General features: G+C 49.7%; 46 protein-coding genes and 1 tRNA gene. 23 read left to right on the forward strand and 24 right to left on the reverse strand.

Annotation, left to right across the window (positions count from 1 at the left end; genetic code table 11):
* Nucleotides 1–57 precede the first annotated feature (57 nt).
* Nucleotides 58–131 (reverse strand) — tRNA-Met (locus tag KJA68_RS09855).
* Nucleotides 132–697: 566 nt separating this feature from the next.
* Between KJA68_RS09855 and KJA68_RS09860 the strand changes: the two genes are divergently transcribed.
* From KJA68_RS09860 to KJA68_RS09870, 3 genes are all read left to right on the forward strand, one after another.
* Nucleotides 698–1726, forward strand: a complete 1029-nt coding sequence (locus KJA68_RS09860; RefSeq protein WP_213036770.1) for an extracellular solute-binding protein — start codon at nucleotides 698–700, stop codon at nucleotides 1724–1726.
* 210 nt (nucleotides 1727–1936) lie between these two features.
* Nucleotides 1937–3382, forward strand: a complete 1446-nt coding sequence (locus tag KJA68_RS09865) for an ABC transporter permease (protein WP_320412127.1) — start codon at nucleotides 1937–1939, stop codon at nucleotides 3380–3382.
* 100 nt (nucleotides 3383–3482) lie between these two features.
* Complete coding sequence (locus KJA68_RS09870) at nucleotides 3483–4553, forward strand: ABC transporter ATP-binding protein (protein ID WP_213036771.1); 1071 nt, start codon at nucleotides 3483–3485, stop codon at nucleotides 4551–4553.
* Nucleotides 4554–4682: 129 nt separating this feature from the next.
* Here KJA68_RS09870 and fur read toward each other — a convergent pair whose 3' ends face one another.
* The 12 genes from fur to lnt form a co-directional block, all read right to left on the reverse strand.
* A complete protein-coding gene (gene fur, locus KJA68_RS09875) occupies nucleotides 4683–5108 on the reverse strand; it encodes a ferric iron uptake transcriptional regulator (protein WP_213036772.1) in 426 nt (141 codons plus the stop codon).
* A 1058-nt stretch (nucleotides 5109–6166) separates the two neighbouring features.
* A complete protein-coding gene (locus KJA68_RS09880; RefSeq protein ID WP_213036773.1) occupies nucleotides 6167–7609 on the reverse strand; it encodes an efflux transporter outer membrane subunit in 1443 nt (480 codons plus the stop codon).
* Between the two features lie 61 nt (nucleotides 7610–7670).
* Nucleotides 7671–10808, reverse strand: coding sequence for an efflux RND transporter permease subunit (locus KJA68_RS09885; RefSeq protein WP_213036774.1), 3138 nt, complete (start codon nucleotides 10806–10808; stop codon nucleotides 7671–7673).
* A gap of 8 nt (nucleotides 10809–10816) precedes the next feature.
* Nucleotides 10817–11977, reverse strand: a complete 1161-nt coding sequence (locus KJA68_RS09890; protein WP_213036775.1) for an efflux RND transporter periplasmic adaptor subunit — start codon at nucleotides 11975–11977, stop codon at nucleotides 10817–10819.
* 666 nt (nucleotides 11978–12643) lie between these two features.
* On the reverse strand, nucleotides 12644–13387 hold the full coding sequence (gene fabG, locus KJA68_RS09895; protein WP_213036776.1) for a 3-oxoacyl-ACP reductase FabG: 744 nt from the start codon (nucleotides 13385–13387) through the stop codon (nucleotides 12644–12646).
* Between the two features lie 14 nt (nucleotides 13388–13401).
* Nucleotides 13402–14337 carry an ACP S-malonyltransferase gene (gene fabD / locus KJA68_RS09900; protein WP_281412160.1) on the reverse strand — a complete coding sequence of 312 codons (936 nt, stop codon included), beginning with the start codon at nucleotides 14335–14337 and terminating at the stop codon, nucleotides 13402–13404.
* A gap of 25 nt (nucleotides 14338–14362) precedes the next feature.
* Nucleotides 14363–15349, reverse strand: a complete 987-nt coding sequence (locus KJA68_RS09905; RefSeq protein ID WP_281412161.1) for a beta-ketoacyl-ACP synthase III — start codon at nucleotides 15347–15349, stop codon at nucleotides 14363–14365.
* Nucleotides 15319–16356, reverse strand: coding sequence for a phosphate acyltransferase PlsX (plsX, locus tag KJA68_RS09910; RefSeq protein ID WP_213036777.1), 1038 nt, complete (start codon nucleotides 16354–16356; stop codon nucleotides 15319–15321). The genes KJA68_RS09905 and plsX overlap by 31 nt, the downstream gene beginning before the upstream one ends.
* A gap of 109 nt (nucleotides 16357–16465) precedes the next feature.
* The gene (gene rpmF, locus KJA68_RS09915; RefSeq protein WP_213036778.1) at nucleotides 16466–16645 is read right to left on the reverse strand and encodes a 50S ribosomal protein L32; all 180 of its coding nucleotides are present in this window, start codon (nucleotides 16643–16645) and stop codon (nucleotides 16466–16468) included.
* Nucleotides 16646–16688: 43 nt separating this feature from the next.
* Entirely contained in the window at nucleotides 16689–17216 is a 528-nt protein-coding gene (locus KJA68_RS09920) for a YceD family protein (protein ID WP_213036779.1), read from the reverse strand.
* 156 nt (nucleotides 17217–17372) lie between these two features.
* On the reverse strand, nucleotides 17373–17678 hold the full coding sequence (locus tag KJA68_RS09925; protein ID WP_213036780.1) for a GIY-YIG nuclease family protein: 306 nt from the start codon (nucleotides 17676–17678) through the stop codon (nucleotides 17373–17375).
* Nucleotides 17675–19201, reverse strand: coding sequence for an apolipoprotein N-acyltransferase (gene lnt / locus KJA68_RS09930; protein ID WP_213036810.1), 1527 nt, complete (start codon nucleotides 19199–19201; stop codon nucleotides 17675–17677). The genes KJA68_RS09925 and lnt overlap by 4 nt, the downstream gene beginning before the upstream one ends.
* A 162-nt stretch (nucleotides 19202–19363) precedes the next feature.
* Between lnt and KJA68_RS09935 the strand changes: the two genes are divergently transcribed.
* The 13 genes from KJA68_RS09935 (at nucleotide 19364) to lysA (ending at nucleotide 32365) form a co-directional block, all read left to right on the forward strand.
* Nucleotides 19364–20089, forward strand: a complete 726-nt coding sequence (locus KJA68_RS09935; RefSeq protein ID WP_213036781.1) for an HAD family hydrolase — start codon at nucleotides 19364–19366, stop codon at nucleotides 20087–20089.
* Nucleotides 20090–20328: 239 nt separating this feature from the next.
* Nucleotides 20329–21060: a pseudouridine synthase gene (locus KJA68_RS09940; protein ID WP_213036782.1), complete on the forward strand. Its 732-nt coding sequence runs from the start codon at nucleotides 20329–20331 to the stop codon at nucleotides 21058–21060.
* Nucleotides 21061–21080: 20 nt separating this feature from the next.
* Complete coding sequence (queA, locus tag KJA68_RS09945; protein WP_213036783.1) at nucleotides 21081–22106, forward strand: tRNA preQ1(34) S-adenosylmethionine ribosyltransferase-isomerase QueA; 1026 nt, start codon at nucleotides 21081–21083, stop codon at nucleotides 22104–22106.
* A gap of 298 nt (nucleotides 22107–22404) precedes the next feature.
* A complete protein-coding gene (locus KJA68_RS09950; protein ID WP_246487144.1) occupies nucleotides 22405–23379 on the forward strand; it encodes an HpcH/HpaI aldolase/citrate lyase family protein in 975 nt (324 codons plus the stop codon).
* A 9-nt stretch (nucleotides 23380–23388) separates the two neighbouring features.
* On the forward strand, nucleotides 23389–24567 hold the full coding sequence (sucC, locus tag KJA68_RS09955; RefSeq protein WP_213036784.1) for an ADP-forming succinate--CoA ligase subunit beta: 1179 nt from the start codon (nucleotides 23389–23391) through the stop codon (nucleotides 24565–24567).
* Nucleotides 24568–24600: 33 nt separating this feature from the next.
* Nucleotides 24601–25473: a succinate--CoA ligase subunit alpha gene (sucD, locus tag KJA68_RS09960; RefSeq protein WP_213036785.1), complete on the forward strand. Its 873-nt coding sequence runs from the start codon at nucleotides 24601–24603 to the stop codon at nucleotides 25471–25473.
* 257 nt (nucleotides 25474–25730) lie between these two features.
* Nucleotides 25731–26633, forward strand: a complete 903-nt coding sequence (glyQ, locus tag KJA68_RS09965) for a glycine--tRNA ligase subunit alpha (RefSeq protein WP_213036786.1) — start codon at nucleotides 25731–25733, stop codon at nucleotides 26631–26633.
* The gene (gene glyS, locus KJA68_RS09970; protein ID WP_213036787.1) at nucleotides 26630–28705 is read left to right on the forward strand and encodes a glycine--tRNA ligase subunit beta; all 2076 of its coding nucleotides are present in this window, start codon (nucleotides 26630–26632) and stop codon (nucleotides 28703–28705) included. Before glyQ ends, glyS begins: the two co-directional genes overlap by 4 nt.
* A gap of 2 nt (nucleotides 28706–28707) precedes the next feature.
* Nucleotides 28708–29250, forward strand: a complete 543-nt coding sequence (gene gmhB / locus KJA68_RS09975) for a D-glycero-beta-D-manno-heptose 1,7-bisphosphate 7-phosphatase (RefSeq protein ID WP_213036788.1) — start codon at nucleotides 28708–28710, stop codon at nucleotides 29248–29250.
* A gap of 73 nt (nucleotides 29251–29323) precedes the next feature.
* Nucleotides 29324–30031: a lysophospholipid acyltransferase family protein gene (locus KJA68_RS09980; RefSeq protein ID WP_213036789.1), complete on the forward strand. Its 708-nt coding sequence runs from the start codon at nucleotides 29324–29326 to the stop codon at nucleotides 30029–30031.
* Nucleotides 30028–30774 carry a M48 family metallopeptidase gene (locus KJA68_RS09985; protein WP_213036790.1) on the forward strand — a complete coding sequence of 249 codons (747 nt, stop codon included), beginning with the start codon at nucleotides 30028–30030 and terminating at the stop codon, nucleotides 30772–30774. Before KJA68_RS09980 ends, KJA68_RS09985 begins: the two co-directional genes overlap by 4 nt.
* 218 nt (nucleotides 30775–30992) lie before the next feature.
* On the forward strand, nucleotides 30993–31112 hold the full coding sequence (lptM, locus tag KJA68_RS09990; protein WP_213036812.1) for an LPS translocon maturation chaperone LptM: 120 nt from the start codon (nucleotides 30993–30995) through the stop codon (nucleotides 31110–31112).
* Nucleotides 31113–31114: 2 nt separating this feature from the next.
* A complete protein-coding gene (gene lysA / locus KJA68_RS09995; RefSeq protein ID WP_213036791.1) occupies nucleotides 31115–32365 on the forward strand; it encodes a diaminopimelate decarboxylase in 1251 nt (416 codons plus the stop codon).
* A 159-nt stretch (nucleotides 32366–32524) separates the two neighbouring features.
* On the opposite strand, the gene KJA68_RS10000 is transcribed toward lysA, so the two are convergent.
* The 3 genes from KJA68_RS10000 to ggt all read right to left on the reverse strand — a co-directional run bounded on the left by KJA68_RS10000 (nucleotide 32525) and on the right by ggt (nucleotide 35552).
* Nucleotides 32525–33415 carry a recombination-associated protein RdgC gene (locus tag KJA68_RS10000; RefSeq protein WP_213036792.1) on the reverse strand — a complete coding sequence of 297 codons (891 nt, stop codon included), beginning with the start codon at nucleotides 33413–33415 and terminating at the stop codon, nucleotides 32525–32527.
* Between the two features lie 244 nt (nucleotides 33416–33659).
* On the reverse strand, nucleotides 33660–33788 hold the full coding sequence (locus KJA68_RS11010) for a hypothetical protein (protein WP_281412163.1): 129 nt from the start codon (nucleotides 33786–33788) through the stop codon (nucleotides 33660–33662).
* Between the two features lie 15 nt (nucleotides 33789–33803).
* Nucleotides 33804–35552 carry a gamma-glutamyltransferase gene (gene ggt / locus KJA68_RS10005; RefSeq protein ID WP_213036793.1) on the reverse strand — a complete coding sequence of 583 codons (1749 nt, stop codon included), beginning with the start codon at nucleotides 35550–35552 and terminating at the stop codon, nucleotides 33804–33806.
* An 85-nt stretch (nucleotides 35553–35637) separates the two neighbouring features.
* Between ggt and KJA68_RS10010 the strand changes: the two genes are divergently transcribed.
* From KJA68_RS10010 to KJA68_RS10020, 3 genes are read left to right on the forward strand one after another with little or no spacing between them, the layout of a single operon-like run.
* Nucleotides 35638–36345 carry a 5-oxoprolinase subunit B family protein gene (locus KJA68_RS10010; protein ID WP_213036794.1) on the forward strand — a complete coding sequence of 236 codons (708 nt, stop codon included), beginning with the start codon at nucleotides 35638–35640 and terminating at the stop codon, nucleotides 36343–36345.
* Nucleotides 36333–37358 (forward strand): 5-oxoprolinase subunit C family protein, encoded by a 1026-nt coding sequence (locus KJA68_RS10015; protein WP_281412165.1) that lies wholly within the window; start codon nucleotides 36333–36335, stop codon nucleotides 37356–37358. The genes KJA68_RS10010 and KJA68_RS10015 overlap by 13 nt, the downstream gene beginning before the upstream one ends.
* Nucleotides 37355–38116, forward strand: coding sequence for a LamB/YcsF family protein (locus tag KJA68_RS10020; protein WP_213036796.1), 762 nt, complete (start codon nucleotides 37355–37357; stop codon nucleotides 38114–38116). Before KJA68_RS10015 ends, KJA68_RS10020 begins: the two co-directional genes overlap by 4 nt.
* 135 nt (nucleotides 38117–38251) lie before the next feature.
* Here KJA68_RS10020 and KJA68_RS10025 read toward each other — a convergent pair whose 3' ends face one another.
* Both KJA68_RS10025 and KJA68_RS10030 read right to left on the reverse strand, forming a co-directional pair.
* The gene (locus tag KJA68_RS10025; protein ID WP_213036797.1) at nucleotides 38252–39136 is read right to left on the reverse strand and encodes a PLP-dependent cysteine synthase family protein; all 885 of its coding nucleotides are present in this window, start codon (nucleotides 39134–39136) and stop codon (nucleotides 38252–38254) included.
* A gap of 216 nt (nucleotides 39137–39352) precedes the next feature.
* Nucleotides 39353–40069 carry an iron-containing redox enzyme family protein gene (locus tag KJA68_RS10030; RefSeq protein WP_213036798.1) on the reverse strand — a complete coding sequence of 239 codons (717 nt, stop codon included), beginning with the start codon at nucleotides 40067–40069 and terminating at the stop codon, nucleotides 39353–39355.
* A gap of 492 nt (nucleotides 40070–40561) precedes the next feature.
* Between KJA68_RS10030 and abc-f the strand changes: the two genes are divergently transcribed.
* The gene (gene abc-f, locus KJA68_RS10035) at nucleotides 40562–42433 is read left to right on the forward strand and encodes a ribosomal protection-like ABC-F family protein (protein ID WP_213036799.1); all 1872 of its coding nucleotides are present in this window, start codon (nucleotides 40562–40564) and stop codon (nucleotides 42431–42433) included.
* A gap of 45 nt (nucleotides 42434–42478) precedes the next feature.
* Here the strand turns inward: abc-f and cysM are convergent, their stop codons facing one another.
* Nucleotides 42479–43366, reverse strand: a complete 888-nt coding sequence (cysM, locus tag KJA68_RS10040) for a cysteine synthase CysM (RefSeq protein ID WP_213036800.1) — start codon at nucleotides 43364–43366, stop codon at nucleotides 42479–42481.
* A gap of 186 nt (nucleotides 43367–43552) precedes the next feature.
* Between cysM and pgl the strand changes: the two genes are divergently transcribed.
* Entirely contained in the window at nucleotides 43553–44272 is a 720-nt protein-coding gene (pgl, locus tag KJA68_RS10045) for a 6-phosphogluconolactonase (RefSeq protein WP_213036801.1), read from the forward strand.
* Nucleotides 44273–44353: 81 nt separating this feature from the next.
* Here the strand turns inward: pgl and KJA68_RS10050 are convergent, their stop codons facing one another.
* The 3 genes from KJA68_RS10050 to glgC form a co-directional block, all read right to left on the reverse strand.
* Nucleotides 44354–46372, reverse strand: a complete 2019-nt coding sequence (locus tag KJA68_RS10050) for an alpha-amylase/4-alpha-glucanotransferase domain-containing protein (RefSeq protein WP_320412128.1) — start codon at nucleotides 46370–46372, stop codon at nucleotides 44354–44356.
* A 712-nt stretch (nucleotides 46373–47084) separates the two neighbouring features.
* Nucleotides 47085–48803, reverse strand: coding sequence for a glycoside hydrolase family 57 protein (locus KJA68_RS10055; protein WP_213036802.1), 1719 nt, complete (start codon nucleotides 48801–48803; stop codon nucleotides 47085–47087).
* 33 nt (nucleotides 48804–48836) lie between these two features.
* On the reverse strand, nucleotides 48837–50117 hold the full coding sequence (glgC, locus tag KJA68_RS10060) for a glucose-1-phosphate adenylyltransferase (RefSeq protein WP_213036803.1): 1281 nt from the start codon (nucleotides 50115–50117) through the stop codon (nucleotides 48837–48839).
* Between the two features lie 107 nt (nucleotides 50118–50224).
* Here glgC and glgB point away from each other — a divergent pair, with 107 nt between their 5' ends.
* Nucleotides 50225–52423 carry a 1,4-alpha-glucan branching protein GlgB gene (gene glgB / locus KJA68_RS10065; protein WP_213036804.1) on the forward strand — a complete coding sequence of 733 codons (2199 nt, stop codon included), beginning with the start codon at nucleotides 50225–50227 and terminating at the stop codon, nucleotides 52421–52423.
* Between the two features lie 233 nt (nucleotides 52424–52656).
* Nucleotides 52657–54300: a glucose-6-phosphate isomerase gene (pgi, locus tag KJA68_RS10070; protein WP_213036805.1), complete on the forward strand. Its 1644-nt coding sequence runs from the start codon at nucleotides 52657–52659 to the stop codon at nucleotides 54298–54300.
* Between the two features lie 152 nt (nucleotides 54301–54452).
* Here the strand turns inward: pgi and murJ are convergent, their stop codons facing one another.
* Together murJ and KJA68_RS10080 are read right to left on the reverse strand one after the other, a co-directional pair.
* On the reverse strand, nucleotides 54453–55988 hold the full coding sequence (gene murJ, locus KJA68_RS10075) for a murein biosynthesis integral membrane protein MurJ (RefSeq protein WP_213036814.1): 1536 nt from the start codon (nucleotides 55986–55988) through the stop codon (nucleotides 54453–54455).
* A gap of 68 nt (nucleotides 55989–56056) precedes the next feature.
* Nucleotides 56057–57667, reverse strand: a complete 1611-nt coding sequence (locus tag KJA68_RS10080; RefSeq protein WP_213036806.1) for an NAD(P)/FAD-dependent oxidoreductase — start codon at nucleotides 57665–57667, stop codon at nucleotides 56057–56059.
* Between the last annotated feature and the right edge of the window lie 4 nt (nucleotides 57668–57671).

A 57671-nucleotide genomic window follows, 5' to 3' on the forward strand; every position in this document is an offset into this window, starting at 1 on the left:
CGGTTGTCTGTAAACTTTTAAAGAACAGGCTGCTGTAATTGCATTTGCAATCTACGGTTGCGGGGGCAGGATTTGAACCTACGACCTTCGGGTTATGAGCCCGACGAGCTGCCAGACTGCTCCACCCCGCGTCAGCGAAGAATTGAACTATAGCAAGCCCGTTATCCTTTGTCAAACATTATCTCGGAAAACATTATCTCGGAAAACATTATCTCGGAAAACATTATCTCGGAAAACATTATCTCGGAAAACATTATCTCGGAATATTATTATTTCCCCCTCCCGATTTATCAATTCTAAATAATGAATAATGACTTGAATAGCTTACGTCCGAATATGAAGTGCAACACCTAGATTGTTAAAGAATATCTACCCATGAATTTTATGTCTCACTCTTTATATTGGATCTTTTGTTTTAGAATGACTGACCAATCTTTTTTGAAGTCGTTTGAAGTCTTTAACTATTGTATTGAAATTTCGATTATGTTGGTTGAACCCCCCTCGATCAGCCCTTACATGATAGACACGTTCATCTTTCTCAGAATGACTTTAGCTTAGTCTTTATAGGCACTCACTCAATATCCCACAGTATTTGTTTGACCATCCTTAATTTAATAATTATCATTTACATATATATTCATGAGTATCTATCTGGATATTACGTTACCTAACATTCGACACCCTGGAGTTGATACATATGGACAAATCCCTGCCTTACTTTCAGTGCTTTCGAAACATTATTTTTGCGAGTTTCATCCTTACAGTAACCTTTGCTGCAAATGCAGCCAATGAAATTGTTGTGTACTCTGCACGCAACGAACAACTTATCAAGCCGTTATTTGACGCATATACTAAAGAAACCGGCACAACCATTAAATTCCTCACTGACAAAGAAGGAGCTTTACTGCAGAAACTTAAAGCAGAGGGGGCCAATACGCCGGCTGACATGCTTATTACTGCTGATGCGGGAAACCTTTGGCAAGCGACTAATCTGGGATTATTACAACCCGTGCAATCCCAAAAGCTTCTGGATAACATTCCTTCCCATCTCCGCGATCCAGCAAACCAATGGTTCGGCCTATCAGTACGAGCACGCACCATCATATACAATAGGGCGAAGGTAAAGCCTTCCGCCCTCTCTACTTACGAAGACTTGGGTAATCCGAAATGGAAAGGGCGACTATGTTTGAGAACATCAAAATCTGTTTATAATCAATCATTAGTTGCCACGATGATCCATGAATATGGTGAAGCAAAAACTGAGCAGATCATTAAATCCTGGGTGAATAATCTTGCCACCTCTCCTATTTCTGATGATTCCAGAGCAATGCTGGCAGTGGTTGCCGGTCAGTGTGATCTCACGATAGCAAACACATACTATTTTGGGGGATTGCTGAAAAAAAATCCTAAACTGCCACTTGCAATTTTCTGGCCAAATCAAAATATTAAGGACAGTGGCGTACATGTAAATGTTTCAGGAGCTGGCATCACTCGCCACGCCAAGCATCAAGCAGAAGCAGTTAAATTCCTGGAATGGCTGTCCTCAGACAAAGCACAAAACCTGTTTGCCGATATAAACATGGAATATCCCGTAAACCCGAAAATAAAACCTGATGCCAAGATTGCGGCATGGGGGCAATTCAAACAAAATCCTACCAATCTAGTTAAAGCAGGTGAATTGCAGGCCACTGCGGTAAAATTGATGGATCGTACCGGATATAAATAAATATTATTGATGCATCACTTACCTAAATCCACTGTAAAGGCGCCCACAGCGGGCGCTTTTACATTTAAATTTCGATTCCCAAGCGGCTGGACAATTACAGCAATATTCATTGCCTCGCTGACTTTAATTCCTGTGACGGTGGTAATGTGCTCATTGCTCACACCTGAACGAGAAATTTGGTCACATCTCCTACAATTTCAGCTACCTGAATTGATCAGCAATACTTTCTGGCTTGTGCTCGGGGTCGGCTTGGGCGTAGTACTATTAGGTGTTTCTCTGGCATGGATTACTGCTGTTTGCGAGTTCCCCGGTCGTAGATACTTTTCCTGGGCACTATTATTGCCATTGGCAATCCCAGCCTATGTAACTGCATTTGTCGCAATTGGCCTACTCGATTTTATCGGCCCTATCCAAACCCTGGCTCGAGAATGGTGGGGATTGACTGAATTTCCTCCAATCCGTTCTAGAGGCGGAGTAATCGCTGTAATGACTTTAGCACTATATCCCTATGTGTACCTGATTACCCGCAACGCATTTTCAACTCAAGGCAGGCAGGCTCTTGAGGTAGCCCAATCCCTCGGACTATCACCAACCGTTGGTTTTTTCCGTGTAGCGCTACCGATGGCACGCCCCTGGATCGCAGGTGGTGCAATGCTGGCCCTTATGGAAACCCTGGCAGACTTTGGTACTGTTGCCATATTCAACTACGATACTTTCACTACTGCAATATATAAAGCGTGGTTCTCGTTATTTTCGCTACAAGCCGCTTCACAGCTGGCATCAATTCTGATTGTATTTGTGCTGGTAGTATTGCTGGCAGAACAACAAACCCGAACGCGTATGAACTATACTCAAGCTGGAAAGCACAGTGTACAGGCCCGTATCCATCTTTCTAGCACTTGCGCTTGGATGGCTACCGGTTATTGCTTTGCGGTACTTACACTTGGATTTATCGTACCAGTCACTCAATTGCTATTGTGGACATTGGAGATCATCGGGCAGGATTTTGATGTACGCTATTTCGATTTTTTCTGGCATTCCTTGATTCTGGCAACTTTTTCTGCATTGCTGGCAGGATCGTTTTCCCTTCTATTAAGCTATAGCTCACGACAGCGGCCAGGGCTGGCATTACGCATTGCCTCCCGTATTGCCACAATTGGTTACGCTCTCCCGGGCACAGTACTGGCAGTAGGGGCGTTTGTTCCTGTTGCATGGCTGGATAATCGGCTAATTGCTATGGGCTGGATACAGACCCCTCTTTTACAAGGCTCTTTAATGGTTATGCTTACAGCATACCTGATCCGTTTTCTGGCGGTCGCTCACAGCCCGATAGATAGCCAAATGCACCGCATCACCCGCAACGTGGATGAAGCATCACGTAGCCTGGGCATTTCCGGCAGCCGCCTGATCGCCCGCGTCCATCTGCCCATGCTTAGCGGCAGCCTGCTCACGGCAGCCACTTTAGTATTCGTGGATGTAATGAAAGAAATGCCGATTACTCTGATGACCCGCCCTTTTGGATGGGATACACTGGCTGTCCGGGTATTTGAAATGACCGCTGCAGGCGAATGGAACCGTGCAGCATTACCCGCCATATCCTTGGTACTAATCGGTCTTGTACCTGTAATTTTGCTAACCAGATACCGATCAAGGTAACTTCGTCCTGCTTTCTGCATAGTTCAAATGCTGAAAAAACAATACAAATTTTTGAATCTCGACCAAGAAAATTTTTGCCGGACTTAACACCCCAATCACCATGCTACTTGAACTAAAACACGTCAGTCAGTCTTACAATTCACGAACCGTGCTGCGCAATCTGTCATTTGCGCTTGACGCAGGGGAAATTGGTTGTCTGCTTGGGCCTTCCGGGTGCGGCAAGACCACTGTGCTCCGGGCTATCGCTGGATTTGAGCCTATTACCAATGGGGAAATCATTTTAAATGGTCAACAAGTAAGTTCTCCCGGTTTTACCATGCCCGCAGAAAAACGACGCATTGGCATGGTATTCCAGGATTACGCACTGTTTCCCCATTTGAACGTAACTGCCAATGTAGGTTTTGGCTTGCATGGACAGCCCAGAACCCAACGTAATAAACGTGTGGATGAATTGCTACACACTGTCGGCCTTGAAGGGAGTGGACTTGCTTACCCTCATGAACTTTCTGGTGGACAGCAACAACGGGTTGCTCTGGCCAGAGCACTAGCCCCCTGCCCGAATCTACTATTGATGGATGAGCCTTTTTCCAACCTGGATGTTGATTTGCGCGAAAGACTCTCGCTTGAAGTACGTGACATCCTTAAACAACAAGGAACAACTGCGATAGTTGTCACTCATGACCAACATGAAGCTTTCGCAATGGGCGACGTTATCGGGGTCATGCAAAATGGTGAAATCCAGCAGTGGGACAAGGCATATAATTTGTACCATGTACCTGCAAATCGTTTTGTTGCCGATTTTGTCGGCCAAGGGGTTTTCCTGCCAGGTAAAGTGCTAAATACAAACCAGGTAGAAATTGAACTCGGCCTGCTATATTGTGAAATTCCGGGCAACCGCACTTTAGCAGAACGCAAAGGCATAAAATGCAAAAACACCACCGTAGAAGTGTTGCTACGCCCGGACGATATCGTACATGATGACGCAAGCCCCTTGCTTGCCTTAGTGGAGCATAAAGCATTCCGTGGTGCGGATATCCTTTATACCTTACGCCTGCCTAGCGGAAACCGGGTATTGTCCCTTGTCCCCAGCCATCATGTCCACGCTATTGGCGAACAGATCGGGATCCGTCTAGAAGTAGATCATGTAATTACTTTTCCTGTTGATAGCTGACTACCTGCCCATTAAGTGAAATTGCCTAATCCGAAAATCAAATAGCAGCCTGATCCTTAACATCGCAAAGTGAATTAAACTTTCCCCGCATCAGAAGTGGTCGTTTCGTTCCCTCCTCCTGAAATACATTTATGACTTGTAAGGGCAATTAACCTTGGTACAGTCCGCATAAAGGTAGAGGGCATGATCTCGAATCTTAAAGCCAAGTTCATCTGCGATCTTAATTTGACGCTTTTCAATCGCCGGATCATGAAATTCTTCAACCCGACCGCATTGCAAACAAATTAAATGATCATGGTGTCCACCTTTATTCAGCTCAAACACCGCCTTTCCAGTTTCAAAATGATGACGAACAAGCAATCCTGCTTGTTCAAACTGTGTAAGTACACGATAAACTGTTGCCAATCCAACATCAAGCCCTTCTTCGATCAGCATCTTATAAACATCTTCTGCGCTTAAATGCCGTACTGCTGCACTTTCAAACAGATTAAGAATTTTAAGACGGGGCAATGTAGTCTTGAGACCAACAGTCTTAAGGTTGTTTGGTGTAGACATTGAATTATCCTTTTAAATTTTAATTAAGCAACTGACAACAAGTTCATATTGCCATTGTTAACCCTATGTTGCGATAAATAGCCATGCACAACGTACTAGCATCGTACCCGCATATCATCGCTTAATCCAGCCAGGCATAACAATCGTAAGATTAATAAATGCAGTACAACCAACTTCATATTCAGACACAAAAATTTCTAAATATAAAATACAAACTCGGCCCACATCATGCCTCTTCAAGCCTGTATGGCGAACGTAAAGTTTTGTTCGCTGTTTTACGACAGCCAATACCCATGTGCAATAAATTTATCCGCAAATTTCATTGTATCCTGTATGCTGACATTGGACGCAATGCCTCGTCCAATGCCAGCTGAAGTGTTGAAGATGGCGAAAACTCAGCCACCTGCTCTAAAGAACTGCCCCCTACCCAATATGACAGTTGAGGCGTTTGCCGATTTTTTTACGGCTGAAACTGATTTCAGGTTTATTTGCTACTTTGATTCGGGTAGCATCTATACTCTTAATCTAGGAGTTTTTCCGGAAATAATCAGGCTTACTCATATCCCTTAGAAGATACTTGTCCGGTTTCCGGTAATATCTGTTTCCCCCTGTAAACCTTCCACTTAGGGAGTCTAAAAAAACGCGCACCGAAACAATCAAGACCAATGATCAAAGTACGTTCACATTGATACCAGGCTCACTACCAGAAAATGCTGTACACATAATGATCTGGCATTCATGTACCCGTTTAAAATCCTAATTGCCAGACTTCAAATAACTGAAAGTAGCAGACTGAAAAACCAAACTAAATGACCGGTTAAACAGAATCATCCTTCATGCCGGAAGTATACAAGAATTATCCAACCTGATAATACCGATAACTTTATTTTTTAGCAGCATCAATACATTCGATCCGGATTGTTTCTGACCAGATTAAATAAAACATCAACATAAACAATTAATTATATTTTTCGCAGAAACAAATTAGCAATATTACTTCCCCAAGTAACCACATTGATTAATCAAAAAGCATGATTTAATTTGAAATAACTCTGCCTTTAGCCATTTCTAGATGGTAATGCACTAATTGTCTCTTTGGCTCGGGATTGCTGCCAGCCACCACCCATCGCCTTCATCAGATCAGCGACAGCAATACGCTGATCTCGCTCTGCGTCAATTCGATTCAGTTGCGCCAGCAGATAATTTCTTTCTACATCCAAAAACTCCAGGCGACTTGAAATCCCCACTCGATAGCGAACTTCAGCTTGCTTATGCGCCTTTTCAAGCGCGCTACCGCGCGCAGTTTCGGCAACCAGTTTCTGGCGAGCAGTATCTTGTGCCAGCAAAGCCTTGCGCACATCAGTAAAGGCATTTGCAACTGCATATTTATATTGCAACAAAGCTTGTTCTCGGCGGGATTCTGCAATCTTTACACCCGACTCAATACGTCCAGCATTAAAAATTGGCTGGGCAACCCCCGCAGCAAATTGAAAAATACTCGCTGGCCCCGTAAACAAACGAGAAAACGAAATGCTTTCACTCCCAAGATAAGAGGTCAGACTGATAGCAGGGAAAAACTGCGCGCGCGCAACTCCAACACGCGCATTCATTGCAATTAAATTTTGTTCTGCTTCCTGAAGATCTGGCCTGCGGAACAATAATTCTGCCGGCAAACCGTCAGGAACCCAAACATTCACAAGAGTAGGATGACCACGCTCCAACCTGGCATGCATCAATTCACGTGGCGAACGACCCAACAATAAAGCCAGGCCCGCTTCCAACTGATCTCTAACCCCTATAATCATGACAAGTTGCGCTTGGGTATTTTCAGCCTCAGCTTTGGACTGATGCAGATCAAATTCCGAAATAGCACCAACCGCATAACGCTTCTTGTCCAGGAGCAAACGTTCCTGACGTCCAGCCAGTATTCGACGAATTTCTGATTCTTGGGCATCCGCTGCCAATAAAGAGAAATATTGTTGAGCCACTTGTGAAGTTAGCGACAGGCGAACCGCATCGATGTTAAATTTCCTGGCAAAAAGATCGGCGCGCGCGGCTTCAGTGGACCGGCGAAATTTTCCCCATAAATCCAGTTCATAGCTGGCTTGCAGGATGATTCTTGAAAAATCTATGATACGGACTGGTGGAATGAATTGCCCTGGATTAATACTCCGTTTAGTACGGGAATTCGCTCCATTGACATTGACCTCTGGGTACAAATCCGATTCTGCAATTACCAACTGCGAACGCGCTTCCAATATCTTTGCAACAGCTAACTGGGCATCTACATTATGAGCAAGTGCTTCATCCTCAATCTTATCAAGAACCGGATCAGCATATAAACTCCACCACCGTTCTCCTGCAGCCATTACCGGCTTCTTTGCGACTTGACTACTCGTAACTGACTTGGTTTCCCAGGATTCAGGCAAATCCATATCCGGACTTTTATAGTCTGGCCCAGCTGCACATGCCACAAGCAAAAACTTGCTGAGCAGTAGCATGAATAATTTTCTAATTGTTAAAAAATAATTAGTTATGCGCAACTTCATTTCTATGGTTACATCAATTTTTGACTGGAAAACCATTCTTCTCCGAATACCGGGATATATGTCCCGGGAATATCCGCCGAACAACCACAAAAAATACCGGCACCAAAAATACAGCCAGGACGGTAGCAGCTATCATTCCACCCATGACACTCGTACCTATGGCTTGACGGCCATTGGCTCCGGCCCCGGAAGAAATAGCCAATGGCAGAACACCTAAAATAAAGGCAATAGATGTCATCAATATCGGCCGGAACCTTAATCTACATGCTTCAAGAGTAGCATCCAGCAGGCTGGCCCCACGTTCCTGCAGATCGCGTGCAAATTCTATGATCAGAATCGCATTTTTGGCAGACAAGCCAATTATGACAATCAGCCCCACTTTAAAATACACATCATTCGGCATACCTCGCAAAGTCATGGCCAGCAATGCGCCCAGAATGCCAATGGGCACTACCAGCAAAACTGCCAATGGAACTGACCAGCTCTCATAAAGCGCAGCAAGACAAAGGAAAACAGCAATTAGTGATAAACCAAAAAGTAATATGGCCTGACTACCCGACAGCCGCTCTTCGTAAGAAGTTCCAGACCATTCATACCCAAAGCCTGGAGGAATCTGGCTGGTAATTTTTTCCATTGCTGCCATTGCTTCACCGCTGCTATGACCGGGTGCTGCCCCACCAGAAATTTTCATTGATGGCAGTCCATTGTAACGATCCAGTTTGGGCGATCCGGCTTCCCATCGCTGGGAGGCTATTTCCGACAAGGGCACCATTGCGCCCTGGGCATTACGCACCGGAAGACGCAAAATTTTTTCAGGAGTCATAGCCATACTGGGGTCAGCTTGCATCTGTACCCGCAGGATACGCCCCTCACGCACAAAATCATTGATATAGGCCACGCCTAATGCTGACTGAAGAGTTTCATTTAAGTCCGCCAAATCGATTCCCAGTGCACTTGCCTTGAGATGATCCACATCCAATCTCAGTTGTGGTCCCGCCTCCTGTCCTTCAGGCCGCACTCCAATCAGTGCTGAATTCTGGCTGGCCAAACCCAAAACCATATTTCGCACCTCAAGTAACTTTTCCCGTCCTTGACCCGAAAGATCCTGCAACCGAAAATCAAATCCGCCAACAGCAGCCAATTCTGGAATCGGGGGTACATTAATTGGAAAGATCATCGCCTGCTTGATACGCGACAATGTCTTATTAGCACGCTGAACCAATGAAGAAGCAGAATTTTCTGGCACAGGGCGTGCATCCCAATCCTTGAGCCTGACAAAAGTAATGGCAGCATTCTGCCCACGACCAAAGAAAGAAAAACCAGCCACTCCAATGACATGCTCAACTTCAGGCTGCTTTAAATAAAATTTCTCAACCTGCGTCAGAACTTCAATTGTCCGTTCGCGAGTCGAACCTGGAGGCAACTGAATCAAGCTTATAAAATAACCCTGATCTTCTTCAGGCAGAAAGCTGGTTGGCAACCGTGCAAAAAGTCCTCCAACCATAACCAATATGACAACATAAATAACAAGATAGAAACCGGTTCTTTTCAGGACATGTCCCACACCGGATTGATATCGTTGAGTCACCCTGCTAAAAAAACGATTGAACCAACCAAAAAACCCTTTTCTAGCAAGCACCGGGTGAGTCTGTGTATGCTTCAGCAATGTTGCTGTCAGAGCCGGGGTCAACGTCAATGCCATTAACATTGAAAAAGCAATAGTCAAAATCAATGTTATAGAAAATTGTCTATAGATGGTTCCTACAGAACCGCTAAAGAATGCCATCGGGATAAATACCGCAATCAGTACCAGAGTAATCGCAATAATCGCGTTGATAATCTGCCCCATCGCTTTGCGTGTGGCTTCACGGGCCGACAACCCTTCCTCCGACATGATGCGCTCGACATTTTCTACAACCACAATGGCATCATCCACCACAATGCCTATGGCCAAGACCATAGCGAATAGCGTTAACGTGTTAATCGAATAACCTAATATGTACAGACCGAGAGTAGCCCCAACAAGAGCAACAGGTACCACAATCGCTGGAATGACCGTAGCCCGAAGGTTGCCCAGAAACAAATACATCACTAAAAAGACCAGAACCATCGCTTCTGCCAAAGTTTTTAGAACTTCCTGTATGGAGATTTCTACGAACCTGGAAGTATCATATGGAACTATCCAACTGATTCCTTTTGGAAAAGATTTCGATAATTCGGCCATCCTGGCCTTGACTGCCTTGGCTGTATCCAATGCGTTCGCACCAGGTAACAACCTGATGGCGATCGCCGAAGAAGGCTGCCCGTCAAGACGCGCTGCAACCGAATAATCCTGCGCACCCAGTTCCACTGTTGCCAGGTCCTTGACTCGGACTGTTGAGCCATCCGAATTGGCGCGCACTATAATGTTGCCGAATTCTTCTGGGTTTGAAAGCCTACCTCTGGTTACAATCACGGCGTTTAATTGCTGCCCCTTGCTGGCTGGCAACTGTCCAAGCTCCCCTATAGCAAGCTGAATATTTTGCGCCCGCACCGCTCGCGTGATATCCCCTGGGGATATACCAAACGCATGAAGCCTTTCTGGATGAAGCCAGATTCGCATCGAATATTCCGTACCAAAAAGTATCCCTTCTCCTACTCCCGGCACTCTGCGAATGCTTTCCAGCAAGTTCGTGGCTGCATAGCTTCCCAGTGCCACGTTATCCAGACTTTTATCTGGCGAAACCAATGAAACAAACATTAAGTAGTTTCTCGCAGACTTGGCCACCGTGACCCCCATGCGGCGGACATCCTCAGGCAAACGTGCTTCAGCGCGCTTAATACGATTTTGAGTTTCAACCGATGCAATATCCAGATTGGAACCAGCTTCAAAAGTAAGCGTGATTGTGCCACGGCCAAGCTCAGAAGAAGAATCCATATAGAGCAAATGCTCAATACCGTTCAATTCTTGCTCAATCAGAGCGACAGCAGTTTCCTCTACCACTTTGGCAGATGCACCTGGGTAAGTAAGAGTAATCGCCAACGCCGGTGGCGCCACCGCGGGATAAGAAGTAACAGGCAGACCGCGCAATGCGAGTCCGCCTCCAAGCAGAATTATTAAAGCGATAACCCATGCAAAAATGGGGCGATCTATAAAGAAACTAGAAAGCATGCCAAAATTTATTTTTCTGCCCGGGATGTGGGCAGTGCTATCGAGGAAACCTCAATCACACCCTGTTTTATGGTTACGGGCTTCACCATAGCGCCTGGGCGAGCTTTTTGCACTCCATTGACGATCACCTTTTCCCCGCCACTCAACCCTTCAACAATAATAAAATCCCCACCTGCCATACTGCCTGCCTTAACCCGCTGTACCGCCACCTTGCCTTGTGAATCAACAACCATCACATATTGTCCTTGGGCATCTGACAACAATGATCGCTGCGGAATCTTGATCGCATTTTCAAGCTTCGCTTCCGGAAAGCGAACGCGTACAAACATGCCCGGCAGCAATTCCTGTTTTGGGTTAGGAAACAGGGCTCGAAGCGAAACGCTGTTTGTACTGGGATCAACGGCAAGATCCGAAAATAGGAATGTGCCAGATAACGGGTAAATGCTGCCATCCTCCAGAACCAGTTCAACCCTTTTAAGCCCAGTTCGTCCCAACTTTCCCTCATTGATCGCCTGCTGAAGCCGGAAAAGATCAGAACCGGATTGAGTAAAATTTACATAAAGAGGGTCTATTTGTTCGATTATGGCAAGCAAGGTAGCCTCTTCACGGCCCACCAGCGCCCCTTCGGTTATTTGTGAACGACCTATTCGGCCTGAAATCGGAGCTGGCACACGGGTGTTGTCCAAATCTTCCCGCGCCTTGGAAAAAACCGCCTCGGCCTGCTTGAACCTAGCTTCTGCCAATTCAAATTCCTGTTGGCTAACAGCCTTTAGACCAAACAGATATTTGTAGCGTGCCAATGCTTGACGGGCAATGGCCCGCTCTACTTTAGCTGCGTCATAGGCTGTCTGATAATTGCGCGCAAAAATCTGGTACAGCAAATCTCCCTTTTCAACATTGCTGCCCTCAGTAAAAATGCGCTTTTCGACCAACCCCTCTACCCTTGCCCGCACCTGAGCGGTGCGAAATGCCTGAATACGACCAGGCAAATCTTGAGTGAGTACTGCTGAGCTCCGCGTAATGGTGATTACATCCACTTCAGGAGGTGAGGGGATATTGATCTCTGAGTTTTTTTGGCTCTCACCAGAACCGCAACCTGTAAGTGCCGCAGATACAAATGCAACCGCTAAAAACACCTTTCTTTTTAACAAGCTCACCTCTTGTTTCATTATATCTCCAGTAAATTACTCCTCCATCGTAATCCTTAATGTTCGCTGAAGATTATCACTTTCAAAAAATTTTAAAACGCTACTTACATATGGACAAATGGTCGGAATCCAAAAAATTTCGAACATCAACTGCAAGAGATCTGCTTTGAGCACACCTCAAAAGTGGGCTGAGAAAATAGAAAAATAATCTTGAAATTTCAGTAAGTATCTAAAAAATAAATGCCTAATCAATAAAGTACCACTGGGAATATATTCTAGAGTAAGAACGCGGCCAGTAAAAACCAATATACTCAAAGCCCGGAAACACAATTCCTGTTAACAAATCCTGCGCGGCAACTGATTTACATTTATGAAATAAACAAATGATAGGCTATAGACATAGCCTATCCGGATATAAAATGCAATATCAGCTCAAAACCCAATCTCCAATCTGAAACGGATATACATCCATAAAGTCGGAGTGCGTTGTTCACCTACCCACACCTTAAATGATTTTTTAAACAATCCTAGAAACTGAAATTTGATAGCTTATAACTAAAAACCATTATGCAACATCTAACCGGGCTAACCATAATCCATGACACTGCAATTACCAATACGTTCACCTAACTCATTCTAGGACATCAATCCAGTAAGAGCGGCTTGTTGAAATGGAAAAACAGTATATCAATCCATATGCATCCCGCCATTTACATGCAATGTTGCACCAGTGATATAAGCCGCACCCGGCCCAGCAAGAAAAGCTACAGCAGCAGCGACATCGACCGCTTGCCCCAAACGTTTTAGCGGCACATGCTCAGCAAGTTTTTCACGTTGCTCCTGCGAAAGTGAATCAGTCATATCTGTCACGATATACCCCGGAGCAACGCAATTAACAGTGATGTTACGACTCGCAACTTCGCGGGCCAGCGATTTGCTGAAGCCAATCATCCCGGCCTTGGATGCAGCATAATTGGCTTGCCCTGCATTTCCCATACTGCCAACAATCGAAGAGATATTGATAATACGACCATGGCGTGCCTTCATCATTGCTCTCAGCACAGCACGGCTCATTCGGAATACCGATTTCAGATTGGTCATAATAATATCATCCCATTCATCGTCACTCATCCGCGCAAGCAAATTGTCACGAACTATCCCAGCATTATTCACCAAAATGGAAATCTCACCATATTTCTTACGAATTTCGCTAACTACCTGATCAATTCGCACAACATCATTAACATTCAGTTCCATACCACTACCCTGAATACCAGCTGCTGCCAAATATTCACTGATTGCCTGCGCTCCTTTTTCAGTCGTTGCGGTACCAATCACAGTCGCACCCAGCCTGCCTAGCTCCAGCACGATACCTTGTCCGATACCACGACTGGCGCCTGTAACCAAAGCAATCTGTCCCTGCAAGTCCATTTACCCTCCGTCACTCATAGCAATACTTCCAATACGGATTTCACGGCCAAACTATCATTCAAGGCCAATGCGTGCTGATTACTGTCAATACGCTTATTTAGCGCCACCAGCACCTTACCTGGCGCACATTCCACATTATATGACATGCCATTCCGGCTGAAATACTGCACGGTTTCCACCCAGCGTACAGGCGAATACAGTTGACGCACCAACGCGTCTTTAATAGAGAGGGGGTCCATATAACTTTCCACATCGGCATTGTGTACCACTGGAATCCCAGGTACTTGCATGTTTATGTCACATAACCTGGTGCGCAATCGTTCAGCCGCTCCGCGTAACAGGCTGCAATGCGAGGGTACGCTCACTGGAAGCATCAACGCACGCCTTGCCCCCCTGGCCTTTGCCAAACCAATTCCCCGCTCAACTGCTGCCACATTACCGGCAATGACAACCTGTCCTGGAGCATTAAAATTTACCGCTTCCAGCACCTCATCATGCGCAGCAGCATTACAAACCTGAAGCACGATTTCGTCATCCAGTCCAAGAATGGCTGCCATACCGCCTGCTCCTTGCGGCACCGCCTCCTGCATACATTCAGCCCGAAAACGAACCAGCAACAAGGCATCAGAGAAATCGAGTGCTCCACTGATTACCAGTGCGGTATACTCGCCGAGACTATGTCCGGCCAACATTGCGGGAGCTGGGCCTCCCAGACTTTGCCAAGCACGAAATACCGCCACCCCGGCCGTCAGCATGAGAGGCTGGGTATTCACAGTAGCGTTCAGTTCGCTATCGTTGCCTTCCGCTACTAATTGCCAAAGATCCTGATGCAATATGTCGGATGCTTCCATAAAGGTGTCACGCACCATAGGAAAATCGGCATAGCCATGCATCATGCCTCGTGATTGCGAACCCTGGCCTGGAAAGACAAAAGCAAATCTGGTCTTCAACGTTTTATAGAATCAATTTGAAAAGTTACCAACGCAGTAGAACCGCACCCCAAGTAAATCCACCACCGACTGCTTCCATCAGAACATGCTGACCAGGTTGAATGCGTCCGTCACGCACTGCCGTGTCAAGCGCTAGTGGAATGGATGCAGCAGATGTATTGCCATGATAATCAACGGTCACCACCACTTTATCCATACTCAACCCAAGTTTTTTAGCCGTAGCTTCCATGATGCGGATATTTGCCTGATGTGGAATTAGCCAATCAATATCATTGCACACCATCTTGCTCTCAGCCAAAACCTCTTCCACGACCTCGCTCAGTACCTTTACCGCGAACTTAAACACTGCCTGACCATCCATTCTGATGAAGGGATTACCAAATACTGCACCATTCCGTATGCTGCCTTCTGCACTTAACATGCCACGATAGCTCCCATTGGCATGTAATCTTGCGGCCAATATGCCTGGCACGTCGCTGCGCTGTAACACCACCGCTCCTGCTCCGTCTCCAAACAATACACAAGTAGTCCGGTCCTCCCAGTTAAGCAGGTGTGACAATACCTCAGCACCTACTACCAGTGCATTGCTCGCCTGCCCCCCTCTGATATATAGGTCCGCAGTATTCAATGCATAAACAAAGCCACTGCAAACGGCTTGCACATCAAAAGCTACGGCCTTTTTAATACCCAACTTGTCTTGCAGGATACATGCAGTACTTGGTAAAATCTGATCAGGCGTGGTTGTAGCAACAATGATCAGGTCAATCTCATCTGCGCCGATTCCGGCCGCCCCCAATGCACGCTGACTGGCATGAAATGCCATATCACTGGCTTGCTCACCCTCAACGGCCAAATGCCTCTCAACAATACCACTTCGGGTGACAATCCATTCGTGCGAAGTATCTACCAGCTTTTCAAGATCAAAATTAGTCAGAACCCTAGATGGCAGATAGCTCCCAGTGCCTACAATCCTTGAATGTATCAGGATGCCTCCCTTGCCTTTTGCTGGCATTCATAGTGCCACTTTTCAATATGCTCACTAATATGATGCAACATCCCTCCGCGGGCCTCTTCTGCGGCACGCTTTATAGCGCAATAAAAAGCCAGCTCATCAGCAGCGCCATGACTTTTTAGCACGATACCCTTCAGACCAAGTAAACTAGCACCATTATATCGTCTGGGGTCAACACGGCGCCTAAATGCATTAAGAACCGGGGTGGCAATCAAGCCCGTCAATTTTGTAAGAGCATTGCGTTTAAACTCTTCACGCAAAAAACCGCCTAGCATCTGCGCAAGTCCCTCGGTTGTTTTAAGTGCAACATTCCCAACAAAACCATCACAGACCACTATGTCAGTGAGTCCCTTGAAAATATCGTTTCCCTCAATATTGCCGTAAAAATTTAAGTCGCTCTGCCTTAACAGTTTAGCCGCCTGCTTGACAACTTCATTGCCCTTAATATCCTCGCTTCCAATATTCAGCAAGCCGACTGTAGGGTTGTCTTTATGTTCAATCGCATAAACCAAGGCAGAACCCATGAGAGCGAACTGCAGCAAATGTTCGGCGTTGCAATCTACATTTGCTCCGAGATCAAGCATGCAGACCTGCCCCTTGTTTGTCGGTAAAAATGAGGCAATTGCAGGACGATCAATCCCAGGCAGCATTTTTAGCACATAACGCGCTATTGCCATCAGCGCCCCGGTATTACCGGCACTTACACAGGCCGAAGCTTCGCCTTTTTTTACCAGATTAATGGCAACACGCATGGATGAGTCTTTTTTGCTACGCAACATTAATTGCGGTGACTCATCCATTCCAACCACTTCACTAGCTGCAAAAATATGTAGTCGTGGCTCACTGGTACTTTTCAAGGTGCGCAGCTCCGCCTTGATTACATCAGGCAATCCAACCAAAATGATTGTGTCGCCCGGGTGCTGCCGCAAATATCTGACTGCCGCGGGAACAGTAACACGTACACCGTGGTCGCCTCCCATGGCATCAATGGCAATCGTGACATCCACCAAGCGATCCTTAAATTAACACCCTATTCAGACTTGGAAACTAGAATTAATTTAGACAGTTACATCCACACCAATCTGGCCGACACTTCTTTAAATGCAGGCAATGCAATTAGTCGCCTTTTGCCTTAACAACTCTTTTACCGCGGTAAAAACCTGTCGGGCTAATGTGATGACGCAAATGTTGTTCACCGGTAGATGGCTCTACTGCCAGCGCAGGGCTGACCAGGAAATCATGCGAGCGGTGCATACCACGCTTGGACGGGGATTTTTTGTTTTGTTGAACAGCCATAATAACTCCTTAAGTAACAACAATTTAAACCACTTTAAATAAACTACCTTTTTTTCATGCCGGATAAGACCGCAAACGGATTTTCCTTTACCTGGTCTTCTTTCTCCACCAAATATCCTTCCATCACAGACCTGCATGTACCGGCAACATGCATCGGCGCAAATGGCAAATTCAGCAAAATCTCATCCTCAAGCAAGGCAATCACATCTAATTGATTATTAGCCGGGATAGAATCGGCATCCTCTTTTTCGCAGGAAAATTCATCCCAGTCACATCTATCAACCAGATGCAACTGCGAAGTCATCTTTAATGGATAAATTATGGCTTCCAAACATCGCTGGCAACGAAGCTGACAAGACCCTTCCACTTCTATTTCCATCATTGGTCTGCCATTCTTATCATGAAAGCCCCGCAATACATAACTGATTTTCTCACGGGAGGATTCCACACAATCATTAGAGTCGGCCAGCACGTCCCAAAGCCGAGGCATTGAACTTAATGCAATCTCACCTTGCACTTCCTGATTTTTATTAGCGAAGTCTAAACTATCAATTAATTGCTGCTTAAGCATGATAATTTTGCATGATATATTTTCTGCAAGTTTCTGTCAAAAACACCCTGCGTTTGTAAATAATCTACCAGGGGGCAGATGGAAAATCCAATGCAAATTTATTCCACGATCTGAAAGTGCACCTGACATTCCGGCTTATCGTTACACATGGGGCATTTATTCTATTCCCATCATAAATCTGTCTGTTTCTTGCTTATTTTCGTACAATGCCTTTTTTTCTTTTTGCGTCAGCCTCTTGATATGCTTCTCGCGCTTCATGGCAGCAGATTTGTCAGCACATAACTCCGCATGCATTAACTGCACCGGACCACGACCACGAGTATATTTCGCCCCCTTGCCGGCATTATGAGTAGCCATACGCTTTACCAGATTATCGGTAATCCCGCAATAAATCGTTCCATCCGAACAACCGACCAAATAGCAAAACCACCGTTTTGTGAATTTTTCCACATGCTTATTCATTTTGAGTCCTGAGTGAGGGATTGCGCCTGGGATGAATAAATAGATGACTTACCCCGCACCAGTCTGGCAACCAGCAACATCCCAGTCAGCAGCAGCAGCACTGCCGCATTTCCCCAGCGTACATATGGCGTACTACCTCCATAACCTTGCACCTCCCCGGCGAGAACGCCTTCCTTATGCTGCGGCAACATCATCTGGATACTGCCATCCGGCCTGATAATTGAAGTAACGCCAGTATTCGTAGCGCGCAGCATCATCCGTCCCGTTTCCAACGCACGCATTTGCGCAATCTGGTTATGCTGCATTGCGGCATGAGATTTACCGTACCAGGCATCATTGCTGACATTTACCAGCAGGCTCGCCTCTGGCAAATAGCGAATGACCTCTTCACCGAACACGTCCTCGTAGCATATTTGCACGGCGACGCGTTGACCAGCTATTTGCAACACAGGTTGCCGCTCTCCTCCACGAGTCAGGTCAGCCATCGGGATATGCAGCACCTCGTTGATTACCCAAGCCAGCACAGGACGTAACGGGATAAACTCCCCGAATGGCACCAAATGGTTTTTTCGATAACCTTGGCTATCCGCCGTTCCAAGCGTAAACACACTGTTGTAATGCAGCCCCCTTTCAGTTTCAAACGCACCGACCAAAATGTCTCCGCCGCGCTTCCTGGCATGCTTGATCAATAAATCTTCATAGTATTGGGGTAATTCATGGCGAAAGAGAGGTAACGCCGTCTCCGGAAAAACCGTCAAGTGCGCATCACTCTGCAACACCAGCTTAAGATACTTATCCAGGGTGCCGGCTAGTCTACCCTCGTTGAATTTCAAGTCCTGAGGTATATTTCCCTGCAAAAGTGCCACCCTGAATGTCTCACCTTCAGGCTGAGTCCATTCTATCGCACGTAGCCCCCACCCCATCCCCCAGGAAAACAATAAAATTGCCAGAACCATACCGCCTCGGGCATTTCTGCGCATTTCCCAAGAAAGCACCAGCAACCCTGCGCTTATTGCAATTACGAGCGACACACCATATACGCCGAATACTGGCGCATACCCAGTCAAAGGGCTTTCGGATATTTGCGAATACCCCATTGTAAGCCATGGAAACCCGGTGAACAGCAGGCCGCGCATCCATTCCGACAGCACCCATAATGCTGGCATCACCAGCATCAGTCGCGCCCACAATGGAGGTCGCAATCTGGCCTGCAGATACCCAATTAACGCCGGAAATAACGCCAGGAAAGCTGCAAACAGCGCAGTAGTGGCAATAGCCAGCAGAAACGGCATATCACCATAATCATGCTGGGCAATATATAACCAACTAATTCCTGCGCTGAACAAACCCAATCCAAAGAAAAATCCCAGCCGGGCTGCTGCACGTTTTCCATTGGCATGTCTCCACAACCAGAACAGTCCTGCCAGGGATATAACTGTGGCCGGAAATGCCGAAACAGGAGCGAATCCACTAACAGCAAGCAGGCCCAAAAAAAAAGCAACCGTGCCTTTATATTTAAAAATGAATTTCACCCAAAACTTCCACAAGATTAATCACGCCGCCAATATCAGCCTATTCAAATGTTATTTAAAATTGAGTTCCTGAAAACTCACAGGTTCGAGTAAAATATAATATGTATTTTTTTAGTTATATTCAGATTAATTGACATATTTGGAACATCTATTGTGAAAACCAAAGCTATAATATTCGATGTAGATGGTACACTGGCGGACACCGAGGAAGCCCATCGCCTAGCATTCAACAGAGCATTCAGAGAAAATCAGCTTGACTGGCACTGGGATGTGGCACTGTATGACAAATTGCTTAAAGTAACCGGTGGCAAGGAGCGGATCAAGCATTTTGTTTCTTCCTATATTCCCGATTTTCAGAAACCAGATGACTATGAAGGTCTTGTAAAACATCTGCATCAGATCAAAACCGGCCATTACACCACAATGTTACGTGAAGGCGGAATCCCGCTACGTCCAAATGTAGAACGACTGATTAACGAAGCAAGAAATGCGGGGGTAAAACTTGCTATAGCCACGACTACCTCCCAAGACAATGTTACCACTCTATTGGAACAATCGCTTGGGGCAGGTAGTGAATCCCTGTTTGATGTTATCGGCTGTGGTGATATTGTCGCGAACAAAAAACCTGCCCCGGACATTTATTTCTGGGTTCTGGAAAAACTTGGTCTTGACGCATCTGAATGCATTGCTCTAGAGGATTCGGAGAACGGTTTGCGCTCCAGCCTTGCTGCCGGATTAAAAACCTTCATCACCATGAACCACTACACCCGCACACAGGATTTTTCCGGTGCATCCGCAGTACTCAATGATTTAAGTGACCTGAAAAAATTTTACCAGATTGCCGGTCTGCATTTTTCAAATCAGTTGGCTTCAGATTAAGCTGAAGCCAATAATCTTTGCATGCATGCTTTAGTACTCTCTCAAACTGAATTATCTAGCCAGGATACGCTTGATCACTCATCTTGAATTTGTATTATCACAAAAAAACGCTTGTTCCAGCAAATGAACTGACCAGAAAATGATGCGAATAAAACCTGCATCGCGAGGCAAATTCACATCATGCAACATGAACGCCATCCAGCAGGAATCGCACTGCCTGCGTCAATTTAATAAAGACTATGGAAAAAATTCGCCTCTCTAAGTTAATGTCCGAACAAGGCTTGTGTTCCCGTCGCGAGGCCGATAATTACATTGAACATGGCTGGGTACTGGTAGATGGCAAACCAGTGACAGAGCTGGGCACAAAAATCAGCCCCACCCAGCGCATCACGCTGAACCGTTCCGCCCAGGCACAACAACAAACACGTATCACCATCCTACTTAATAAACCTGTGGGTTTTGTATCCGGACAGGCAGAAGGCAACCACAAACCCGCAATAATGCTAATAACTAACGCAACACGCTTTACTCATGATTCTTCCCCCCTGGCTTTCCATCCCATGCAATTGAAGGGTATGGCTCCAGCTGGCCGCCTGGACATTGATTCCCATGGTCTATTGGTACTTACACAGGATGGTCGCATCGCCAAGAAGCTTATTGGAGAAAATTCATCTATCGAGAAAGAGTATCTGGTACGGGTTCAGGGAAAAATTTCTGCAAATGGCCTATCCCTTCTAAACCATGGATTAAAACTGGATGGAGAACCTCTTAAGCATGCCCAGGTAAGCTGGCTAAACAATGACCAGTTACGTTTCATTCTTCACGAGGGGAAAAAAAGACAAATTCGTCGTATGTGTGAACTGGTTGGATTGAAAGTTACCGGACTGAAGCGCGTGCGTATTGGAAAAATCAAGCTGGGTGATTTACCCAGGGGACAATGGCGCTATTTACATCAAAATGAATCCTTTTAATTGCAATTATTATTTTTCCGATGCTTACCGATGAATTTAACTATTTTTTGCCCAAAGACCTGATTGCACAGCACCCACCTACGCAGCGTGGCACCAGCCGGTTGCTGCACGTACATGGCACATTCAGAAATGATTCCATGTTTTCCCAACTCCCATCCCTGATACGCCCATATGACGTTCTGATTTTGAATAATGCGCGAGTATTAAAAGCGCGCATGTTCGGCAAAAAGGAAAGCGGCGGCAGGGTTGAGATATTGATCGAACGCATTCTAGATGGGCAACATGTACTTGCCCAAATACGCGCCAGCCATCCCCCAAAACAAGGCAGCAGGCTATTTCTGGCAGACCATCTGTCCATCACAGTTCTGGATCGGAAACACGATTTTTTCCACCTACGCTTTGAAAGCACCGAAGACGTACCGATTTTACTGGAAAAGTACGGCCGTCTGCCCCTCCCACCCTATATCACACATACAGCGAGTGCCGAAGATGAAGAGCGCTATCAAACCATATATGCGTGTCAGCCGGGCTCGATAGCTGCCCCAACTGCAGGGCTGCATTTTGACGACAGGATACTCTCCGAATTACGCGCACAGGGTACGCAACTGGCCTATCTTACCCTGCATGTAGGCGCCGGCACTTTTCAGCCAGTGCGTGTACACAACATTCAAGATCATGTCATGCATAGCGAACGTTATTCCATCCCGCAGGAAACAGTGAATGCCATACTAGAGGCCCGGTCCCGCGGCGGGAGAGTTGTCGCCATTGGCACCACCACCCTGCGTGCCCTGGAAAGCGCAGCACAGCAAGACAAAATATGCAGCCAGGAAAGAGAAACCAGCATGTTCATCACCCCGGGATACCGCTTCAAGGTGGTCGATGTTTTGCTGACCAATTTTCACCTGCCCAAATCCACCCTGCTGATGCTGACATGCGCTTTTGGCGGAATGAATGAAATACTTGCCGCTTACAGACATGCAGTAAAGCGGCAATACCGGTTTTTCAGCTATGGTGATGCCATGCTGATCGAAAGGCAACAATACTAAGCAGACAAGGCCTGCAAAATTGGCAAACCTGAAGAACACAATCCCGGGCTGTCTGCCTTTAAACTGGCCTTCCATGCTCATGCGATCACGAATCTCTCAAAAACAGACCCAATCTATGCGCAATGCATATTAAAACGGAATTCATGATGATCCGGTAGGGAGCATACTGCTGGGACGGGCAACAGTCAGAATATGAAGGATAGCCAACATCATGGTATAGTTTCACTCCTAGAAAAACATACCTGTTACATGACGTTGCATCACATCAATCAATAAAATACAAAAAGAGGGAATTACAGTGGCAGTTAAAACTCGACTTCATCGTAGCGAATTAGCCGTTCCGGGTAGTAATTTACGCATGCTTGAAAAAGCACCAACAGCTGGGGCTGATGTGGTATTCCTGGACCTAGAGGATGCGGTTGCTCCTGATGACAAGGACCAGGCGCGCAAAAACGTTATAGCCGCGTTGAATGACATGGACTGGTCTGCATGCTCCGTCGCCGTCCGGATCAACGGACTCGACACTCACTGGTGCTACCGAGACATCGTAGATGTAATGGAATTCGCGGGAGATAAGCTTGATTCCATCCTGATCCCGAAAGTGAACAGGCCGGATGACGTTTATTTCGTGGCAACACTAATGGAACAAATCGAGGCGGCAAAAAAATTCAAACCAGTCAACATTCATGTACTGATCGAAACAGCCATGGGCATGGCAAATATTGAGAAAATCGCCCAAACCTGCCCGGACCGCATGGAGGCTATGGTATTTGGTGTAGCAGACTATGCCGCCTCGACACAGGCACGCACCACCCAGATGGGTGGAGCCAACCCGAATTATGCGATCTTGACCGATGCAGATGAATCCGGGAAGCGCACGCGGCACTGGGGTGACCAATGGCATTACGCACTTTCCAGGCTGGTCGTTGCCTGTCGCGCTTATGGCTTGCGACCAATAGACGGACCTTTCGGTGACTTCAATGACCCGGAAGGGTTCAAAGCAGTGGCAACCAGCGTAGCCGCACTGGGAGTTGAAGGGAAGTGGGCTATCCATCCGTCCCAAATTCCGCTGGCCAATGAGATATTTACACCCGGCGAAGCTGAGGTTAGCCGTGCCAGGAGCATTCTTGAGAACATGGAAAAAGCTGCACGCGAAGGCAAGGGAGCAGTATCGTTGAATGGCCGCCTGATCGACGCTGCATCCATCCGGCAGGCCCAGGTTTTAGTTGCCAAAGCTGATCAAATACAGGCTTCCAAGCTTGGACTCAATTGAGCATAAATCATGAATATACATGAATATCAAACAAAAGACTTACTGAAACACTATGGCGTTCCCGTTCCTCCGGGAAGGGTCGTTCACAACGATGCGCAGGCAGCCACGGTTGCAGAAGAAATCGGGGGATCCCGTTGGGTTGTAAAGGCACAGATTCATTCCGGCGGTCGCGGGAAAGCAGGCGGCGTCAAGGCTGGGAACAGCATCGATGAAGTGCGGGCAATTGCCGATGACATCCTCGGCTGCTTGCTGGTAACACATCAAACTGGACCGGAAGGAAGGCTGGTTCGCCGGGTTCTAATTGAACAGGCAAGCAATATCGAACGCGAGTATTACATTGGATTGGTTATTGATCGTGCCACCAGAAGAATCACCTTGGTTGCATCCGCCGAAGGGGGAATGGACATCGAAGAGGTCGCCAGGAATACGCCAGAGCGGATTTTCCGGGAAGTCATCGACCCTGCCGTGGGTTTGCTTGATTTCCAGTGCCGAAAAATTGCCTATAAGGTCGGATTGAAGGGTACATTATTGCCGCAGGCAATCAAGATCATGAAAGGTTTGTACCGCTGCATGCGCGACAATGATGCAACTATGGCTGAAATCAACCCTCTGGCTATTGTGGACAACGGTCAGCTTTTGGCGCTGGATGCAAAAATGACCTTTGATGACAATGCCACATACCGCAGACCGGCTATTTCAGAACTACGAGATTTTGACGAAGAAGACCCAAAGGAAGTAGAAGCAACCGGGCACGGCCTGAATTACATTGCGCTGGACGGAGATGTTGGATGCATAGTTAATGGTGCAGGACTGGCAATGGCAACCATGGATGCAATTACCCTGCATGGCGGAAGACCGGCAAACTTTCTTGATGTAGGGGGCGGAGCCACCCCAGAAAAAGTTGCGAACGCCTTCCGCATCGTTTTGCAGGATCCTGCCGTCAAAACCATCCTCATAAATATTTTTGCCGGGATCAACCGCTGCGACTGGATTGCCACTGGTATCATTCAAGCCATGCGCGACCAGAACATTACCGTACCGATTGTGGTTCGGCTTGCAGGCACAAACGTGGAAGAAGGAAGAACGATCCTAAACGGATCCAGTTTTCCATTCATCATTGCCAGCAATCTGAACGATGCTGCCGCAAAAGCAGTAACGACCGTAAAGAGTATTGTAACCCACATATAATCACTGAAATAATCACTGAAATAAGGATCACTCATGAGTGTATTATTAAACAAGGATTCACGCGTAATCTTTCAGGGGTTCACCGGACAACATGCCACGTTTCACGCAGAAGAAGCCATTAAAATCGGCACAAGGGTGGTCGGTGGCGTTACTCCAGGAAAAGGTGGCACCCAACATCTAGGATTACCTGTATTTGATACCGTAGAGGAAGCAGTACAGTCAACAGGAGCTGACGTCTCTGGCATTTTCGCCCCGCCTCCCTTTGCCGCGGATGCCATCATGGAAGCAATCGACGCCGGGATCAAAACTATCGTGGTAATTGCCGATGGCATCCCGGTTCAGGATATGATAAGAGTATCCAGATATCGGATGGGCACCAGCTCAATTATCATCGGCCCAAACACACCCGGAATCATTACGCCTGGCGTGGGAAAAGTTGGAATCATGCCTTCACATATTTACAGCCCAGGAAGAATCGGAATTGTTTCAAGATCCGGTACCTTGAACTATGAAGCAGTCGCCCAGATGAGCGAACTGGGTCTCGGGCAATCTTCATCCATTGGAATTGGTGGTGACCCAGTAAACGGAACGGACTTTACAACGATACTTCAGGCATTTGAAGATGACCCTGATACCGATGCAGTCCTGATGATTGGCGAAATTGGTGGACCGCAGGAAGTTGATGCCGCCCGCTGGGCAACAAAACATATGAGCAAACCACTCATAGGTTATGTTGCAGGCCTGTCATCGCCTCCCGGGCGCCGGATGGGGCATGCCGGCGCGATCATCAGCAACGAATCCGATACTGCTACCGCTAAAATAGACACGATGGAAGAACTTGGGATGTTCGTTGCAAGAAACCCCGCCGACATTGGCGCTACAGTTTTACGGGCTATAAAATCGTAAACCTTTCTTCATTCCCGCCTTCGTTCGACCGGAATTATATATGCGTTTGGTCTTGCCGAAGGCGGAAATGCTCTGAAAGTAAAGAGAACTTACTGAATGAATCATTCCATGCCGGAATTCCGTTAGCCAGACCATACATATTTTAGCCGGCACAGGGCAAATCTCCCATAATGTGCCATTCGCTCCTGCCATTGTTCCGCCATCGTGGTGAAATTGGAATCAAATAACTTTTTATAAAAATCAATCTGGTTTTTTACATGCTTACCTTCCAGCAAATCATCCTGACGCTCCAGAAATTTTGGGATAAGCAGGGCTGTGCGCTCCTGCAGCCCTACGATATAGAAATGGGCGCTGGAACCTTTCACACCGCCACATTTTTACGCGCAATCGGTCCGGAGCCATGGCGTGCGGCTTATGTACAACCTTCACGCCGCCCCAAGGACGGGCGCTATGGAGCGAACCCGAACCGACTACAACATTACTACCAGTATCAGGTCGTGCTTAAGCCTTCACCCGCCAACATCCAGGACCTTTATCTCGATAGCCTGCGTGCTCTGGGCATCAACACCAGTGAGCATGATATCCGCTTTGTGGAAGATGACTGGGAATCACCTACACTGGGCGCATGGGGATTGGGATGGGAAATATGGCTGGATGGCATGGAAGTAACTCAGTTCACCTATTTTCAGGAAGTCGGTTCACTACCCTGCCGCCCGGTACTGGGAGAAATCACCTACGGACTGGAGCGTCTGGCTATGTATTTGCAGGACGTAAAAAACGTATATGACCTGATATGGACCCAGAATGGAGATAACGTCGTAACCTATGGTGACATTTACCACCAGAACGAAGTTGAACAATCCAGATACAACTTCGAGCACTCCGACATCGCAATGCTGTTCCGTCACTTTCAGGAATATGAAACCGAAGCAAAACGCCTGATCGAAGCAGAACTGGTTTTGCCCGGCTTCGAAATGATAATGAAGTGCTCCCATAGCTTCAATATGCTGGATGCGCGCAGTGCCATCTCGGTAACCGAACGTGCTGCCTACATAGGCCGGGTCAGAGCCTTGTCACGCCTGGCAGCGCAGGCTTATCACAAATCGCGCGAGGCACTTGGCTTCCCGATGTTCAGGGTGGCCAGGGAGACAGAATCATGAGACAGACCCTATTGATAGAACTGCTTACTGAAGAGCTTCCTCCCAAAGCCTTGAAACACCTTTCTGAGGTCTTCACAAAAGAAATATTTTACAGACTGCTTGGACAGAAATTAGTAACGGTCGAAGATAGCGATTGCACTTCTTTCGCAACCCCACGCAGGCTGGCCCTGACCATCACCAATGTAAGATCAGAACAGTCTGATCGTGTAATCGAGCGCAAAGGCCCGGCTGTAACAGCCGGGTTAAATAGCGAAGGCAGGCCGAGTCAAGCGCTGGAAGGATTCATGCGTAGTGCTGGGGTGACGTTTGAACAACTGCTGCGCAATCATGATGGCAAGGTGGAGTACTTCGTCGCACATATCGAAAAAAAGGGCCAACCCCTGAATGGGTTTCTGGCCGATATCGTAACACAGGCATTAAAGAGCCTGCCCGCTCCAAAATTGATGCGATGGGGGAATTCTGATCATCAATTTGTACGCCCGGTGCATAATCTGATCATGCTGCATGGATATGACGTCGTCCCCGGAGAAGTGCTGGGGCTACAGAGTAGCCGGTTCACGCAAGGACACCGCTTCCTCCACTCAGGTTCGGTAGAGATTGAATCTGCAGATAACTATAGAAAGGCCATGCTCAATGCCAATGTAGTAGCCAATTATTATATTCGCAAGGAAACAATTCAACGTCAACTCGAATCTTGTGCAGTCAAACTCAACGCAACTTATAACCCATCTAATGACCTTCTGGAAGAAGTCACGTCACTGGTGGAATGGCCGGCTGTCTATGTTGGGGAATTTGAAAAAGAATACCTTGAAATCCCGCAGGAATGCCTGATACTGACCATGCAGCAAAACCAGAAATATTTTCCGTTGCTGGACGGTAACGGCAAATTGCTCAACAAATTCCTGATCGTCTCCAATATGCAGGTAGACAACCCAAGTCAGATCATTTGCGGAAACCAGCGCGTGGTACGCCCCCGTCTGGCCGATGCACGCTTCTTTTTCAACCAGGACCGCAAACAGACACTCGAATCCCGCATTGCAAAAATGGGGAACATGATCTATCACAATCAACTGGGGACACAACTACAGCGCATTGAGCGCATCACCACTCTGTCAGGTGCAATCGCACATCTACTGCATGCCGACAAATCCGTGGCTGAACTGGCGGCACGCCTGGCAAAAGCCGATCTGACGACCGACATGGTTGGAGAATTCCCCGAATTACAGGGCATCATGGGTCGCTACTATGCGCTGCATGACGGTGAAAACGAGGTAGTAGCGGATGCGATTGAAGCACACTACCATCCACGTTTTTCCGGTGACACGCTGCCACAGGGTGCGGTGGCCTGTGCAGTGGCCTTAGCGGACAAACTGGATACGCTGGTTGGCATATACGGCATTGGCCTGGTGCCTACTGGAGACAAGGACCCATTTGGCTTGCGGCGACATACACTGGGAATATTGCGCATACTAATCGAAACTCCGCTGGCATTACCCCTTGATACGCTGCTGCAATTGAGCCGTGATTGCTACAACAATACAGTCAAGCTGAGTGGCAATGTGGTGGACGCTGTGCACGGCTTCATGCTCGATCGACTGAACGGTTATTTGCGCGAGCGCAATTTCTCTCCAGATGAAATTGAAGCGGTTTTATGCCAGAACCCCACGCGCATTGATCTCGTGATCCCGCGCTTGGAGGCAGTTTGCTGCTTCCGCAACCTACCGGAAGCGGCAGCCCTCACTGCCGCCAACAAACGTATCCAGAATATTCTGAAGAAAACTATCCAGGCAGATTCTGTAATTCATGCGGACCGGTTCCAGGAAGATGCAGAACGTCGCCTGTATGAAGTACTGCAACAGATTGAACCACAGGTAAAGGCCGGGATGAAAAGACAAGATTACACGGCCACGCTCACTTTGCTAGCCTCGGCACGAATAGCAGTGGATGAGTTTTTTGACCGGGTAATGGTTATGGCAGAAGATCCGGCAATCAGGGCAAACCGTCTTGCCTTGCTGAAACAACTGGGCACTCTGATGAATCAGGTTGCCGACATTTCCAGGCTTACAGGCTAATCATGGGAACCGCCTCCAAGCTGATCATCCTGGAACGCGATGGAGTGATTAATCGTGGAGGCCACCAATTCATCAAAAATCCGAATGGATGGAAGCCCATGCCAGGTAGCCTTGAAGCAATAGCACGACTGGTGCAGGCAGATTACCGGATCGTAGTAGCGACCAATCAGTCGGCAGTAGGACGCAGCTTGCTGGACATGCACACGCTGAATGCCATCCATGGGAAGATGCACAAAATGGTAGCAGAGGCCGCCGGCCGCATCGATGCAATTTTTTATTGCCCTCACACCATGGAAATGGATTGCTCCTGCCGCAAACCAAAAACCGGCATGCTGGAAAGCATTTCCATGCGCTTCAAGGTCAATCTGAAGGGAGTGCCCATAGTGGGTGATGCCTTGCCCGATCTGGAATCCGCCGCCAGCATTGGCGCGCAACCCGTGTTGGTATTGACTGGAAAAGGAGAAAAAACCCTGTCCAGAGGGGGGCTGCCGGAAGGCACTCTGGTTTATCGTGATCTGGCGGCATTTGTTTCCACCCTGATTTAATGGTATTCCCGGAAAATTTCAATTTCTTGCGCTCACCATCGCAAAAACAGCAATATTTCTAATGTTACCTGTCATGGTTTTTTTCCGCTCCCTGATTTTCCTGCTATTGCAAATCGCCATTACGCCACTATTTACCCTGATTGCGATATTTACCTTCCCGTTCCATCCCGTTACACGATACCGCATTATCTCTGGGTGGGCACTAACCATGCTCTGGCTGCTACGCACAATATGCGGCATCCGCATGAAAGTCCACGGCACCGAAAACATCCCCAGCGTACCCTGCCTGGTACTATGCAAACATCAGTCCGCATGGGAAACCATTGCGCTCCAGAAAGTGTTCCCGCCGCAAGTATGGGTAATCAAGCGTGAACTGCTATGGCTCCCGTTTTTTGGCTGGGGCCTGGCAATGACCAGCCCCGTCGCCATCAAGCGAAGCGAAGGCCGCGAGGCCATCAGGCAACTGTTACGCCAAGGTAAGGAAAGACTGGCTTTGGGCTTCTGCGTGGTCATATTCCCCGAAGGAACACGCATTCCTTTTGGTCAGCGTGGCAAATACAAGATTGGCGGAGCACTACTGGCAACCTCCAGCGGTGCGCCAGTCGTTCCTGTGGCGCACAACGCCGGCAGGTTATGGGGGCGCAACTCCTTTCTGAAGTACCCTGGCATCATTACTATGAGTATTGGTCCGGCAATTCAGCCCGCAGGCCTCAAGCCTGAGGAAATCAACCGGCAAGTGGAAGATTGGATAGAAACCGAAGTTTCACGACTTTCCAGATGACGCGTTTCAAACTGCACATGTTTCCCCCTTCGAAAATCGAACAGCGAACCCTGAATCTTGAAGGAAACCCGGTAACTTTCACGCTGAAACGTTCCAGTCGTCGCCGTAGCATAGGCCTGCACATCGACCACCGAGGACTAACGATCAGTATGCCACTGCACGCTCCGGAAGAATTGCTAAAAAATGTACTCCAGGAAAAATCCTCCTGGGTGACAAGCAGACTGAAAAACTGGCAGATAAGGAAATCGACTCCGCCATCCTGGCAAGATGGAAAAACTATTTCCTTCCTCGGAGAACCACTAATCCTGTGCGTAGTTACAAGCTTGTTTGCTGCCTTACCGCTCCATCAAAGCGCACAATTAATCGTGTATGCAACCGACGCCACAAACGAAGCCTTGATTAAACACAATGTCATGCAATGGTACCAAAACGAAGCGATCCGTCTGTTCAGATCGCGTGTGGCGCACTACGCCCCGTTGCTGAACACCTCCCCGCAAATGGTGAAACTTTCCGCGGCGCGCACTCGCTGGGGCAGCTGTAGCGTTCGCGGGATCATCCGCCTCAACTGGCAACTCATCAAAATGCCGCAGCTTTTGATTGATTACGTTGTAGTGCATGAACTTGCCCATCTGATCGAGATGAACCATTCTGCAGCATTCTGGCAACTGGTCGAAACTGCCTGCCCGGATTATGCCAAACGCCGAATGGAATTAAGGCAGTGGCAGATTGAGCTACATCAATAGCGCTCCCCATCATGAATCAAACCTGTCTTGCCCCATAGCCCGCCCCAGCGTACAGAAGGATCAGGGAAAATGCGATTTATCCGGCATCGTCATATTCAGCTATAAGTACAGTACAGTGAATTGCGTTCATCCCCCTGAAATATGAGTTAAATTCAGTGTAAATCATTACGGGGCTTGCCATTATAATGCCATATTCCATTTTCATTAAAAATCCAACCATGCATAAAATCGGTATTGTCGTGTTGCTGGCACTGTTGCTGCAAGGCTGTGGAAAAAAAGGACCTCTATATTTGCCACCGCCGCAATCCCCAGCCCAACCCTCTCCTGGAACCCAATAGCCATGACAGAATATTTTAGATACCACCATAACCAGCTTTATGCCGAACAAACCCCCCTGTCTGAAATCTCGGAGAAATTTGGTACCCCGTGCTATGTATATTCCCATGCAGCACTGACCCATAGTTACCGACAGTTTGAACACGCCCTTCGGGAGCATGAACACCTGATCTGCTTTGCAGTAAAAGCGAACCCCAATCTTGCCATCCTGAATCTTTTTGCCAGACTGGGGGCCGGATTTGATATCGTTTCCGGAGGGGAATTACAACGTATCCTGGCAGCGGGAGGCGAAGCGAGCAAAGTGGTATTTTCCGGAGTGGGCAAAACCGCAGCAGAAATGCGACTAGCCATTCAGGCTGGCATTCTATGCTTCAATGTCGAATCAGAAGCAGAGCTTCTGCGCCTGAATGAAGTTGCCGGAGAAATGAACCGGATCGCACCGGTCAGCCTACGCGTTAATCCTGACGTCGATGCCAAAACGCACCCCTACATCTCCACCGGATTGAAAAAAAATAAATTTGGCGTCGCCTATACCGAAGCTCTGGATTTGTACCGCAAGACCAGCAAACTGAACAACCTGCGCATAGTTGGCATGGACTGCCACATTGGCTCACAATTAACCGAGCTAAGCCCATTCATCGCCGCCACCGAGAAAATGCTGATCCTGGCCGATGCACTGGCTAACCATGGAATAACTCTTGAGCACATTGATCTAGGCGGCGGCCTCGGCATCCGCTATCTGGACGAAGTGCCTCCTGCCATTTCCGATTATGTCCAGGCGCTCCTTCGTGTTCTGCAAGGGCGCAGCGAGAAAATCATTCTCGAACCTGGACGGATACTGGTAGGCAATGCCGGAGTGCTGCTGACCCAGGTTGAATATATCAAGCATGGGGCAGAGAAAAACTTCGCCATTGTCGATGCTGCAATGAACGATCTGATGCGACCCGCCCTGTATGATGCCTTTCATGCAATCCAGCCGGTAACTCTGGAATCAGGCAAATCTGTGGAGCAATATGAAGTAGTGGGGCCGGTGTGCGAAACCGGAGACTTTATCGGTCGTGCCCGAGACCTGGCGATCTCGCAAGGCGACCTGCTCGCAGTGATGTCCGCAGGCGCCTACGGCATGAGCATGAGTTCAAACTATAACACCCGTCCCCGGGCAGCTGAAGTAATGGTATCTGGCAAAATCATGCAACTTATCCGCGAACGCGAAACCGTCCCGCAGCTTTTCTCCGGTGAAAAAATATTCGACTAATCGGCCAGTTTACCTTCCCGGACAGAAGCAGACAGAATAAATGCCGTGTATTTTCTGTAAGACGGCCAGTAACCGGATCAATTTGTCCCCAGTGCTACCCTGAAGCAATCTGTTCCGGTCATCACCCAAATCCAAATCACTGTACCGACCAAACTACAATCATCCTTCCTCTCCTCCCAGCACATCGACCAAATCTGCCAGCAACAGCGGGATTTCGCCAGCCATCATTGCAAAATCAGTATCAAACCTCTCCCCGGTATCCCGGGACGAGGTTTGTTCCTTGATCAAATCAAGAGGAACCACACGTTTCACCTGCAAATTCTCATTCAGAATAAATGATATTTTGTCCCTCCAGGTCATGGCAAGCCTGGTAACTTTTTTACCCGCCCGAACATGATGGATTATTTCCTCTGCATCAAGAGCATGGCGGACATATCGCACCGCCGATTTTTCATTTCCCACGTCACGCAACTCGCAATCACGGTCAACGGTAAATGAAGCGGGAACATCATTTCCGGCAAGCCATTCCGTCATCACAGAAACCGGGGTTTCCCGGGATTTAAGAAAAGAAAATGCGCATCCATCCAGCGTCTTATGCAGGCACTCAATCAGCTCTTCGGCTTTGACAGCATTTGATGCGTCAACGACTAGCCACTTTCCTACCGGGTCAATCCATGCGCAGGTATTACAGCGAATGACAAATGCACGTGGCAATAGCTCATCGGTAATCCGTTCTTTGATTTCCTTGAGTTGCTTGCGGCCTGGGCGGTATCCCAGCTGTTCTTCCATTTCAGCCGCACGTAATCGTGCAAACTGACTGACAACCGAAGCAGGCAGCAATTTTTTCTCTACACCCAGGCAAATCAACATCTGTTGCCCAAATGCATGCACAAGAGCCCCTTCCCCTGCTTTAGGAGCAACCCAGCCCCGGCTTTGCATGTCCAACCCGGAGCAATTTTGGAGGGGATGCATAGACAAGGCTGCTTCTAGCTCCGCTAACGTAGCATCCCATTCGGTGATACGAAATACCTGAAGATTCCTGAACCACATAAAGCATACTCAAATGCTTATTATACTGGATAAGCTCACCCTCATTGTATGGCGAAACACACTAAATTTCCGTGAACACCTACCCGGACAGATCTGCTGTGCACACGACAGGCAAGGCCTGTCTTAAAAAGCCAGTTGCCACCTTTTCCCAACAAATTCCGAATGCGGACTAGCCTAGACTAGCAATACCGCATGAAAGAAGCAGAAAAACATCAAATCCTATTATGAAGGCCACTTCAGACCATTACATCCTGCTGCCAGCCCATCCCCCGGACATGCCATGATCTGGCACCAGTGCTCCCGGCATTTCCTTCAAGCGACCCAGCAGCAAACGAACAGTAAAATCCGCTTCATTAGCAAAAAGGAAGCACACTAAAAATTCCCCAGATCACTCACCGATTACCTTACCCTCGCGACGGGGATCAGCTGCACCCTGCCATCCATCGCCAGAGCGCATAATCGCCTGCACTCCACTGGTCATTTCCAGGAATTGGATGGTATGGCCTTTCTTAGTCAGCGCACGGGCTGTAAAGTCCAGCGCTCGTTCCGCCTCTAATTCCGTGTCTTTGCCGCGATTGCTGATATTGGGCAACCTGATGGCTGCCAAAGGGTCCAACCCCGCATCCAGAATACCCAGCAATGTCTTCGCTACATAACTGATGATTTTTTCCCCGCCGGGTGAACCAAGAACGGCCTCTACCCGGCCATCCGGCCCAAAGACCATGGTCGGAGACATCGAGCTGCGCGGACGCTTCCCGGCCTCAACCCTGTTTGCGATCAGGCCGTTTTCATCTTCTGGCTTGAAAGAGAAATCGGTCATCTGGTTATTCAGCAGAAAACCCTTGACCATGATTCTGGAGCCAAAAGCTGATTCTATGGTCGAGGTCATCGAAACAGCCTGCCCGTCGCTATCCACAATCGACAAATGACTGGTGCCCGACAACTCGGGATGACTATCTATGCCTCCTGCCCGCACCCCTAGAAACTCGCCCGGCTTGACGATTTCCATGACCTGATCTGGCTGAATTAAATGGCTCCTGCTGCCCAGGTAACTTTCAGAGAGCAATTTCTCAACCGGCGCTGGAGAAAAATCAGGATCGGCAATATAACGATTGCGATCTGCAAAAGCCAGCCGGGAGGCTTCCGAATAAAGATGAATGGCTTCGGCTGACTGAACACCCAGGGTTTTTATTGGGAACCGCTCCAGCAGCCCCAGTATCTGTAGCACAGCAATGCCCCCGGAAGAAGGCGGCGGCATACCGCAAATACGCCAAATTCGATAAGGACCGCATACGGGAGTCCTTTCATAGGCTTGATAACGCTGAAAATCACCCGTGGATAAATCACCTGCCCTGCTACGGCCCGTCACCTTTTTTACAATTACATCAGGAATTTCACCGCTATAAAAAAAGGAAGCACCCTGATTTGCCACTTGCCGAAGTACCGTAGCCAGCTCGGGGTTTTTAAGCAGTGTTCCGGCCGGCAATGGATCACCCTGCAAGTTATAAAAATATTTTCTCGCTTCCTCATCCTGACGCAGGAAAGAGTCCGTGCTCAAAAGATAATACAACCTTGGGGAAATAACAAAACCATTTTCAGCCAGAGCAATCGTCGGCTCAAGTAATTTATTCCAGGGTAGCCGACCGCCTTTCTGATGGGCCAGTTCGAGAACTTTAAGCAAGCCAGGAACGCCGACTGAAAGGCCATGGTTAACCGCATCTCCAAATGCCAGTGGACTTTTGTTTTCTGCCAGAAACCTGTCCGCATTCGCCCGGCCGGGCGCAGTTTCTCGTCCATCATATGCCTTCAGGGAGCGCTTACGCGGGTCATAGTGCAACAGGAAGGCTCCTCCTCCAATGCCGGATGACTGAGGCTCCACCAAGGTTAGCATAATCGCCGCGGTAATCGCTGCATCAACCGCATTCCCGCCCGCCTTTAATATTTCTGCAGCAGCCCGGCTTGCCTCAGAATGCGCAGTTGCCACCATCCACTTTTTCCCCTGCACCACCTCCTGGTGCGACCAGCCCGGTTTGACAGGAGTAACAGTATGTACATCGGCAGTAGCTTGCGCGGAATAGAACAGGCTCGCGATAATGCCAAGCAGAAATCGGATGTTATAGAGCTTCTGAAAATTCATAATTTAACCATTTCCAAAATTTATCTGGCTATCTACCATGACATGCAACCGAACTACACTCAATTTTATAGGTTATAGGACCTGAATGCCTGCAAAAACTGCCATACCCGACACCCCCGGAATATCTACCTGTGCCGATAACATGCTGATAGTCGACTATAAAGGCCACCCGGATCCATCCTCGTCGGTACAGCAGCTATACCACTATCTGATCGAGCACAAGCCAGCATACATCCAGGAAATTATCGCTGGCATCCATACGCTTGCGGTGATACTACCGGCCCCGTCCTGTAACCGGGAGGGTCGGTCGCGAGGTATCGACTATTTGTACATGGCCATTTCCAGGAGTCGACTGACGGTACCCGCCCGCAATCATACGGTTCACTTGCCGATATGCTACGCCAGAGAACTGGCGCCTGACCTGGACTTAATCGCACGGCATGCGCAGCTCGAAACCGAAGAAATCATCCTTCTCCATTGGCAAAACACCTACCAAGCACAATTGCTAGGCTTCATGCCAGGCTTTGCCTATCTCAAGGGACTTGATCTGCGCCTACACACTCCACGACTTGAAAAACCAAGACATCGCGTCCCGAAGGGATCCGTCGCCATCGCGGGGGAACAATGCGCGGTTTATCCCAACTCCACTCCTGGAGGATGGAATCTGATCGGTGCCACCCCACTCGAACTTTTTGATCCGACCCGTACCCGGAAAAATCTCATCGGGCTGGGGGATACCATCATTTTTGAAAAAATTTCAAAGCCGCAATTTGAACGATTATGCAAAAAATAATTCAGGTCCTGCACCCCGGACTACTCACCACCATTCAGGACCTTGGCAGAACTGGCTTCCAACATATCGCGATCTCCTGCGGAGGAGCTATGGATCCAAGACAAATGATACTGGCCAACCAGCTAGTCGGAAACCTGGATACGGATGCAGGAATGGAAATCACCGGCTATGGCCCTATCCTGCATTTCCCGAATGATACCCTGATCGCCTGCACGGGAGCAGAGTGCAGCGTTTCAATCAGAAGCCACAGCGGAGACAAAAAACTTCTCCCCACCCATCGTCCAGTTCTGATTCAAGCGAATTCCACGGTGGAATGGCATCATACTCGCCTGGGGTTCCGGTGCTGGATTGCCGTGGCGGGTGGTCTGCTGTTCCCAAAAATTCTGCATAGCCGGTCCTCCCACCTGGCAGCCGGTATTGGAAAACCCATCCTGGCCCGGGGCGATAAAATACCCATCGGAGAAGCCAATCCGGATACCCTGCATGAAATTTTGACCGCCCTCCAAAAAACTCGACTCACACTTGACTCTCCTTATTCCGCGGGTCGCTGGAGACTGAAAGCATCCACACCGGAATCATGGCCCATCATCCATCTGCCTGTGCTGAAAGGACGACATTTCACTCTTCTGTCCGATATCCAGGCGGAAAGAACGCTGCAAACCCTCTGGCACATCGATCCACAGAGCAACCGCCAGGGAATCCGGCTAAACGGGCCACCTGTACTTCTGACCGACACAGCGCATATCCCGAGCGAGCCTGTCCGGCAGGGAACGGTACAGCTGCCTCCTGACGGATTTCCCATTCTACTGTCCTGTGAACACCAGACGACAGGCGGATACCCGCGAATACTTGAAATTCCAGGCTGCTTCACGCACTTGCTGGCCCATGCCTCCCCATCCAGCAGGATTCACTTCCACTTGACCAGCTTGGATGAAGTGGATACAGCAGCCATAAAAATGAATCAGGAATGGAAACGTATCAGGCAATCCCTATCTGATAGACTGCAACCATGAACAAAATCATAGATATCAATGCCGATGTTGGCGAAAGTTCGGTCAGCGGGCCCACAGGAAACGATGCCGAATTAATCCCCTTCCTCACCAGCGCCAGCATTGCCTGCGGATTTCATGCAGGCGATCCGCTAACAATCGAAAAAACCACCGCGCTGGCCGTCCAGCACCAGGTCGCTATCGGCGCCCACCCTTCGCTGCCCGATATGGAAGGATTCGGACGCAGGCGCATGAACATCAGCGGAGAAGATGCCTACCGTCTGGTTCTCTACCAAAGCGGCGCCATCCGCGCCTTCGCCGAAGCGCAGGGGACAATTCTGCGCCATGTGAAACTTCATGGCGCGCTGTACAACATGACAGCGGAAAGCGAAGAACTGTCCAAAGGCATTGTCCGGGCTATACGGAAACTGGGAGGCGAACCGGTGCTATATGTGCCTTCAGGCAGCGTAATGGAACATATCGCCACAAATGAAGGCATCCGGATCGCCCGTGAAATATTTGCGGATCGCCGCTACCTTGCCTCCGGGCATCTGGCACCCAGACATCAGCCCCATGCATTAATCAACGACCCGTCGGAATCGGTCAGGCAAGTGCTCTCGATCATCCTGAACCAGAAATGTTCTGCCATGGGCGGAGAAACCATTACCCTACAGGCGGATACCGTATGCATCCACGGAGATCACCCTGGTTGCGTGACATTGGCAAAACAGCTGCGGCGAGCCCTGCAAGAAGCAGGTATCCGCGTCTCGGCATTTCAGTAGCTTCGATCACGCCCGGCCTCTCAGCTGTGACTTTCTGCTGCCGCAGCCATATACCGACATCTGCCACCCTGCCCCGGGTCATAGGCTTACCTGGCCTGCAACTGCTGTTCATCCCCGGATTCCAGCCTCGAGGCCTCACAGCCAGTAGTCGTTAATGTACTTTTCCCCCTTGTCGCAAAGAAAGGTAACAATATTTTTGAGATTGTGCCGCTCGCGCAAATCCCGTGCGGCAATCATGTGTGCACCGGACGAAGGGCCGACGAACAAACCGTGCTCACGCGCCAGCCGGCGCATCTCTCCTACCGCTTCTTCGGATTCGACTGTGACAACCTCATCCAGAAAATCCCTGTGGCGCTGAATGATGCCGGGAACGAACCCGTCAGCAATTCCTTCGATCAAGTGCTTACCGATTTCGCCACAGAGTATCGTGCACGACTCGCTTGGCTCTAGCGCAACCACTCTGCATGCCGGGTTGGCCGCCTTGAACGCCTGACCCACCCCGATAATGGTGCCGCCTGTTCCTACCCCGCCGACCACCGCGTCCGGAAGCACGCCGGCAGGTAACTGCGCCAGAGTTTCCGGTCCCAGCCATTCCCGGTTCTCATCCACATTCCATTCACTGTCAAACTGCTGCGGCGCAAAATAGCCGGGCAACTCTCCCAGCCTTCTGGCCTCGGCCAGTGCATCGTTGACATGGAAGTCACCAATGATGCGCACTTCCGCTCCATAGGCACGCGATATAGCAGTACGCTCACGACTGAGGCCGTTGGGCATCAACACCAGCATTTTGTAGCCTTTTACCGCGGCCACCATACTCATTGCGTTACCAGTATTGCCACTGCTCGCCTCCACGATCGTATCGCCCGGTTTCAGCAACCCTTCCTTCTCGGCACGTTCGATCATATATTTTGCAATACGCGCCTTGATCGATCCAGACGGATTAAGAAATTCCAACTTGACCCAGATACCGTCAATTTGAATGAGAGGTGTAGAACCGATGGCGTCGAGAATGGTTTGCATAATGAAAAAATTCGAAGGATTATAAATTTAGGATAATCTGTCATTCCCAGCACAGTTTGTAACAGGCAGGAATATCGGCAGTGAAAATAACAATTTTATTATGTTATCCAATCCAGAAGAAAGCCTCAAGCATCGTTCACACGAATCAACCTGAAAACGTCCATTGCAGTCCGGATCACGGGAACAACCAGCGATCATGTGGAACCCGACCAAAAATCAGACATGCCAGCAAGCGGATAATTTTTCTGGAGGATGTACCTGGAGCCTGCTCCCCAGCGGAACGTCACCCCATGCTTCGAACACCTGGACCCATAAGCTAGCCACTTCCCATGCCGTTTGGGCATATGACTTGCCAGCAGGCGAATCTGGATCACACTGTGGAATCAAGTCCAGCCCCAGAATTTCATGTTTCATATCCGCTTCTTCATGAACAGCCCAATAGCCTCTTGGGGTCAATCCCAGTTCGCCTAATTTTGCATTTACTGGCGGGTAGAAATCACACGCTAGCCCTTCTATCATCAAATTAAGCGTAATGATCTGATGAGGAATCGGTTGACGAACGGCAGAGCGTAAAAGATATGAGGCCAACGCAAGGGTTTCCAGATTCTGCGGAATGGACATCGGATCTTCATTCGCACCCATAAAACCGAATTCACGCATCCATACAACAAGATCTGCAGGATGTGTCAATTCCTCTGAAGCGTGTTCTGCAAAGGCATCCCTGAAACGTGGATCCTGGCAGTTGCCATAGCGTAATGCTACTGCAGCAGTAAAATCACAGGACAAATAATATAGCTGACGAACCCATTGAAAATCCCTGGCAGAAGAGGCGGATGCTATTTTCCCGAAAAAAGCACTTTGCCTAGCAACGTTCCGGTACTCCCCCTGAAGTTTCTTGAGCCATTGCTTAACTGTTATGGGACTACTTTTCATGGCAACTCTCCTTTACACAACCTCCGATTGCTGACCAAATTTTTCTACCAATAAGCGGGTAACCCCGCAGCCATACATTGTCTTACACACTATTCATGCATACCCTCGGTGCTTATCCTGGATTGGCCTGTAACTGGAGCCGCCGCCCTAAACCAGACCGATCGACATCCCTTACCATCTGTCAGAGCTCATCCCGATATGCCTTAATATTAATCTGCCCGAAAAAAAACAGTTCATCTGTACGATGCCGCACACAAGGATCTACAATGAAAAATTTCCCGAACCAGCAACACCCAGAAAATACCCACCACTACAACCCGCAACCGAAAAATCTAGCAAATAAGGCTTGTAATCCCTGACATCCAATACCACGTTGCATTCCGCTCATGGAATCCGAATGATAAAAAATTAAACCATACCCGGAACCCCGAGCTTCACACCTGCCTTGCTCAACCATGCAATAAGGACAGGCGGCTCTGTTATCATTACGCCATGCTAAACATTCAAGACATGACCTATCTGCAGGGCGGCGTCCCCCTGCTGCAGCAAATTTGCTTTCAGGTACATCCCGGCCAGCGTATTGGTCTGGTAGGGAAAAACGGCTGCGGCAAATCCACTCTATTCCGGTTGATTCGCAGCGAAATCAGGCCGGACAGCGGAGAAATTTCCCGGCAATCCGGAAAAACCATTGCTTCCGTCGAACAGGAAATCACCACCTCCGACCAGCCTGCTTTGGAATTCGTTCTTGAGGGTGACAGGGAACTGCGGCAGTTAGAAAAAATTTTGGCGCAGGAACAGCATGACCCCGCCTGGTTTGAAGCCCAGCACCGCTACGAAGCAATCAATGGCTACATGGCTAAAGCCCGTGCCGCGCAGCTGCTGGACGGGCTGGGATTTGCCAACGACACGCTGGAACGCCCGGTACAGAGCTTCTCGGGAGGATGGCGCATGCGCCTGAACCTGGCCCGCGCCCTGATGCACCGGGCCGACCTGTTGCTGCTGGATGAACCCACCAACCACCTCGACCTGGAAGCCATTCTCTGGCTTGAACAATACCTTTCGCATTATCCTGGAAGCCTGATCCTGATTTCGCATGATCGCGAATTCCTGAATGCCTGCGTGAACCGTGTCGCTCATCTCCACAACCACGCAATTGACTGCTACGCGGGAAACTACGATGATTTCGAGCGCGCACGCGCCGAGCGCATTACCCAGCAAAATCATGCTTTCAGGCAGCAACAGGAAAAAATCGCGCACCTGGAAGATTTCGTACGCCGCTTTAGCGCCAAGGCAACCAAGGCCAAACAGGCGCAAAGCCGGGTCAAAGCTCTGGAACGTCTCACGCGCATTGCTCCGGCTCATCTCCAGGATGGACATTTCGAACTTGAAATCAAGGCGCCGGAACGTAGCCCAGACCTGTTGCTGCGCACCGATAAAATGGGTTTCCGCTACGGTGACAAGGTTCTGTTCCAGAATATTAGTCTGGTACTGCGGGCCGGAGCGCGCATCGCCCTGCTTGGCCCGAACGGGGCTGGAAAGTCCACTCTGATCAAGCTGCTGGCAGGAGAACTGACGCCAACTTCAGGCACGCTGGAAACCACACCCGATATCCGTATCGGCTACTTTGCACAACACCAGCTGGAAAACCTGGACAGCGCAGCTACGCCGTTACAGCACATGGAAAAGCTGGCTCCCAGTATTGCGACGCTAACCCTGCGCAGCTTCCTCGGTCGCTTCGGTCTGGCAGGCGACAGCGAAGACCGCCCGGTAGCCAGCTTTTCCGGTGGCGAAAAAAGCCGACTGGCGCTGGCACTGCTTGCCTGGCAAAAACCTCACCTGCTGCTGCTGGACGAACCCACCAACCACCTCGACCTTGATATGCGCGACGCCCTCACCCTGGCGCTAGAAGAATATACCGGGGCTGTAGTGCTCGTATCCCACGACCGCAGCTTGATCCGCGCCATCACCGAAGAGCTATGGCTTATTGCAGACAGCAATGCCAGTCTGTTTGATGGCGACCTGGAGGATTACAAAACCTGGATCGAAACCCGCCGCCCAAGGGAAACCGCCCAGGCCAAGCCGGAAAAACCGAAACCACCCACCGTGCCCCGCTTCAACAAAAAAACACTTCTATCGCAACAGTCCAGACTGGAAGCCACGCTATCAAAAAACCAGGAAGAACTGTCAGAAGTCAGCCGCCAGCTGGCCGATCCGGCTACTTACACCAGCGCTAACCATGAAACGGTCAGCAAATTGCAAACCCTGCATGCAATCCTGGAACAAAAGGTAGCCGAACTGGAAGAAAACTGGCTGGAACTGGAAATGGCGATCGAGGGGAACACCGAAGATAACCGGCCAGCATAAGCTGGGAATAGTATATGCCAACCCTGTCCAGGCCAAAATCTCGGCTTATCCCGGAAACACCCCTGTGCTCAAATAGCGGTCTCCGCGGTCACACACGATGAAAACGATTGTCGCATTCTGAACATCTTGCGATACCCGCAATGCAATGGCCAGCGCACCGCCGGACGAGATGCCGCAAAAGATTCCCTCCTCGCTCGCCATGCGGCGCGTCATTTCTTCCGCCTCCGGCTGGCCTACATACTCCAGCCTGTCGATCCGGCCACGGTCAAATATCTTTGGCAAGTACTCCTCCGGCCACTTGCGAATACCGGGAATCTGCGCGCCCTCTTCCGGCTGGGCACCGATAATCTGTATGTCCAAGTTTTTTTCCTTGAAATAGCGCGAACAGCCCATGATCGTGCCGGTAGTGCCCATGCTGCTGACAAAGTGTGTGATGCCGCCTTGCGTGTCGCGCCAAATCTCTGGCGCAGTTCCCTGATAATGGGCTAGCGGATTATCCATATTGGCAAACTGGTCAAGAATGATACCGCGGCCTTCGTCACGCATTTTTTCTGCCACATCACGTGCCTCTTCCATGCTGCCCTCCTTCGAGGTCAGCACCAGTTCCGCACCATAGGCGCGCATACTCTGTCGACGTTCGATGCTCTGATTTTCAGGCATCACCAGTATCATTCTGTAGCCGCGCATCGCCGCAACCATTGCAAGCGCAATGCCGGTATTACCGCTGGTCGCCTCGATCAGCGTATCGCCAGGCTGGATGTCGCCGCGCTCCTCGGCACGCAGAATCATCGAAAGAGCCGGGCGATCCTTAACCGAACCAGCAGGATTATTCCCCTCCAGTTTGGCCAGCAGCACGTTGCTCGTGCTGCCGGGGATGCGCTTGAGCCTGACCAGCGGTGTATTCCCTACAAATTCTTCAATTGCATGATACATCTGCATATCCCTGAATCAAATTTTGCTATCTTAACACTACCTAACCGACGCAAAAAATTCATCACCATTCCATATGACATTATGATATGCATGATATGGCGCACCATCGCGGCAACTGCCATAATGGTCGAAACCATTAGCATAGCCACTGGCCGCCAAACAATCACCTGATACCGGAAAAGCTGCATGGGTACCCTGACAGCCACCTCACCACAACTTTGCCGATGGCATGATTTCAGCACGACTGCAGAACTGGAACAATCCGCCGCACACGCAATATTGCAGGCAGCAGAAGCTGCTGTACGCCTGCGTGGGGCTTTCCATATCGTACTGGCAGGCGGCACGACCCCTCGCCGGATTTATGCGGCACTGCGCAAGGCGGATGCAGACTGGAATGCCTGGCACGTGTATTTTAGTGACGAACGCTGCCTGCCAGCCTATCACCTCGAACGTAATAGCAGGATGGCCATGGAAACCTGGCTGAACCAGGTCCCCATCCCGCCCGGCCAGATTCACCCGATTCAAGCAGAGCTGGGGGCCGGGATCGCCGCCAGCGCTTATGCAAAGACGCTGAAAAACATCCCGCTGTTCGATCTGGTTTTGCTAGGCCTGGGCGAAGACGGCCACACTGCCAGCCTGTTTCCCGGCCACGATCTGGGCAGCGCAACGGATTCCCCCGCAGTACTCGCAGTGGGGAATGCACCCAAATTTCCACCTCAGCGAGTATCCCTTGGCGCACATCGCCTGAGTGCGGCACGCAAGGTATTCTTCATAGTGAGCGGCGCCTCGAAAAAAAAGGCAATCCAGAACTGGCTCCATGGCATCCCGATTCCTGCTGCCGCAATCCGTCCTCAGGATGGCATCGACGTGTATCTTGAAACCACATTGTTTGAAACGGACCACTAAAGGCTTTGCTTTTGTCATCCGCTTCCATCTGCCCCGGGCCTTTTTGAAGAACAACGGATAATGGCGGAATAATCTGCGGAACTACTGCACCGAATTACCCGGATGGGTGGCTATCCTGATGCTCATTTCCCCCTCAGTGAGAGACCAGCGCAGGGTTAACATTACGGCCTGCATGATTTTTTCAAATCCTGCTTCAGACTGCGAAACCGTAAAGTAGGGCCTGCCCTGAACCTGCGGAAAACCCCACAACGCCACATTTCCGCCCAGCACGCGGTCATCCAGAACCAAGCCATTCATGCTGCTCAATTCAATTTCGTTGCCGAACCCCCCCAGAACCCTGTCGCCCTGAATATATCGCCCGGCAAAACCGTCACAGCTTGGCATTGCCAGCGGCACACACGTCAGGAAACTCCCCTGCAATGCAGGATCAAAAGTGTAATGCACGCATAAACTGCCTGCATCCAGCCTGATGCGTTTTTTAATTTCCATGCCAGCCAGCATGGCACGAAACAGCAAGCTTTCCGAAGTAGTGGAAACCAGTTCGTAATTCGGGGAAATTTCCTCCCTATCCAGCAACAGGGAATCGCGAAACAAAGTCTGCGCATGATCATCCACAATCAGATTTTCTGCCGTGATTTCATGCTTGAACGCCACCCGGTCATGAGCGGAAGCAATCCCGCTTCCTTCGTGCTGCAATGAGGAATGGCTGGATTCGATTTTACGGAAATAATGCTCTTTCTGGCGGCGCAGGATATCGCCAAAATTGTGACACAGCAAATAATCATCCAGTTCCAGTATGCTGGCACTGCCGTCCAGTTTCACGACTGCTTGCAGTTTTGCATTGTGCAGGAAAACCTCATCCTTGCCATCACTGTCGGCATCAACGCAAATGCAGGCTGCACGCCCTGCTGCATGATCCAGCAGCGACTCAAGCCTTACAATGGCACCATATACCGCCCGGCGAAGATGCGGAAGGTACAACCCGCCGAACAGTCCATGCCAGTATGCATCATTGGCCTGGGCGATATACAGCTGATCCCGCATCTCCGGGGTCTGGTTCTGCTCCGGCAGGGCGTGCAGACGCTCCGATAATTCCAGCATGCGCTTGTGCATCCAGTTTGATTCAGGATAACGGGTAAAAAAATTTTTCCAGATGCCGCCACGCAAAAATGCCTTGCGCAGTTCATACTGGCCTCCGTCCTTCTCCTTTTGCACCAGATCAGCATAGGTATGCGCCGCAACCGTGGGCAATGTCCACTCATTCATCTCTATATAAGAAGTGGTAGGGAGATATACGATACCACGTGTCTTTTCCGTTGCATGATAATCACGATACGTATGCGTAATGATTTTCGGTGAAGCCAGCACGCCACGAATAAAATTCTCCAGCCATCCCCTTTCGTATACCCATTCATACGTCTCCGGCCAGATGCCAAATTTTTCTATGTCATCGAAATAGATTGCCGAAGCCTGCAGGTCGTTGCGCACCAGATGTTCCAGATAGTCCACGACTTCATTCGCAGGAGAAAACGGCATGCGATAGCGAAGCGCCTCGGAAATCGGAAACAGATCCAGCTTGCGACCATCCTCTTCTGTGGTGAAATAGCCGTTCAGTTCCGGAATGCTCTTGCCACTGCACAGAAAATGGTAATCATCCACCGTAACGTACTGAATCCTGGAATCGGCCAAAGCAGGGATCACTGTTGCTTCCCACACGCGCTCGGTCAGCCATGCACCCTGCGCCCTGATTCCTGTCCTGGCTTCCAGTTTATCGGATAACCGGACGGTCTGGCCGACCCGATCGCGGTACGGAATAACCGCCAGCACCGGTTCAGTATCACCACCGCCAAACATCTCAACCTGGCCCCGTCCAACCATCTCAGTGAGCAGTGCCATATCCTGGGGAAATTTTTCAAACAGGTAATCAAGCAGCCAACCGCTAAAATGTGCGGCAAAGCGAAACTCAGGATAACGGTGCAATATCTGCAGAAAAGGCCTGTAACAACGCTGATGCGCATCGTCCACCACCTCCGGGAAGTTGCCTACCGGCTGATGGGCGTGGACACCAAAAAGCAGGGAAACCGTTTCGTGCATCTTCATTCTGTGACCCCATGTTTACATCAACGGCATCCTGATGACATCAGCCAACTGGATGGTACTTACGGAAAATGGCAGCTAGGCGACCTGTGTAAACCGGCACAATATTCATGTTGCCATTCAAAATTTGCGACAGAACCAAGGTTTCCGACTGATTTTGCACTTTGATCAGAAGAGAGCAACCCGATTAAATCCGGCGACATGTCCTATCTTCAAGACAAAATCCCGGCCTTTCAGCTATCCGGATTGAAAACCGAAGGGCCTTTTTAGCGAGAAAACCATCTTAATCCGGTCTGTCCCATTAACCTGCAGGCAGCGCATCCTCAGCATTCCGCCAGATTGGAAACATCCCGTGGCTATTTCAACCCTGATAGAGCAAGAGAACAACCCCGCATACCCAGAATGTATAAGCTGCAATTCGCATGAATCTTTTCGATAAACATTCTCACAAATAATTACAATTGTCAAGAATATTCAGGTTGTTATGTAATTAGATGACAGATATCTTTTCCAGGGCATGCGAGTACGCCCATACGGAAAAATTCATACATAATCAAATTGCAGACGGGCCGATTCTACGTATTTCCAGATAACGTTATCCATTTGAATACTACTTAAGGAGCGAAATCCGGAACCAAAATGCAATTCTGTAGGTACAGGCAGTAATCGGATTACATCCGCATAAGCCAGCATTTATTCGCAATCACACAAACCTTCAGGAAGCACGACGCATTGTCCCTCCTGTCTCAGCGCTCCCCCCGCCCTGACTGATGGAAACATCGAGGCTGGCAGGCACAGGCAGTTTCAGGCAACGATACAAATGCATCAGATTGATCCGGTACAGTCTGTCAAAGCTAGAAACGGCATGTCCCGGGTTGTAATCACCAAACCACCAGAACCAGTCGGAACTCTCGCACGAAGCCAGCTGCTTCTCTGCATCCCGGCGCTCAACTTCGTTCAGCAGGCCGCTCGCCATGACCATGTCATAGCTTTGCTTGGCGATGCATAACAGATCCCAGGCACGGTTCTTGTCCGGGGAACCAATCCAGGTAGAGAAATTCCCGTATACCCAGCTTCCGGCAACAAGACGATGCAGCTCTCCTTCCCTGGCAAGATCCCCGCTTCCTTCCACAGAGTCAAGACGATCCACGTATCCGCAAAAAGTTGTGGTGCGGATAGTCGAATGAAGCTGTAACGTAGAATACAAGTCGGTGAAGAAATGATAGCCATTGTAGGGATAATATTCCCATGCATTCTCGCCATCCAGAATTACACTGACCACAGGCGTTTCCCCTGCCGGAGCCAGTTCAGCAATCGATTCGAGCTGGGTTACAAAATGCAGTGCAGCATCTTTTCCGTTCCAGCGCGAATACTCGAAACCGATCAGATCAGAAAGTCGGTCGTCACGGAAAAAACAGCACATGCTACTTGCCGCACCTTGAACACGGTAGGGACGGTAAAGGAAATGGGCGCGGTCTGGCATGTGGCCCCCTGCTGCAAGCAGACTGTTAGCCAGCACGCCTTCGCCGCTTGCACTCCAGCGGCATTTCTGGGCAGCCAGCACCTCGAGGAAAGAAGCGGACACCGCACCCTCCGCAGGCCATATGCCGCCTGGCGTCGCGCCGAAGCGTTTCTCATGACTTTTTATTGCAGAAAATACATGTGCCTCGACACGTGATTTCCCGCCAGAATAACATTGCGACTGTGGCAGGCTGACCTCCGGCATGGCTTCCTTCGCGCTGTTCATGTCCATCAGCAATGGGGCAAGCGGATGATAGTGTGGAGTGGTCGATAGCTCAATCTGTCCTGTCTCGGCAAGCTTGCGATAGCGCGGAATGATACCAGCGATCACTTGCCCGATCAGATCGAACAATCCCTTCCGGTCAGTATAACTGAAACCCTCATGCTTGCTCATCAGACGGATGACCAGATCATGCTCGCGGCGCACGCTCTCGCCACACCAGGCCAGATGATACCAGGTCAGCAAATCCGAGAAATATGTCCCCGACAGGTAGTCAAACCCGGCGCTTCCCCCCGGCTCGAGCAGCTTATACAGTTCGGACATGCGCTTGTAGGCTGGATACGGCGCAACCATGTTATGGTGGTTGCTGCGAAAGCAGCTCGTCAGAACCAGGTCGCGCTCCGGCTCGTCCAGATCATTGAGATTTTCACGTACCAGCAGACGCAAAAGAGTGTCGCGAATCTGACCGGTGGCAAACTGCTGGACGTAATCTTCCAGCTGATCCAGTAAAACCGGCACATAGTTGACCGTTACCCTGACCTGTGGATGTTGCTCCAGATGGTAGGCCATGTCGCTGTAATCCTTGAGCGCGTGCAGATAAACCCACGGCAACAGGAATTCACCACTGGAGTGATCACGATAGTCTGGCTGGTGCATATGCCAGAGAAAAACTAGTTCAAGAGGCCGGGACATATGGGCTCCCCATCAATATCTTCGTGCTGAAATCTAACGTATGCGGTGAACCTGCTGGCCGAGCATGTCAGGAGTGATCAGCGTAATCCCTTTTTCACTCACGTAGAAACGCTTTGCGTCCTCCTCGCGGTTCACCCCGACAGTCAATCCCTCAGGGATCACACAGTTCTTGTCCACCACCACCCGCTTGAGCGTCACATTGCTTGAAATCTTGACGTTAGGCAAAATCACCGAATCCTCAACAACGCTGTAACTGTCCATGGATACATTGGAAAACAGCAGCGAACTACGTACCAGGGCGCCACTTATGATGCACCCCCCCGACACCAGCGAATCCACGGCCATGCCCCGGCGAGTATTGTCATCAAATACAAATTTTGCCGGCGGCAATTGTTCCTGGTAAGTCCAGATCGGCCATTCCTGATCATACATATTCAATGACGGAGTAACCTTGGTCAATTCCATATTGGACTCCCAATAGGCATCGATTGTTCCTGCATCCCGCCAGTAGTCCGCTTCGCCATCCAGATTGACACAGCTATCCCGGAAACTCTGGGCATAAACCCGGTATCCCGTGCTTACCAGGTGAGGAATAATGTCATTACCAAAGTCATGACTGGATCTAGGGTCGTCTGCATCCCGCACCAGCTGCTCGTACAGGAAAGAGGTGTTAAATACGTAAATGCCCATGCTTGCCAGGGCAACACCCGGCTTGCCAGGGATCGATGCGGGGTGTTCTGGCTTTTCATCGAAAGTCACCACCCTGGATTCACCATCCACACCCATTACGCCGAACCCGCTTGCATCTTCAATGGGAACTTCGATACAAGCAACCGTCATGTCGGCCCGCTTTTCTATATGAAAGGCAAGGAGCTTGCCATAATCCATCTTGTAAACATGGTCGCCTGCCAATATCAGAATGAAATCCGGATTTGCCCCCCGCATGATATCCAGATTCTGGAATACGGCATCCGCCGTGCCCCGGTACCACATTTCTTCGATTCTTTGCTGGGCCGGAAGCACGTCAATGAATTCACCAAACTGGCCATTGAGAAAACTCCATCCGCGCTGGATATGCTGGATCAGGCTGTGCGCCTTGTACTGAGTCGCCACCCCAATACGGCGGATGCCGGAATTCACGCAATTAGATAGTACGAAATCGATAATGCGAAATTTACCGCCGAATGGCACTGCGGGCTTGGCCCGCCAGTCAGTGAGCTGGTGCAGACGGCTGCCACGCCCCCCGGCCAGTACCATAGCATATGTGCTTTTTGTAATCGAACTTACAAAACGGAATTGACTTGACTGTAGCATAATTTGCTCCCGCGCTCGTAAATTATATTTTGAATACTATCGCATAAAAGGACTCTACCAGATTGTAACCATACCCTGTTCTTAATTATGGCTATAATCCCCATACCATGAAACAAAAACTACGCATTCCGCTAGATGTACGTGCTGAAAGACTGCTGCAGGGAAGACTGCACGATCCATTATCATATCTCGGCCTGCATCAGGATAAAGGCAAATACATCATACGTGTGTTTCATCCCACCGCAAGCCATATCCAGCTGATGACAAATCGCGGCAGCGATATGCTGGAACGTGTTCATGCGGATGGCCTGTTTGAATGGCAGGGTAGTGATGAACCGGAACACCCCTATCGCCTGCTCATCATGGATAACACGCCAGGTTTGCCAAACGCTCCGGAACGCCTGCTGTATGACTGCTATGCTTTTGCGCCCAGTATATCCAGCTTCGACCTGCACCTGTTCAACGAGGGAAAGTTGCATCAGGCCTACAGGATACTGGGCTCCCACTCCATGCTGATCGATGGCGTTCCCGGAATACGTTTTGCGGTCTGGGCACCGAATGCCGAACGGGTCAGCGTAATCGGAGAGTTCAACCACTGGGATGGGCGCATTCATCCGATGACTGTGCATGGCTCCAGTGGAATATGGGAATTGTTTATCCCTGAAATTCAGCCAGGCCTGCTGTATAAATTCGAGATCCGCAACCGTACCGGCACAGTATTGATCAAGACCGATCCCTATGCCAACTCGTTCGAACTGAGACCCGGCACGGCTGCACGCGCTGGGTTGGCCTGTCACCACGACTGGCAGGATGCGGAATGGCTGGAGCAGAGAAAAAGGTGGGACTGGCTGCACGCCCCGCTCAATATTTACGAAATTCATGCTGGATCATGGAAACGTCACCCTGACGGGCGTTTTTATACTTATCGGGAACTGGCTGAACAACTCATTCCCTATGTAAAAGATATGGGCTATACCCACGTGGAACTGATGCCCGTTTCCGAGCACCCACTGGATGAATCATGGGGATACCAGGCAACGGGTTATTTTGCAGCCACCAGTCGCTTCGGCTCACCCGATGATCTATGTCATTTTATCGATTGTTGTCATCAGGTCGGAATTGGAGTGCTGCTCGATTGGGTACCTGCACATTTTCCGCAGGATGATTTTGCACTGGCATATTTTGACGGCACAGCACTTTATGAGCACGAAGACCCGCGCCTTGGATTCCATCAGGACTGGGGTACGCATATATTCAACTATGGACGCAATGAAGTAAGAGGTTTTCTGATTTCCAGTGCGCATTTCTGGCTGTCACAGTTTCATTTTGATGGCCTGCGCGTAGACGCAGTGGCTTCCATGCTGTATCTCGATTACTCGCGCAAACAGGGAGAATGGCTACCGAACAAATACGGCGGCAGAGAAAACCTGGATGCCATGGAATTTTTGCGCGAACTCAACATCATGGTGCATGACGCATTTCCCGGTGCACTGACGCTAGCGGAAGAGTCCACCGCATGGCCAGGGGTTTCACGCCCGGTGTACCTTGGCGGAATGGGTTTTTCAATGAAATGGAACATGGGGTGGATGAGCGATACGCTCCACTTCATGCAGCTCGACCCGATCCACCGGCGCTATCACCTGGACCAGCTAACTTTCAGCCAGCTGTACGCATATAGCGAGAATTTCATACTTCCCTTTTCTCACGACGAGGTAGTACATGGCAAAAATTCTTTGCTCGGCAAAATGCCAGGAGACACATGGCAGAAATTTGCCAATCTCCGGTTACTGCTTGCTTATCAAATGACCAGCCCTGGAAAAAAGCTCCATTTCATGGGTAATGAATTTGGCCAGGGACGAGAGTGGAGATCGGATTGGGAACTTGAATGGTGGCAACTCGGACTGGACCAGCACCGTGGGATACAATGCATGGTGCGAGACCTGAACCGCCTTTACCTCACCTTGCCGGCCTTGCATGAACAGGATTTTGAGCAGGCGGGATTTACCTGGATCGATTGCCAGGATGCTGAACGCTCTCTTCTTTCCTTCATGCGCCACGGCCGTAATGGAGAAACCATTGTCGTCGCCCTGAACTTCACCCCGGTTCCCCACCACCGCTACCGCATCGGGTTGCCATCCGCTGGTGCCTACCGGGAAATCTTCAACAGCGATTCCCGTCATTATGGCGGAGAAAACATTGGAAATTCCGGAGAAATCCATACTGAACCTGCATCCCGGATGGGCCTGCCTTTTTCTGCCGAGATCGAATTGCCACCGCTCGCTGGAATCATGCTGATGTCAACTTGAAAGCAGTCTTAGATCTATAGGCAACCCAAAATAAAAGGAAGCTTGTAAAGAATTTCCTGTTTTGCCCGCCATCCAGAGCAGCATAAAAAATCAACAACCCATGCGCCCATTATTTCGACATACCAAAATGAACCAGTTGAATCATAAAGTTGTGTTTCAGAATTTCCAAATCATGCACCACGAAAATACTCATTGCCCAGCCTTGAATACTTAATCCAGACCCCGAGGAAAACATGTCAACTCTTGTTCATTCGCCAGCATGGAAAGCTTTAGCGGCCCACCACAAAGGAATCAGCCATCAAACTATGCGCGAAATGTTTAGCCAGGATCCGGGCCGTTTCGGCAAGTTTTCCTTGCAGGTAGGCAACCTGCTACTGGATTATTCAAAGAACATCATTACCAGTGATACCATGGAACTGTTACTGAACCTTGCACGCCAGAACAAGCTGGAAGACTGGATTGCCCGCATGTTCCGCGGCGAAAAAATCAATAACAGCGAACAACGGGCAGCGTTGCATACCGCATTGCGTGCCCCCCGCAACAGTTCGATATACGCTGACGGCAGGGATGTGGTGCAGGACGTTCATCACGTGCTGGACCACATCCGGCACTTCTCCGAAGCGGTGCGCAATGGCAGGATTCTCGGGCATACTGGAAAAGCATTCAGGAACGTAGTCAATATTGGCATCGGGGGCTCCGCACTGGGGCCGCTTATGGTCTGTTCTGCGATGAAACCATTTGGTAGCGCGCAGCTGGCCGCACACTTCATTTCCAATGTGGACGCCACGGATCTGGCAGAAGTACTCAGCCTTCTCGATCCCGAAACCACGCTTTTTATCATCAGCTCCAAGACATTCACCACGCTGGAAACCCTTACCAATGCCCATTCCGCTCGCGACTGGCTGGTAAAAAACCTGGGTACCGAGGAAGCGGTCGGCAAGCATTTTGCTGCAATCTCGACCAACCTTGCTGCAACATCACGCTTTGGCATCCAACCGGAGTATGTATTTGAATTCTGGGACTGGGTTGGCGGCCGGTATTCCTTGTGGTCGGCTATCGGCTTGCCCATTGCCATTTATATTGGCATGAATCATTTTGAGCGTCTGCTTGCCGGTGCGCATGCAATGGACAGGCATTTCCGTGAATCGCCTCTGGAGTGCAATATGCCGGTAATTCTCGGCATGCTCGGTATCTGGTATGCAAATTTTTTTGGTACCGCTTCCTATGCCATTCTGCCCTATGACCAGTATCTGCACCATTTCCCCGCTTACCTGCAGCAGTTGGAAATGGAAAGCAACGGCAAGCAGGCTGACCGTAACGGCAACCCGGTGGATTACGCAACCGGAATGGTTATCTGGGGCGAACCCGGCACCAACGGTCAGCATTCCTTTTTCCAACTGATACACCAGGGAACACAAATGATTCCCGCCGATTTCCTGGCACCGATTAACAGCCACCACCCGATCGGCGAACACCATTCAATACTGCTGGCCAATTGCCTTGCACAGACCGAGGCATTGATGCTCGGCAAAACATCAAAGGAGGCGCGCGCCGAGCTTGAGAGGCAAGGCCTGAAAGGTGATGCACTGGAAACGCTGCTGCCATACAAGGTATTTCCGGGCAACCGCCCCACCAACACTCTGCTATTTGACCAGCTCGATCCATACACGATGGGTATGCTGGTCGCCCTTTACGAACATAAAGTGCTGGTGCAAAGCATAATCTGGAACGTTAATGCCTTTGACCAGTGGGGGGTTGAATTCGGCAAGCAACTTGCGGGCAAACTGTTGCCGGACCTGAAAGGGAACCGGCCCGTTTCTGTGCACGATTCTTCCACCAATGGCCTGATCGACCACATCCTTGCGCGCCGCATCTGAACACCATCGCAACCATGCAGACTAACAGACCGGGGCCACCCGCCGAAATTCCCCCGGGCGATCAGGCAAAAAACTGAATCCGTTTCCGCTATCTCCACGAGCGAATTTCGGATACCGGATATTCTATTTCCCTGCGCTGGCTACAGTCCGGTTCATGCGCCGCGCCTGTAAAAATCCTTAAGCCGGAAACCAAGCAACCAGAGCACAGCGAAATAAACCGCCATGCCCGCCGCTACCAGTCCAGCCAGGCGCCAGATACGCAGCCACCCGCCGCTGATCAGCCAGCTTTTCTCGCTCCCCATGCCAAACCATAGGGCCAGCCCCAACACCAGTAGCGCCAGACCAAGCTTGGCAAGAAATTTTCCCCAGCCCGGTTCTGGCTGATAAATACTCTTCTTGCGCAGCAAATGGAACAGGATGGCAGAGTTCAGGCAAGAGCCAAGACCAATCGCCAAAGCTAGGCCTGCATGCTGCAGCCAACCAATGAACAACAGGTTCATGGTCTGGGTAGCCAGCAGAGTGATCATGCCAACTTTCACCGGGGTTCTTATATCCTGGCGCGCATAGAAACCAGGCGCCAGCACCTTAACCGAAAGAATACCAATCAGGCCGACACTGTAGCCCACAAGGGCATTGCGCGTCATCAGCACGTCAAGCGCTGAAAAAGCGCCATGCTGAAAAAAAGTGGACAACAGGGGAACAGCAATGATGCCCAGCGCAAGCGCCGCAGGCAGGGTAAGCATGAAAGTCAGGCGCAACCCCCAGTCAAGCAGCCTGGAATATTCCGCCTGATTTCCCACTGCGTGATGCTTGGACAGGGACGGCAGGAGAATGGTAGCGATAGCCGCCCCCAGTACTCCGGATGGAAACTCCATCAAGCGGTCGGCATAATAAAGCCAGGATACGCTCCCCGCCATCAGGAAAGAAGCAAATATGGTATTGATGATCAGACTGATCTGACTGATCGACACTCCAAAAACCGCCGGACCCATTTGCCTGATGATGCGCCATACTCCTGCATCCTTCAGGCTCAGGCGCATGGATGGCAGCATGCCGATTTTTTTCAGAAATGGTAACTGGAACATCAACTGGACAAGTCCGGCCAGCAATACCGCCCACGCCAGCGCCATGATCGGGGGATCGCAGTAAGGAGCCAGCCATAGCGAAGCTCCAATCAGACAGAGGTTGAGCAGGATCGGAGTAAATGCAGGCACCCAGAATTTGTTGTAAGTATTAAGTATTCCGGATGCTACTGCCACCAGTGAAATAAAGAATATATAGGGAGAGGAAAACCGCAGCAACTGAACGGTAAGATCAAATTTCTCCGGCGTCGCTGCAAAACCCGGTGCGCTGATGTAAACCAGGATCGGCGCTGCAATGATACCGACAAGAGTAACCACAAACAGGATCAGCGCCAGTAACGCCGAGACATGATCTACCAACTGCTTTGATTCGTCATGTCCGCGAAGGTTTTTGTATTCGCCAAAGATCGGCACGAAAGCCTGGGAGAATGCCCCTTCTGCGAACAGGCGTCGCAGCAGATTGGGCAACTTGAAAGCGACGAAGAAAGCATCCGTCGCCATGCCCGCGCCAAAAACACGCGCGATCAATATGTCGCGAATAACGCCAAAAATGCGGGAAAGCAGCGTCAGGATACTGATCGTTCCAAGTGCTTTGAGAAGGTTGATATCAGGCTCCCTTGAAATAAGGATTCTACGTTTCTTGCCAGCTTATCCCCGGCTGGGGCATTCCCTTATCAGCATTTTCCAGACCGGACCATGCTGAGTGCCACGGCTTCGGCCACCTGGATCCCGTCCACAGCAGCAGACAGTATTCCGCCTGCATATCCTGCACCTTCTCCTGCCGGATATAAGCCCGCAATATTCAGGCTCTGGAAATCTTCGCGGCGCTTGATTCGCACAGGAGACGAAGTACGCGTCTCCACACCGGTAAGCATGGCGTCCGCCATGGCAAACCCTTTGATCTGTTTATCAAACACCGGAATAGCCTCCCTGATCGCATTGATTGCATAATCCGGCAGCGAAGCAGACAGATCACACAGGTGCACGCCCGGCGTGTAGGATGGGATAACCGATCCAAGCACCGTAGAAGGCCGATTTGCAAGGAAGTCACCCACTGTCTGCCCGGGAGCATGATAGTTTCCCCCTCCCAATTCAAAAGCACGCGTTTCCCAGTGGCGCTGGAAGTCTATCCCGGCCAGCGGACCGCCCGGATAATCAGAGGGAGTAATACCCACGACTATCCCGCTATTGGCATTGCGCTCATTGCGCGAGTACTGGCTCATGCCGTTGGTAACCACCCGGCCTTCCTCCGAGGTTGCTGCAACTACCGTACCGCCGGGACACATGCAGAAACTATAGACTGACCGCCCGTTGCTGCAATGATGCACCAGTTTATAATCGGCCGCACCCAGAAGCGGATTTCCGGCATTCTTCCCAAAACGGCAGCGATCAATCATGTACTGGGGATGTTCAATACGGAAACCTATGGAAAAAGGCTTGGCCTCAATATACACACCACGCTGGTGAAGCATGCCGAAAGTGTCGCGCGCGCTGTGCCCGACAGCAAGGATGACATGGTCGCAATTAATAACCTCACCACTACCGAGCACCACCCCCCGGACCTGTCCGTTGTCGATCAAAATATCTTCCACTTTAGTCTGAAACCGGATTTCTCCTCCCAAAGCTTCGATATTCGCGCGAATTTGCTCCACCATTCCCACCAGGCGAAACGTGCCGATATGCGGCTTGCTCACATACAGGATCTCCTCCGGCGCGCCGGCCTTGACAAATTCCAGGAGCACTTTCCGACCATAATGTTTCGGGTCCTTGATCTGACTGTGCAGCTTACCATCAGAAAAGGTTCCGGCACCCCCCTCTCCAAACTGCACGTTGGATTCCGGATTCAATATTCCCTGCCGCCAGAGGCCGAACGTATCTTTGGTGCGTTCGCGTACGCTTTTGCCGCGCTCCAGAACAATCGGACAAAGACCCATCTGCGCCAGAATCAGAGCAGCAAACATTCCACATGGACCGGTTCCGATCACGACCGGACGCAAAATCGGCCTGTCTTTGGCATGCGTCACAAAATGATAACTTGTGTCGGGTGTAAGCGAGACATGCAAATCATCCCGAAAACGCTGAAGCAGTGAAGCTTCGTCCCTGACTTCTACATCCAGGGTATAAATGAGGACAATGGCAGACAACCTGCGCGCATCATATCCGCGGCGAAAAACAGTAAAGGAAACCAGCTCATCAGCACCGATGCCCAGTCGCTGCATCAGCCTGGTCTTTAGCTCGGCTTCGGAATGGTTCAGGGGGAGTTTAAATTCAGTCAATCGCAGCATGTAA

It is taken from the genome of Candidatus Nitrotoga fabula, from assembly GCF_905221025.1.
GTDB classification, from domain to species: Bacteria; Pseudomonadota; Gammaproteobacteria; order Burkholderiales; family Gallionellaceae; genus Nitrotoga; species Nitrotoga fabula.

Excerpts from the sequence above, each read along its gene's own strand:
- KJA68_RS09860 (WP_213036770.1), top strand. The coding sequence starts at position 698 with ATGGACAAATCCCTGCCTTACTTTCAGTGCTTTCGAAACATTATTTTT.
- KJA68_RS09870 (WP_213036771.1), top strand. The coding sequence starts at position 3,483 with ATGCTACTTGAACTAAAACACGTCAGTCAGTCTTACAATTCACGAACC.
- fur (WP_213036772.1), bottom strand. The coding sequence starts at position 5,108 with ATGTCTACACCAAACAACCTTAAGACTGTTGGTCTCAAGACTACATTG.
- KJA68_RS09880 (WP_213036773.1), bottom strand. The coding sequence starts at position 7,609 with ATGCTACTGCTCAGCAAGTTTTTGCTTGTGGCATGTGCAGCTGGGCCA.
- KJA68_RS09885 (WP_213036774.1), bottom strand. The coding sequence starts at position 10,808 with ATGCTTTCTAGTTTCTTTATAGATCGCCCCATTTTTGCATGGGTTATC.
- KJA68_RS09890 (WP_213036775.1), bottom strand. The coding sequence starts at position 11,977 with ATGAAACAAGAGGTGAGCTTGTTAAAAAGAAAGGTGTTTTTAGCGGTT.
- fabG (WP_213036776.1), bottom strand. The coding sequence starts at position 13,387 with ATGGACTTGCAGGGACAGATTGCTTTGGTTACAGGCGCCAGTCGTGGT.
- KJA68_RS09905 (WP_281412161.1), bottom strand. The coding sequence starts at position 15,349 with ATGCCAGCAAAAGGCAAGGGAGGCATCCTGATACATTCAAGGATTGTA.
- rpmF (WP_213036778.1), bottom strand. The coding sequence starts at position 16,645 with ATGGCTGTTCAACAAAACAAAAAATCCCCGTCCAAGCGTGGTATGCAC.
- KJA68_RS09920 (WP_213036779.1), bottom strand. The coding sequence starts at position 17,216 with ATGCTTAAGCAGCAATTAATTGATAGTTTAGACTTCGCTAATAAAAAT.
- KJA68_RS09925 (WP_213036780.1), bottom strand. The coding sequence starts at position 17,678 with ATGAATAAGCATGTGGAAAAATTCACAAAACGGTGGTTTTGCTATTTG.
- KJA68_RS09940 (WP_213036782.1), top strand. The coding sequence starts at position 20,329 with ATGGAAAAAATTCGCCTCTCTAAGTTAATGTCCGAACAAGGCTTGTGT.
- queA (WP_213036783.1), top strand. The coding sequence starts at position 21,081 with ATGCTTACCGATGAATTTAACTATTTTTTGCCCAAAGACCTGATTGCA.
- sucC (WP_213036784.1), top strand. The coding sequence starts at position 23,389 with ATGAATATACATGAATATCAAACAAAAGACTTACTGAAACACTATGGC.
- sucD (WP_213036785.1), top strand. The coding sequence starts at position 24,601 with ATGAGTGTATTATTAAACAAGGATTCACGCGTAATCTTTCAGGGGTTC.
- glyQ (WP_213036786.1), top strand. The coding sequence starts at position 25,731 with ATGCTTACCTTCCAGCAAATCATCCTGACGCTCCAGAAATTTTGGGAT.
- glyS (WP_213036787.1), top strand. The coding sequence starts at position 26,630 with ATGAGACAGACCCTATTGATAGAACTGCTTACTGAAGAGCTTCCTCCC.
- gmhB (WP_213036788.1), top strand. The coding sequence starts at position 28,708 with ATGGGAACCGCCTCCAAGCTGATCATCCTGGAACGCGATGGAGTGATT.
- KJA68_RS09980 (WP_213036789.1), top strand. The coding sequence starts at position 29,324 with ATGGTTTTTTTCCGCTCCCTGATTTTCCTGCTATTGCAAATCGCCATT.
- KJA68_RS09985 (WP_213036790.1), top strand. The coding sequence starts at position 30,028 with ATGACGCGTTTCAAACTGCACATGTTTCCCCCTTCGAAAATCGAACAG.
- lptM (WP_213036812.1), top strand. The coding sequence starts at position 30,993 with ATGCATAAAATCGGTATTGTCGTGTTGCTGGCACTGTTGCTGCAAGGC.
- lysA (WP_213036791.1), top strand. The coding sequence starts at position 31,115 with ATGACAGAATATTTTAGATACCACCATAACCAGCTTTATGCCGAACAA.
- KJA68_RS10000 (WP_213036792.1), bottom strand. The coding sequence starts at position 33,415 with ATGTGGTTCAGGAATCTTCAGGTATTTCGTATCACCGAATGGGATGCT.
- ggt (WP_213036793.1), bottom strand. The coding sequence starts at position 35,552 with ATGAATTTTCAGAAGCTCTATAACATCCGATTTCTGCTTGGCATTATC.
- KJA68_RS10010 (WP_213036794.1), top strand. The coding sequence starts at position 35,638 with ATGCCTGCAAAAACTGCCATACCCGACACCCCCGGAATATCTACCTGT.
- KJA68_RS10015 (WP_281412165.1), top strand. The coding sequence starts at position 36,333 with ATGCAAAAAATAATTCAGGTCCTGCACCCCGGACTACTCACCACCATT.
- KJA68_RS10020 (WP_213036796.1), top strand. The coding sequence starts at position 37,355 with ATGAACAAAATCATAGATATCAATGCCGATGTTGGCGAAAGTTCGGTC.
- KJA68_RS10025 (WP_213036797.1), bottom strand. The coding sequence starts at position 39,136 with ATGCAAACCATTCTCGACGCCATCGGTTCTACACCTCTCATTCAAATT.
- KJA68_RS10030 (WP_213036798.1), bottom strand. The coding sequence starts at position 40,069 with ATGAAAAGTAGTCCCATAACAGTTAAGCAATGGCTCAAGAAACTTCAG.
- abc-f (WP_213036799.1), top strand. The coding sequence starts at position 40,562 with ATGCTAAACATTCAAGACATGACCTATCTGCAGGGCGGCGTCCCCCTG.
- cysM (WP_213036800.1), bottom strand. The coding sequence starts at position 43,366 with ATGTATCATGCAATTGAAGAATTTGTAGGGAATACACCGCTGGTCAGG.
- pgl (WP_213036801.1), top strand. The coding sequence starts at position 43,553 with ATGGGTACCCTGACAGCCACCTCACCACAACTTTGCCGATGGCATGAT.
- KJA68_RS10050 (WP_320412128.1), bottom strand. The coding sequence starts at position 46,372 with ATGAAGATGCACGAAACGGTTTCCCTGCTTTTTGGTGTCCACGCCCAT.
- KJA68_RS10055 (WP_213036802.1), bottom strand. The coding sequence starts at position 48,803 with ATGTCCCGGCCTCTTGAACTAGTTTTTCTCTGGCATATGCACCAGCCA.
- glgC (WP_213036803.1), bottom strand. The coding sequence starts at position 50,117 with ATGCTACAGTCAAGTCAATTCCGTTTTGTAAGTTCGATTACAAAAAGC.
- glgB (WP_213036804.1), top strand. The coding sequence starts at position 50,225 with ATGAAACAAAAACTACGCATTCCGCTAGATGTACGTGCTGAAAGACTG.
- pgi (WP_213036805.1), top strand. The coding sequence starts at position 52,657 with ATGTCAACTCTTGTTCATTCGCCAGCATGGAAAGCTTTAGCGGCCCAC.
- KJA68_RS10080 (WP_213036806.1), bottom strand. The coding sequence starts at position 57,667 with ATGCTGCGATTGACTGAATTTAAACTCCCCCTGAACCATTCCGAAGCC.